We start from the raw sequence: 49,628 nt of genomic DNA, 5'->3' as shown, positions 1-49,628 counted from the left end.
GGCGACGTCGTCCTGGTCGTCGACTCCAACACCGCGAGCCTGCTGGACTACCACCGGCGCCCGCACCGCAAGGCCGGCAACGGCAAGCCGGGGCAGGGCGGTCACCGGACCGGCGGGGACGGCGCCGGGCGCCCCGGCGGCGGTGCCGGACGAGGAGCGGCGCTCCTTCACCCGCACGGGGTCGGCGACGTCGATGCCGAAGTCGAGCAGTTCGATCAGGCCGGTGCCGTGCCGGTGGAACGACTCGTACACCAGGTCGGAGGGCCGCCGGACGCCCTGGACGTCGCGCAGCGCGGTGACCATCACGTCGGCCAGCCTGGAGAAGTCCCCCTCGGTGACCGCAAGCATCCCGCCGGGCGTGCCGAACTCCGGCAGCTCCGTCCACCAGTTGCGCGGTGCGGGGTCGGCGGGCGGGCGCCAGCCCGCCTCGCTCATGACCTCCTCGTCGGCCAGCGTGAGCAGCAGCGGCCCTTCGAGGAAGTTGTTGCTGACGGCCTCGGCGTAGAGCCGGTCGGGTTCGCGCATCGCCTGGACGTAGTGGCGGCTCTCATCGCGCTCGCGCACGATGAGGATGGTGTCCCGTTCGAGCCCGGCCAGCTCACGTCCCAGCCGCCGGGCGAACTCGGACCACTCCAACAAGATCACTCCCTACGACCGGGGGCCGGTCCCCGTGCCCCCCGCGAGACCACGCCCGAGACCCGATGATTGTCGCCGGGGACGCCGCGCGCAAACCAGGAGTTCACTCGGGCGGAGGTTCGTGACGTAGGACACGCAGTGCTTCGCGGAGGCCCTCCGGATCGTCCCCGCGAAGGTCGAGGACGTCCATGAGCCGGTGCAGGATCTCATGCCGCTCGTAGCCGACGTCAAGGAGCGCCTGGGCGGTCTCCCACAGCTGGGGAGGCTCCCCGTTCCACAGTCGCTCTGTGAGGCGTTCGTGGGCCTCGATGTGCTCTTCGCCGGCGCCCGGATGCTCGAACTCCAGGATGACGCGGCGGTCGTCGGGGTCGGCCGGATCCAGGGTCGACAGGTCGATCACTCCGTGCCGCCCGGACCGCCGGTGGGTCCCCGACAGGAACGGCAGGGCGAACGCCCGCCGGGGCAGTGCCTCCAGGTCACCGTCGGGGAGCAGGCGGTCGACGAGGGCGCGGTCGAGGCCGAAGGCGGACGGGTCGCGGTAGGCCTCGGCGAACTTCGCGGTGGCGTCCCAGAGGGCGTCCAGCGTCGCCCTGATGCCCTCTTCGGGGAGCCCCGTGCGCTTGCCCGCCCACCGGATCCACGCGCCCAGGACGTGAGGGACCGCTTCCTGTTCCGCCGGGGACAGCAGAACCTTTCTCGGCAGCCAGTCGAGGAGGAACATCTCGCTCTTGACGGGACTGACGCGGAGCGGCCGTCCGAAGTCGTGGGCGCAGCCGTAGTCGATGATGAGGTCGGCGCACCGGCTGGCGGCCGAGCGGTCCGACAGTCCTTCTGCCTCGTCCGAGGCGAGGAACCGCGCGGCGATCGTCGCGCGCCTGTCCGGTCCGTACACCGGCGGCTGGGGGAGGCGCCCGCCGGGCGGCAGGATGTCCACCCGCGCCCGGACGAAGGCGTGATAGGTGCCGAAGTTCTCGTTCACCGGCGGATCATCGGTTCCGTCAGTGAGATCCAGGGCGCTCCACAGCAGCGCCTTGGTGTCGCGCGGGTCGAGCTGCTCGAACCTCATCAGCGGGTTGTCGCGCCCTTCGCGGCGGCAGTGGTCGAGGAGCTTGTCGACCCGGGACGAGACCCACGCGTCCCTGACCATCCCGCTCGCCGGCGGACGTCCGGTTCCGGCAGGGGCGAACGCGTCGCCCTTCGGCTGGACGGCACCCGCCTTGTTGCGATCGACCAGGACGACCAGGGCGTGCCTGTCGGTTCCGCCGTAGCTGTAGGTGCAGATGACGGAGTCCTGGTCGCCGAAGACGTCCCTGGACACGTAGCAGCCCTCCGGGGCGACCATCCCCACATGGTCGGCCCATCCCGGCCTGGCCACGCCGCGCTCCATCAGCTCCAGTGCCGCGCGCTCGGCCTTGGCCGCCTGCCTGGGGGTGCCCATGTAGGCCATGCCCGTGAGCAAAGCCAGCGCGGCCGGAGTCCCGGCCGCGCACGCGTAGTCGACGAGGGCCTCGCCGATGACCTCCTCGACGTCCCCGTCCGGTAAGCGATGCCCCCACCAGGAGCCGAGGATCTCGCTGACGATGAGCTCGGCGTCCAGGGGGCTGCGCACCGCCAGCAGCTCGCGGGCATGCCGCAGCATGCCGTCGAAAATCGTCGAGACCTCGTCCGGGGGCGTCGATCCGTCCCGGCCCGGGTCCCCGGAGGAGCGGTGGCGGCTGCGGGGACTCACCCTCCTAGCCTCTCAGATCCTGCGAGGCCGGTGGCCAGGACGCCGAAGTCCGGAACCTGTCAGCCGTCGCCTCCTTCCGCCGGGGCGCGCCCGGACGGCGGCTCCGACTTCAGGATTCCGGTGAGCTGCTCACGCGCCATCCGCTCGACTCTGGCGGGCGTGGCATCGAGCCCCAGGTGCGCCATGCACGCTTGGACGTCGGCCACGCACCGGTGTACCGCGTCCCGGGGGAAAGTCGTGAACTCGTCGCTGAGCCGCTGTGTGAGTGCGTCGCGGGTCTCGCGCCGGTGATCGGCCAGTGCAGGCATCTGCGCACACCTCCGCGCACGGGGTTCCGGCGGACGGGGACGCCGCCGGCCGAGACGGGAGCGTGTACGGGCCGACCCATCTCGTCCCGTCTCGATTCCCCATTCCAGCGCTTTTGCCGGGAGAGTCAAGACATACCGGGAGGTCGTTTGGCAAATTCTGGACCGCCCCCTGGAGAGGGCTCGTCCGAATCCCCGTCCACCCTTCCGACCTGCGAACTTGGCACATCGCCAGACGATTTGCGGACGGCCTCCGCCCAGTCCGCGTGGTGGCGGGCCGCCCAGTCGGGGTCAACGCGTCCGGTCAGCATCCCCTGCAACGCGCCCCGGTCCCGGAACGCCTGCCACAGGTGCCCCGCCGTCACCACGGCGATGGCGAGGAAGAGCCAGTCGTGGACGAACGTCGCGCCCGTCCGCCACCTGTCTCCCCAAGGGCCGGGGAAGGTCATGATCTCGCCCGTGCCGAGCATGACGAGGATCGCGCCCGCGGTGAACGCGGCGTTCAGCTTCTGGCCCGCGTTGAACTTGCCCACGGGAAAGATTCCACGCCCGTACCGCACGACCCTGCGGTCGCCGCTCCTCAGCCACTGCCAGTCGTGCGGCGTGAACCTGTTGAACCGCCGGAGGTCCGCCCTGAAGGCGCGCGACATCAGACCGAGCACGATCGGCGCGGGCAGCGAGAACCCGAACCACACGTGGAGGGTCTTGACCAGCTCCCGATGCCCCACCAGCGTCGACAGCGTCGGCAGGTACAACAACGCCGCGGTCACCAGGCAGACGAGCATCCACAGCGCGGTCACGTGGTGGATCAGGCGCTCGGCCCCGGTGAACCGCTCCAGCAGGACCCGACCGTCCGAAACGGCGCTGTGCCTACGCGGGTCAGGTGGGGGCAGGTCAGGTGGGGGCAGGTCAGGTGGGGACATCGTCACGCCCGTTCGACTTCCCGACCCACGCGTGCTGGTCGTATCCCAGGCCCTCCCAGTAGCCGGGGATGAGCTCCTCGGTCAGCTTGATGCCCTTGAGCCACTTCAGCGACTTGTAGCCGTACATGGGCGCCACGTAGAGCCGCGTGGGCCCACCGTGATCGTGCGTGACCGGCTTGCCTTCCATCTGCGTTGCGACAAGGACGTCCCGGCGGCGCGCCTGTTCCAGCGTCAGCGACTCGGTGTAGACGCCGTCGAAGGACGTGAACTGCACGGCACGGGCCTTCGGCGACACTCCGACCGCGTCGAGCAGATCGGCCAGCACGACCCCGACCCACTCCACGTCAGGAACGCGCCAGCCCGTCACGCACTGGAAGTCCCGCTCCAGCACCGTTTGCGGGAACCGTGCCAGGTCGGCCATGCCGAACGCCTGGGGCTTGTCGACGAGACCGCCGACGGTCACGCGGTGCGTGGCGGCGCTGCGCCGCTTCACCCTCCCGGTCACGGAGTAGTAGCGGAATCCGCCGGCGGCGGGCAGGACATCACCGATCGGCCCCACCGGCGCCAAGGCGCGACTCACGCCGTCCTGGACGGACGCTCCCACGGCGACCCCCGCCGCGCCGAGGCCGAGCATCCCGAGCACCACCCGCCGTCCGACGGGACTGCCTTCTGTTCGGTCCTCCTCGTTCACGCCTTTCATTCGAACACCGCGGCCTGCGCCTCGCCAGGTTTCCGTCATTCCCGTAAGACTTCGGACAGATCTGGGCCGGCCCTAAGCTGGGCGCATGGCCACGAAGGTTCAACTCGCCCAGCGTCCGGAAGCCGACGACCTGCTCGGACGCAGCCCGCTGGCCGTGCTGGTCGGCATGCTCCTGGACCAGCAGGTCCCCATGGAATGGGCGTTCTCCGGTCCGTACACCATCGCCCAGCGGCTCGGTTCCGACGACCTGGACGCGCACGAGATAGCCGCCCGCGATCCGGAACGGTTCGCGGCACTGCTGTCGGAGAAGCCCGCCGTCCACCGCTACCCGGGTTCGATGGCCAAGCGCATCCAGCAGCTGTGCCAGTTCCTAGTAGAGAACTACGACGGGAACGCAGAGAAGATCTGGCTGGACGCAGACAGCGGCAAGGATCTGTTCAAGCGCCTCCACGCCCTCCCCGGCTTCGGCAAGCAGAAGGCACAGATCTTCCTGGCCCTCCTGGGCAAGCAGTACGGAGTCCGTCCTGAGGGCTGGCGCGAGGCCGCCGGGGCGTACGGCGAAGAAGGCTCCCACCGCTCCGTGGCCGATATAACCGGCCCCGAGTCCCTGGCCAAGGTCCGGGCCTTTAAGGCAGAGCAAAAGGGAACCAAATCGTCCAAGTAGCCTCACCCCGGACCGAGACGGTGGCATAACGGCGGTTTCGGCACCGCTCCAGTGAGCCGGCGCCCGCCAACACTCCCGAACACCCTCGGGTTGACGCCCTGTCGTGTGCGGGAGCCGTAACATCTCCTACTCGCCGTCTCCGGCGGGCCGTCTTCGCGCCCTCCGGCACGGTGTCCGAAACCGACGCGTTCGTCTGGGACCGAAGGGAACGAGGATGTTCAGCAGGGGTTCCGTACTCGGCGAACCATCGGGATGATGAGTACCTGACTTCGACCGGTGTTGTGATGGAGGCGGGAGCGCTAGCCTGCTCCCATTCACTCATAGTGATGAAAACTTGCCGCGCGGTACGGGACCCTCTGGGGCGGAGGTGTTGTCCATGAGCACCGAGACGTCCGTTCCCCATCCTCGGGTCTCTGGGGTGGAGGGGCGGCCCATGGATGCGTCGGACGCCGCGCTGTACGCGACATTGCTGACGGAGGCCCCGGGCGGGCTCGCGTTCTTCGACCGTGAGCTGCGCTGCCGCCGCGCCAACGACGCACTGGCCGAGCTCCTGGGGGTTCCGGTGCGCGATCTGCAGGAGCGCAGGCCGTCCGAGGCGCTGCCCGGGGCGTTGGCGACGGCGTTCGAGACGGCCCTCCGCAAGGTGATCGCCGAGGACCGCTCGCTGAACGACTCCGATCTGGTCGTTCCGGCCGCCCAGGACGCGGCGCCCGAGGAGGCCACGGGCGTGGCCCCAGAGGGCGATGAGCGGATTCTGGCCTGCACGTGGCTGCCGGCCAAGGACGCCGACGGTGAGCCCGTCGGCGTCGTCCTGACCGCGCAGGACGTCACGGAGCGCCGCAGGGCCGAGGAGGTCATCCGCCGCAAGGAGCAGCGTTACCGCTCGCTCGTGGAGGCCAGCGCCCAGGTCGTGTGGGTCGCCGCCCCGGCGGGCGGCGTGATCGACGACGCGCCCGAATGGCGCGCGATCACCGGGCAGGCGCCGGACGACTACGCGGAGGGCGGCTGGCTGGCGGTGGTCCATCCCGAGGACCGGCCGCGGATCGAGGCCGCGTGGCGCGACTGCGTCCAGGAGAACCGGGTCTTCGAGACCAACTACCGGATCCGCACCAAGAGCGGAACCTTCCGGCACTTCGACGTGCGGGCCGTGCCCATCTGGCAGGGCGACGCGGTGATCGAATGGGTCGGCGCCAACACCGACGTCACCGGCCAGCGCGAGGCCGAGGAGATGCGCGGCCGGCTGACCGAGCAGCTGTCGGCGGCGGCGCTGCGCACGGCGCGCCTCCAGCAGGCCACCTCGATGCTGGCCGAGGCCCTGACCGTGTCCCAGGTCGTCCAGGTCATCACCGAGGTGGGGCGGTCGGCCATCGGCGCCGACTACTCCGCCGTGGCGCTGCTGGACGACGACAAGCTCCGCCTCAGCGTGGTGGCGCCGTCCCAGCAGGGCGCGGACGGCGAGACCGGTCCCGTCTCCCGGGACGAGATCAAGGTCAGTGACCAAACCGTGATGTCGGTCGCGGTGCGTGAGAGCCGGCCGTTCCTGGCCGAGCATCCCGACAGCCTGCGCCTGCAGCTCGGCCACGGCGAGAAGGACCTGTTCGCCCAGCACACCGAAGAGCGTGCCTGGGTTGGCCTGCCGCTACTGGCGGCCGGCGCTCCCATCGGCGCGCTCCGTTTCTCGTTCACCCGCCCTAGGGAGATCACCGAAGAGGAACGGGTCTTCCTGGAAGCGCTCGCCGGGCAGTGCGCCCTGGCGGTCGAACGGGCGCTGCTGCTCGAGCGCGAGCACCGGACCGCGGAGGAACTCCAGCGCAGCCTCCTGCCGAGCGACCTTCCGCAGCTGCCGGGCATGGTGCTGGCGGCCCGCTACAACCCGGCTACGCGGCACGTCCAGGTCGGCGGTGACTGGTACGACGTGTTCCGGCTGCCCGACGACAGGCTCGCCGTGGCCGCTGGGGACGTCATGGGCAAGGGCGTCCTCGCGGCGGCCGGAATGGGCCGCGTCCGCAACGCCCTGCGCGCCCTCGCGCTGAACGATCCGCGCCCCGCCGCGGTCCTGGCCGGCCTGGACCGGCTGTTCAGCGCCACCGAGGACGAGGAGCAGTTCACCACGGTCGCGTACGCGGTCATCGACCCGGAGACCGGGCAGGGGGCGTTCAGCAACGCAGGGCACCCGCCACCCCTCCTGATCTCGCCGGACACGCCCGCGCGCGTCAGCACGGTCGAGCCGGGGACGCCCCTCGGCTGGCCGAGCCAGCGACAGCAGACAAGTTTTTCCATCGAGACCGGCAACACTGTGGTGTTCTATTCCGATGGACTTGTGGAGAACCGTAGGCGTGGGGTGGACGCCGGGCTGGAGGAGCTCGTCGCCGTCGCGGCGGACGCCCCACCTGAAGTGGTAGGAGATCCCGAGAGACTCGTCGACTTCCTGGTCGATCGGATGCTTGCCGGCTACGAGCAGGTAGACGATGTGACCGTGCTTGCCCTGCACGTCCCGCCAGAACCCGTGTGAAGGCCGCCGGCCGCGTGAAGACGGCCCGGCACGTACGAAGGACCATCCCGCGCCCTCTAAGGTGGAGAGTTACGGGGTAGGACTTCACAGGCGGAATGCGCAGCAGTGCCAGAATGCTTGACCCAGCGAGAGCGGGTACGCTGCGGTCCCGCACCGGGAGGTCCGCTCTGTGTGTGGTCCCACCCAGTGTGAGGCCGGGCCCGTCAGGGCACTTGGGTCAACCAAGCCACACGTTCGTTCGAGAGGTATTTGTGTCGCCTGCTAGCTCGACCTCGAAAGCGTCAGATCTGCACGATCACGTCATCGCGCAACTGATCGAGCGTGGACGGTCCCAGGGTTACCTCGAAGCCGACGACGTACGCCGTACGTTCGAGGAGGCCGACATCCCCGTGTCGAAGGCCTCCAGCATTCTGCGGAGCCTCAGCAAGGAGGGTGTGACCGTCATGGTGAGCGCTGCCGACTCCGCGGCGCCCAAGCGTCCGCGCAAGCGCGGGACGCCGCCGGCGCGCAGGCCCAGGACCGCTGCGGCGGCCAAGGAGCAGCCCGACACGGTGACCGCCGTCGTCGGCGACGACGCGGCCCCTTCCGCGGCTCCCGAGGTCGTCCCGGAGGAGGCCGCCGCCGCGCCGCGCCCGGCCGCCAAGCCCGCCGCGCCGAAGAAGGCCGCGCCCGCCAAGAGCGCCAAGGCCAAGAAGGCCGCGCCCGCGAAGAAGGCCGCGGGCCCGGCGGCGCCGGTCAAGCCCGTCAAGTCCGTCAAGAAGGCGGCCGACGACCCCGAGGTCGAGGACGAGGTCGACGTCGAGCTCGACGAGGACCTGGCGGTCCTCGACGTCGAGCTCGAGGACGCCGCGGCCCCCGAGGTCGAGGAGGCGCCCGAGGCCGAGGAGGAGGCCCCGGCCGCGCCCGCGGCCAAGGCCGTCCCCGCCGGCAAGCAGGCCGCCGAGGGCACCCCGACCTCCGAGGAGGAGGGCTTCACCCTCGGCGACGACGACGAGGACGCGCCCGCGCAGCAGATCGCCGCGGCCGGCGCCACCGCCGACCCCGTCAAGGACTACCTCAAGCAGATCGGCAAGGTCCCGCTGCTGAACGCCGAGCAGGAGGTGGAGCTCGCCAAGCGCATCGAGGCGGGCCTCTTCGCCGAGGAGCGGCTCGCCGCCGACGGCCCCGCGATGTCCCCCGAGGACACCGAGGACTTCGAGTGGATCGCCGAGGACGGCCGCCGCGCCAAGAACCACCTGCTGGAGGCCAACCTCCGGCTGGTCGTCTCGCTGGCCAAGCGCTACACCGGGCGCGGGATGCTGTTCCTGGACCTGATCCAGGAGGGCAACCTGGGCCTGATCCGCGCGGTCGAGAAGTTCGACTACACCAAGGGCTACAAGTTCTCCACGTACGCCACCTGGTGGATCCGGCAGGCGATCACCCGCGCGATGGCAGACCAGGCCCGCACCATCCGCATCCCGGTGCACATGGTCGAGGTCATCAACAAGCTGGCGCGCGTGCAGCGGCAGATGCTCCAGGACCTGGGCCGCGAGCCCACCCCGGAGGAGCTGGCCAAGGAACTCGACATGACCCCGGAGAAGGTCGTCGAGGTCCAGAAGTACGGCCGCGAGCCGATCTCGCTGCACACCCCGCTGGGCGAGGACGGCGACAGCGAGTTCGGCGACCTCATCGAGGACTCCGAGGCCATCGTCCCGGCGGACGCGGTCAGCTTCACCCTCCTCCAGGAGCAGCTCCACTCCGTCCTGGACACGCTCAGCGAGCGTGAGGCGGGCGTGGTATCGATGCGGTTCGGTCTCACCGACGGCCAGCCGAAGACGCTGGACGAGATCGGCAAGGTCTACGGGGTGACGCGCGAGCGCATCCGCCAGATCGAGTCCAAGACCATGTCGAAGCTGCGTCACCCGTCCCGGTCCCAGGTGCTGCGCGACTACCTCGACTGACCGGAGTCTTAGCGGGGGGCCTCGTCCCGGACCGGGACGGGGCCCTTACCGTGTCCGCGGACACTCTCCTACCGGCGCGTCCCCCGTGCGCCGGTCGCCGCCGTGTAACGGCCTTTTAACATCGCGGTAGCGTGCGCCGTCTTGCGTCTTCCTATTGTCACGCCATGGGATTGACAGAGCTCGACCGGGCCCCTGGACGTTCGGTGGAGCAGAGCGGGGTGGGGGCCTCCTTGGTCCGTGCACGTCAGCTGCGGGTGCTGGGCGGCCACCCGTGGCGTGATCCTCATCTGGACTGGGCGGTCGACGCCGTCCGGGACCGCCGCCTGCGCGTCGGAGCGCACGCGCTCGCCGTGAGCCGCGTCGACCCGGAGGTGCGGTCGGTCCGTGTCGAGGCGTTGTCGAGGGCCGCGGTGGGCTTCAGCCGGGACGTCGAGGCGCTCGTCGCCGAGGATCCGACCAATCCCGACCTCTGGCTGTGGCTCGGCCGGACGAGGGTGGAGGAGGCGTGGCGGATCCGTCCGGAGGCGCGTGCGCGGGCCGTGCAGGCGAAGAGTTACACCACGTACACGAAGTCGATGCAGTCCGCTCGCGAACCGCTGATGCGGGCGGCGTCGTTGTGGCCGGACGACCCCGTCCCGTGGGAGGCGATGCTCTGGTACGCGCTGGGCCTCGGCCTCGACCGGGAGGAGAAGGACGCGCTGTGGCTGCAGGCGAGCGGGCGGTGCCCCACCCTTTACGGGGCGCATGTGGCGCGGGTGGTGAGCCTGTCCCCCCAGTGGGGAGGCATGACGGACGAGATGTTCGGCTTCGCCCGAACGGCCGCGGGCATGGCCCCCCGTGAGGACCCCAGGGCCGCGCTGATCCCGCTCGCCTACTTCGAGTACTTCGTGCAGGAGCGTTCGGGCGTGATCCGAGGCGCGTCCTCGTGGTTCTCCCCGGAGGAGCGCCGGGAGGTGGAGGCCGCCGCACGTGGCTGGTTCGAAGGGCACCGTCTCCATCCCCGGACGATCGAGGCGCACAACCTCTTCGGTGCCGCGTTCCATCTCGCCGACGCGCGGCGTCTGGCACGGCAGCATCTGCTCCGGACGTGGGGGCGGCCGAGCAGCCTTCCCTGGACGTACCTGGGAGGCGACGAGGTGAACCAGTTCGTCAAGGCATGCCGGCACCTGAACGTCGGCACGGCCTGAGTTCTGCGGGGCGGGGCTGGGAGCCCCCGTTCAGTCGTTCAGGATGACGTCGAGGTTCGTGCCGTCCAGTTCCGCGGTGTGCCCGAGGTCGGCGACGGCCTTCAGCAGCTCGTCGGGGGTGCGCGGTGCCGCGCCCGCCTTGAGCAGGTCGTGCGCGATCCGCCCGCGGGTCGCCTTCGCCATGTGGCTCACCACGGTCCGCTGCGTCTCGCCGCCGACGACCCGTTCCCGGAACACCCGCACGGCCACCGCCGGCCGGGGCGCCTTCCAGACGGACGCGTACGGCCCGGAGCGCATGTCGACGATCAGGCCGCCGTCGTCGAGCCGCAGCGCCTCCCGCATCGCCGGGCGCCACAGCGCGCCCAGGCGGCCCGCAGCGGGCAGGGACACCGCCATGGCCAGCCGGTATGCCGGGACGCGGTCGGTGAGCCTCAGCGCTCCCCACAGGCCCGAGAAGACGACGACCTGCTCGGCGGCGGACGCGGCATCGAGGTCGGAGAGGTCCAGGTTGTCGTAGAGGACGCCGGTGTACAGCCGCGCGACCGGCAGCGTTGCGGACTCGCGCAGCGCCCTGTTGCGGGCCAGCGCCTCCTCGGCCTGCCCCGCCGGCAGCTTGAGGATGCTCGGCGCGCCGGCGCGCCGGCTCACGTCGCTCAGCGCCCCCAGAAGGCGCTCACGCAGCGGGTTGAGGCCCGGGAAGCTCAGTGACGCCAGGTCCACGGGAGGGCCGTCCCCATCGGCGGCCTTCTTCTCCGACGGCGGCAGCAGGATGTGCACGATCCTCCCGAGGGCAGTGGTGTTCCAGGACGGTGGTACGGGCGCAGCCGAGGTGACCGGTACTTGCGCAGGTCAACGACCATCATCCCCGGGTGAAGAATGTCACTTCGGAGTGAGAGTCGCGTGGAATGCGTGATCCCCGTCACGGATTGTAAGCAGAGAGTGCCCACATCGTGACTCGCTGGAGTTATCCGGAATGGCGAACGGCGGCCACCGTCTCCGATGGCCGCCGTTCATGGCTCCTGCTATATGGGGATCTACCGCTCTTCGGCTGTAGCGGTGGCCGATGTTTCGGTCAGCCGGTCTGTCTCGTCCTGAATGTCGGCCCCGTTGGAACGGAGAGCCTCTGCGTACTTGCGACCGTGGTGGGCGCAGAACAGAAGGTCGCCGCCGCCTACAAGGACCGCACGGACGTAGGCCTGGGCGCCGCAGCGGTCGCATCGGTCGGCGACGGTCAGCGGCTTGGTTGGGGCAAGGGCTCCAGTCACGGCACCTTCCTCATGCTCGGGGTCGGTACTTAGGAGAACATCTAACCCGACGTGAACGTTCCCAACCTGCTTGTTCGTACGCCCACAGCAGAATGGGCCAATTAGTGATCGAGGTCACATCAATGCGCCTCCCATCTGAACAGGCGTACGGCGATCAGTGAACCGGCCACCGCGACGCCCAGCAGGATGCCGATCTGGGGGAGGACGGACCCCGGCCCGAGACCGCGGCTCATCACATTGAGCATCCCTTCGTTCAGGTAGCGCAGCGGGAAGATGTGGGACATCGTCTGCATCCAGCCCGGGGCCTGTTCCAAGGGGAAGAACGAACCGCCCAGGAACGCCATGGGCAAGACGATCAGCTGCGTCACCGCGTTGGCCGTCTCCTGGGTCTTCGCCCACGCCCCCACGAGCATGCCTATCGACAGGAAGGCGAGCACACCCGCGGTCAGCAGCGGTATGGCCATCCACCAGGCGCCCTCAAGCTGCAGCCCGAACATCGGGAGCCGCGCCACCAGCACGAACAGCGCGAACTGCACGAGGGCGATGGCGAGACTGACTGCGACGCGCGCGGCGAACACGGTGGGTATCGGGGCAGGGGAGAGCTGGAGGCGGCGCAGGAGTCCCTTGGTCCGCCATGTCACGAGCGTCTGGGACGCGCCGAAAACGGCCGCCGAGGCCAGGGCCCAGCCCAGCAGGCCGGGGGTGAAGAACTGGATGGCCTTGAGTGAGTCGTCCTCCACCTGCTGGGTGGCGAGCGTGTAGGCGGGCGGCTGACCGGTGGCGGCCTGGTTCGCCGCCTGGATGATCGAGTTCATCAGCCCGCGCACCGTCCCGGCCGTGACCTGTTCGGCCGCGGAGTAGTGCACAACGAGGCGGTTGCCGCGCTGCTCCACGGCGCCCGCCGCATCGCCCTTCTCCACCTGGCGGAGCGCGTCGGCGCGGTCGGACGCCGCAGTGACCGTGAGGACCTTGCCGAGCTCGTCGCCGCCCTGGGCGAGCGCCTGCTCCAGCACCGGCGCCTGGCCGATCTTCAGCACCTCCACCTTGGGCGTGGACTGGCCGCTGAAGATCCCGCCGAAGATGACCAGGAACATCAGAGGGAACAGGACGGTGAAGAACAGCGCGGACCTGTCCCGCCGGAAACCGAGGTACATCGCACGGGAAAGGCTCTTGAAGCTCTGGTACGCGCTCATGCCCTGTACTCCCGTCCGGTGACCTCTAGGAAGACGTCCTCAAGCGTGGCGCCGCGGATCTGGACCCCGTCGAGCGCGTCCTTGGCCGCCATGGCCGCGACCACCGCCGATGGGTCGCGGGTGGAGATGGTCAGCGAGACGCCGTCGTCGCTGGTCTCGTCCGCTCCAGGGAGGAGCCGCGCGTCCTCCGCCGTGAGGACGCCGCTGGCCACGCTGATCCTGGCCGGGGCGTCCAGGCCGCGGACCAGTACGGCCGGCGGGCCGAGCCGCAGGATCCGGCCGGCGTCCATGATGGCCACGCGGTCGCAGAGGATCTCCGCCTCGTCCATGTAGTGCGTGGTCAGGACGACCGTGCGGCCCCCCGTGTTGATCTCCCGCAGGACGTCCCAGAGGTTGCGGCGGGCCTGCGGGTCCAGGGCGGCGGTGGGCTCGTCCAGGAACACGATCTCCGGGTCGTGCACGAGCGCGCAGGCGATGGACAGGCGCTGCGCCTGCCCGCCCGAGAGCTTCTCGACCGGGACGTCTGCCTTCCCGTCCAGCCCGACCAGCTCCAGCATCGCGTCGCTCTTCCCGGCGGGGACGCCGTACAGCGAGCCGAACGTCCGGAGCTGCTCGCGCGTCGTCAGCCGCTCGAAGAACGACGACGACTGCAGCTGGACCCCGATCCGGGGCAGCAGCCCGGGGTTGCGCGGCCACGGCGACATGCCGAGCACCGACACCTGCCCCTCGTCTGCCTCCCGCAGGCCCTCGATGATCTCCAGTGCGGTCGTCTTCCCCGCGCCGTTCGGGCCGAGGATGCCGAAGAACTCGCCCTCCTCGACGGCGAACGTCACCCCGTCCACGGCCCGGACGTCCCCGTATCGCTTGCGTAGCCCTGTGACCTCGATCGTTTGCGCCATGCGGAGGACGATAGGTGCGCGCCGAGACGGAGCACACCCACCCAAAGGTGGACCTTCAGGTCTAGAAGTCGGAGCGCCGGGGCCCGCGCCGGGTAGCCTGGCCAGTCGACCGGGTCCGCCGTGCCGGCGTGCCACAGCGCCGGTGGCGGCGAGCCTCCAGGTGGATTGTCGGCGGCCGGGGGTAACCTTCTGCCGACCGTCCTACCCCCGAGGAGCACACGCACGTTGACCGCCGCGACCGCCGAAGCGACAACCGAAGACCCGCACGGCTACTCCGCCCGGCACCTGTCGGTGCTGGAGGGCCTGGAGGCCGTGCGCAAGCGACCCGGGATGTACGTCGGGTCGACCGACAGCCGGGGTCTCGCCCACTGCCTGTGGGAGATCGTCGACAACTGCGTCGACGAGGCCCTCGCCGGATACTGCACCCACATCAGCGTGACGATGCACGCCGACGGGTCCTTCGAGGTGGCCGACAACGGCCGCGGCATCCCGGTCGACCTGGAGCCCAAGACCGGGCTCGCCGGTGTCGAGCTGGTGATGACCCGGCTGCACGCGGGCGGCAAGTTCGGCGGGGTCTCCTACACGGCGTCCGGCGGCCTGCACGGTGTCGGCGCCTCCGTGGTCAACGCGCTGTCCGCCCGCCTGGACGTGGAGGTCGACCGCGACGGCCACACCCACGCGATCAGCTTCCGCCGCGGCCTGCCCGGCGAGTTCGCCGACGACGGCCGCCCGAACGCGCGGTTCAAGAAGAAGTCCGGCGTCCGGCAGATCCGCAAGGTCGCCAAGAAGGTCACCGGCACCCGGGTCCGCTTCTGGCCCGACCTCCAGATCTTCCTGAAGGAGGCCACGGTCGACCAGGGCCTCGTCCTGGACCGGATGCGCCAGACCGCGTTCCTCATCCCCGGCCTCACCATCGACGTCCGCGACGAGCGCGGCGAGGAGATCCTCGACGAGACGTTCCGGTTCGACGGCGGCATCGGGGAGTTCTGCACCTACCTCGCCAAGGACGCCCCCATCATCGACGTCCTGCGCCTCCAGGGCCGCGGGCACTTCACCGAGACCGTCCCCGTCCTGGACGACCAGGGCCACCTGACCCCCACCGACGTGGAACGCGACCTCGAGGTCGACATCGCGCTGCGCTGGGGCAGCGGCTACGACACCGTCACCAAGTCGTTCGTCAACGTGATCGCCACCCCCAAGGGCGGCACGCACGTGCGCGGCTTCGACCGCGCCGTGCTGAAGGTGCTCAACGAGCAGCTCCGCGCCACCAGGCTGCTGAAGAACGGCGACGAGGACGTCATCAAGGAGGACGTCCTGGAGGGCCTCACCGCCGTGGTGACGGTCCGGCTGCCCGAGCCTCAGTTCGAGGGCCAGACGAAGGAGGTCCTCGGCACCTCCGCGGCCACCCGCATCGTCTCCCAGGTCGTCACGCGCGAGCTGCGCCAGATCTTCGAGAACCCGCCGCGCGGCCAGAAGCAGCCGCTGCGGGCGGTGCTGGAGAAGGTCGTCGGCGCCGCGAAGACCCGGATCGCCGCCCGCACCCAGCGCGACAACCAGCGCCGCAAGAACGCGCTGGAGAACTCCGCGCTCCCGGCCAAGCTCGTCGACTGCCGCACCGCCGACGACCGCAGCGAGCTGTTCATCGTCGAGGGCGACTCGGCGCTCGGCACCGCCAAGCTGGCCCGCGACTCCGAGTTCCAGGCGCTGCTGCCGATCCGCGGCAAGATCCTCAACGTGCAGAAGGCGTCCGTCGCCGACATGCTCAAGAACGCCGAGTGCGCCGCGATCATCCAGGTCATCGGGGCCGGCTCGGGACGCACCTTCGACAGCACCGTGGCCCGCTACGGGCGGATCATCCTGATGGCGGACGCCGACGTCGACGGCTCCCACATCCGCTGCCTGCTGCTGACCCTGCTCTACCGCTACATGCGGCCCATGCTGGAGGAAGGGCGCGTGTACGCGGCCGTCCCGCCGCTGCACCGCATCGAGCTGACCAAGCCCAAGAAGGGCCAGGACAAGTACGTCTACTGCTACAGCGACGGCGAGCTCACCCGCAAGCTGGTCGAGTTCGAGCGCAAGGGCCAGCGCTGGAAGGAGCCCGTCCAGCGGTACAAGGGCCTCGGTGAGATGGACGCCGACCAGCTCGCCGAGACCACCATGGACCCGCGGCACCGCATCCTGCGCCGCATCCGCATCGAGGACGCCGAGGAAGCCGCCAAGATCTTCGACCTGCTGATGGGCAGCGACGTGGCACCGCGCCGCGCGTTCATCACCGCCGGCGCCTCCGAGCTCGACGCCGAACGCATCGACGTGTGACCCCGGCAGGGTGGACGGGCGTCCACCCTGCGGTGGAGAGCGGAAGTCCAGCCCGGCACCGATGTACCGGTGGCCGCCGCGGGCGTAGCTTCGGTGACCATGGACACGCCCGACAGCGCTCCGACCGCAGTCCCTGGGACCGGCGCCCGGCGGCGCGTCGTGATCTGCAAGGCGCGTCCCGTGGACGGGGTCATCCGCGCCGTCGTCGTGGGTCTCCTGGTGACGTGGGGCCTGGTGGTCTACGTCCGGGACATGGCGGACGCCGATCCGATGCAGGCGTTGCGCGGCCCCGGGCCGGCCCTCGTCCTGCTCAGCGCGGTCCTGTTCGGGACGCTGGGCAGCGGCCTGTGGGTCGGACGGCACCGCGGCTCCAGCCGGTGGCGGCTGGGGATCGTCCTGCTGCTGGTGTCGATGGCGGCGGCGGTGACGCTGTACGCGGCCACCCCGGCGGCGGACCGCGGCCTGCTCTTCTGCATGGCGGCCCTGTGGGCGCTGCTGATCCGGCTCCCGCTGCGCTGGGGCGTGGCGGTCAGCGCACTCACCATCGGGACGATCGGCGGGCTGGGCGAGGTCTTCCGCGACGGCGCCGACCTGGGGCTGCTGGCCGCCTTCGCCGGGATCACGGCGGGCGGCGTCGCCAGCCGGCAGAACGCGGTCGCGCAGGAGGCGACGCGCCGCGCGGAGGCCGCCAACGCCGTCCTCGCCGAGCGGTCGCACATCGCACGCGAGATCCACGACATCCTCGCCCATTCGCTGTCGGCGCAGATCGTCCATCTGGAGGGCGCCAGGCTGCTGCTCTCCCGGGACGGTGACCGCGTGCAGGCCCTGGACCGGGTGGAGCGCGCGCGGAACCTCGCCCGCTCGGGCCTGGAGGAGACGAGGCGGGCCCTGGCGACGCTGCGCGGCGAGATGCCGGAACCGCAGGAGGTCCTCGCCGAACTGGCCGAGGAGTTCTACCAGAGCACCGGCCGTCCCTGCGATGTGCGGGTGACGGGCGAGCCGCGCGAACTGCCGCCTCAGGCGGGCCTGACCGTCGTGCGCACCGCGCAGGAGGCGCTCACCAACGTCCGCAAACACGCGCCCGGCGCGCGCGCACACGTGACGCTGCGCTACCTCGGCGACAAGGTCGAGCTCGAGGTGACCGACAGCGGCGGCACGGAGCCCGTCGTTGCGGCGGACGGCGGGGGGTACGGCCTGGTGGGCATGCGCGAACGTGCCGAGCTGATCGATGGCACCCTGATGACCGGGCCGGACGGCAGGGGGTTCCGCGTGTCCCTCCGGGTGCCGGTGTGACGGGAGACGGGGCGCGGTGAGCGAGAAGACGAGAATCCTGGTCGTCGACGACCAGACCGTGGTGCGCGAGGGCCTGGTCCTGCTGCTCGAACTGCTGCCCGGCCTCGACGTGGCCGGGTCGTGCGGGGACGGCGAGCGGGCCGTGGCGATGGTCGCGGAACTCAACCCCGACGTCGTCCTGATGGACCTGCGGATGCCGCGCATGGACGGCGTGGAGGCGACACGCCGGATCAAGCGGGCCCACCCGGACGTCGAGGTCGTCGTCCTCACCACCTACGCCGACGACGAGTCGATCTTCGCCGCGCTGCGCGCCGGGGCCCGCGGCTACCTCACCAAGGACGCCGGCGCGGACGAGATCGCCCGCGCCGTCGACGCGGTCCGCGGGGGAGCGGCGCAGCTCGACCCGGCCGTGCAGCGCCGCCTGGTCGAGGCGGTCGCCACCGAGCCGCGTCCCGGCCGTCCCGCCGGGAGCGCCCTGCCCGACGGGCTCACCCGGCGCGAGGCCGAGGTGCTCACCCTGATCGCCCAGGGGCGCTCGAACGGCGAGATAGCCGGTGACCTGTTCATTTCCGAGGCGACGGTCAAGACGCACATCAACAACCTGTTCGCCAAGGCGAACCTCCGCGACCGGGCCCAAGCCGTCACCTACGCCTACAGGCACGGCCTCGCGGGGTGAACGACCGCGGCGTAACTCTGCCGGTGTTGTTCGGCCGGTGTTGTTCAAGCGGTGTGATTACCGCCGGCGTAATTACACCGGCTCGTTGCCGGGCTTCCATTTGATCCCGCAGCCGAGGCTGGGCGTGTGCGGCTCGGGGACGGCCTTGCCCGCGAGCACCAGGTCCAGGGCCGCCCGTAGCGAGGCGCCGTCGGACGGTACGTCGTTCCTGGGGCGAGCCCCGTCGAACTCGCCTCGGTAGGCGAGCTTGCGTTCCCGGTCGTACAGGAAGAAGTCCGGTGTGCAGGCGGCCTTGAACGCCTTCGCCGTTTCCTGGGATTCGTCCACCAGGTACGGGAAACGGAATCCGGCGCGCTTGGCCTGCTCACGCAGGTGGTCGGCGTCGTCGTCCGGATAGTTCGAGACGTCGTTGCTGCACACGGCGACGGTGGCGAGCCCCTTGGCCGCGTACTCCGCGGTGACGGCGCCGATCGCGTCCTCGATGCGCCGCACGTACGGGCAGTGGTTGGACAGGAAGACCACCAGCAGGGCGGACGCGTCCGCGAAGTCCGCCTCCGACACGGTGCCGCCCTCGACGGACGGGAGCCGGAACGCGGGGACCGCTGAACCGAGCGGGACCATGAACGATGCGATAGCCATGCGCCCATCATCCTGCACCGAGGACCAAGCGACCGCTTGCTAGGCTTCGCCCCATGCCGTCTCAGGAGCACATGAAGCAGGCCCTCCAGACCTACATCGACGCCTTCAACGCGGGTGACACGGCGGCCATTTCCGGCCTCTACGCCGACGACGCCGTCATCGAGGACCCGGTCGGCAACCCGCCGATCAGCGGCCGCGCCGGGATCGAGGAGTTCTACACCAACGCCATCGCCGGCGGAGCCAAGCTCACCCTCGACGCCCCGATCCGCGGCTCCCACGGCGACCGGGCGGCGATGGCCTTCACCGTCGACATCCCGGGCATGCGGATCCGCGCCATCGACGTCATGACCTTCAACGCCGACGGCAAGATCGTCCGCATGGACGCCCACTGGGGGCCGGACGACATCGAGACCTGAGGGCTTGTCGCCGCCGACCTCGGCGACGTAGGCGAGCGCGTGACCTGGCAGGTGCGGCGAGGCCGCCGGGCGGGAGCGGTGCGTCGGTCCGCGGCGAAGCACCCTCCCGCTCACCGGGACGTTCCGGTGCCCGCGTCGCGGGCGTCCGGCAGAGTCATGCTCGACCCAGCCCAGCGTGGAAGGGGCCGCGGCGTGGTCAACCGGAGTCATCGGTACGCGAAGATCAACGGTCTCGACGTCCACTACGTGGAGGCGGGGCAGGGACCGCTCGTCGTCCTCCTGCACGGCTTCCCGCACCTGTGGTTCAGCTGGCGCCACCAGATCGGCCCGATCGCCGAGGCGGGTTTCCGGGTCGTGGCGCCCGACATGCGGGGCATGGGCGACACGAGCGGCCCGGCAGAACCCCGGGAGTACGGCGTCGACCGGATCGTCGGAGACCTGGTCGGCCTCCTCGACCATCTCGGCGAGGAGAAGGCGGTCTTCAGCGGCCTCGATTTCGGGCTGTTCGCCGCCTATGACCTCGCCTACCACCATCCCGAGCGGATCGCCGCGATCATCGGGCTGGAGAACCCGTTCATCACGCCGAGCGAGGAACCCCCGCTGGCGCTGGCCGCCCGGCAGGCCGGTAGGCACTTCAACCACATCCACTACTTCATCGCCCCGGGCGTGGCCGACCGTGATCTCGACGCGGCGCCGGGCGAGTTCCTGCGCAAGCTGTTCTACGCGCTTTCCAGCGACTACCACTATCTCGACGTCTGGCGAAAGCCTCCGGGCACCTCCTATATCGACGCCCTGCCGGAGACGCCGCCCCTTCCGTGGCCGTGGCTGACCGAGGCGGAACTGGAGTTCTACGTGGCGGCCTACAGTCGCAGCGGCTTCACAGGCGCCTTGAACTGGTACCGGGCGATGGACCTCTCCTGGGAGTACCGCAAGTCGTACGCCGGAAGGAAGAACCCCGTGCCCTTCTATTTCATCGGGAGCGAGCAGGACGCCGACCTGGAAGGCTGGCACGGCCGCGATCCCCTCACCAAGTTGGCGCGGCACCACGAGGACGTTCGCGACGTACGGATGATAAAGAACGCCGGACACATGATGCAGATGGAGAAACCCGCCGAGACGACGGCGGCCATGCTGGAATTCCTGACCACCGGCAGGGAGTCGGGATGGGCCTGACCGAAGACCGCGTGGCGGTGGTCACCGGGGCCAGCCGAGGCGCCGGCAAGGGAATCGCGCTGGCACTGGGCGAGGCCGGGACGACCGTCTACGTGACGGGACGGACCGGGGCCGCAGGCGAGACGGAGCTGCCAGGCACGGTCTACGAAACGGCGGCGGAGATCGACCGGCGGGGCGGCACCGGAATTCCGGTGATCTGCGACCACTCCCAGGACGACCAGGTTGAGGCCCTGTTCGAGCAGGTTGAGCGGGAGCACGGCGGGCTGGACGTCCTCGTGAACAATGCGTTCGCCATTCACCCGGACCTTGCCCGCAAGGGCCCCTTCTGGGAGAAGTCGCTCGCACTCCAGGACATGTTCGACGTGGGAATGCGCTCCGCCTACGTCGCCAGCTACTACGCGGCACCCCTGCTCATCAAGAACGGCGCGGGCCTCATCGTCAACACCTCGTCATTCGGCGGCCGCTGCTACATGCACGGCCCCGCCTACGGCGCAGGCAAGGCCGCGGTCGACAAAATGGCCCATGACATGGCCGTGGACTTCCGGCCCTACAACGTCGCCGTCATTTCCCTCTGGATGGGGTTGCTGAAGACGGAGCGGACCAAGGCTCTCTTCGAGGGCGCTCCCGACCGCTACGCGTCCTTCGCCGCCGCCGCGGAGTCCCCGGAGTTCAGCGGCCGCCTGGTCGACGCCCTGGCCCGCGACCCGGACTTGATGAAACGCAGCGGCCAGGTTCTCATCGGCGCCGAACTGGGCGAAGAACTGAACGTCCGTGACACCGACGGCACCCGCCCCCACTCCCACCGCGAGACCCTGGGAGATCCGCCGACCTTCAACAAGGCCGTCGTCCAGTAACCAGCGCAGGACCGGGTGAACGAGGTTTATCGTCGCCCAACCGGTCATGCATGAGTCATGCATGGACATGGCCCACCCGTCCCGAGTCCCCCTCGCGGGGAGGATTCCGCGTGCGAGGGGGAGCGCCTTGGGTGAAGTTCTCGCGCTGCTCTCGGCCCTGTTATTCGGCACGACGCACTTCCTCAACGGGCTGGTCGCCCGCCGCGTCGACAGCGCCGCCGTGGCCCTCATCGGGCAGGTCGGCGGCACGGTCCTGGTACTCGTCGTCGCCCCGTTGTTCATCGCACCGCAGGTCAGCGGCGGCGCGCTCGCCTGGGGCGCCCTCTCCGGCATCGGGAGCGGGATCGGCGTGGGCTTTCTCTACCGCGGCATGACCAGGGGGCGCTTCAGCGTCGTCGTCCCGCTGAGCGACGTGGCCGCCGTCGCCTTACCGGTGCTGGTCGGAGTCGCGCTCCTGGGGGATCGTCCGGCCGTCCTCGCCTGGTGCGGGATCGCCGTCGCCCCACCGGCGCTGTGGTTCCTCTCCCGCTCTGGGCGCGACGAGAGGGGCGGCACAGTGTCCGGCGCTCGGGACGGTCTCGTCGCCGGCGTGGGGTTCGCCCTGCAGTTCATCGCGCTCGCCCAGGCCGACACGGACGCCGGATTGTGGCCGCTGGCGGCCAGCCGCATCGCGTCGGTGCTGACGCTCCTGCCGCTGATCGTCCGGCGTCCTGCACGTGTCCGGATGCCCGCCGGCTTCGTCTACGGCTGCCTCGGAGTGGGGGCCCTTGGGACGACCGCGATGGCGTTGTACGTCCTCGCCACGCGTGAACAGCTGATGTCCCTGGTGGTCGTGCTGACCGCGCTGTACCCGGCCATCCCCGTGCTCCTCGGCGTCACCGTCCTGCGCGAACGCCTGACCCGGGCCCAGGGATTCGGACTGGCATGTGCCGCCGCCGCCATCGGGCTCATCTCCCTGGCCTAGGGCCGGCGCACCTGCTCGGACGCGGTGGTCGGGTCCGTGCCTCACTCAGGACGGCGACCGGCCCTCGTCCGCGGAGGCGAGGTGCGCCCGTTCCGCGGCGCCGACCGGGCACGTGGCGTTCTCCGCCGTGCACGCGTTCCGGTCGCACAGCCGGCACAGGCGGTCGGCGTGGCCGGGTCCCTGGTAGAGGCCCTCCAGGAGCTTCTCCAGGAGGACGCCGAGGGTCTCGAGTTGAGCCTCGTCGAAGCCGTCCAGCACCCGCCGCAGACCAGCGCCTCGCGTGTCCAGCAGATGCTCGGCGCAGCGGCGTCCCTCCTCGGTGGGGTGTACGCCGATGAGGTTGCCGACGAGGCGCCGTCGTTCCACCAGCCCCGAACGCTCCAGTGAATCGACCATGCGCACAGCCGCCGACTGCGTGAGGCCGACGCGCCGCCCGAGCTCCGTCACGCTCACGCCCGGCGCCGTACGCAGGATGATCAAGGCGGCGGCGTTGCTGGTGTTGAGCCGGAACGCGGCCACCGAGCGATCGCGCAGATCGTCGGTGACCGCGGTCGCGGCCGCCCCGAGCAGGTTCGCGACTCTCTCCGTTGTGGCATGCATGACTCATGCATTCCCGTTCTGAGCGGTGCAATCACATCGCCGGAGCGACTTCGCGTGACGGCGTCAGCTCTCGCAGGCCACGCCGTCGCCGTCGCGGTCGAGGTCGTAGATGTCCGAGCCGATGATGCGGACGGGACCCCGCACGTACGCCGGGCCGTTGCCGCTGCCGCCCGCGCAGTCGACGTCGCTGGCGATGGGCACGCAGGCTCCGCTGTAGTTCGGGTCGCAGGACCGGGCCCGCTTGGTGCCGACCGCGATGATCCGGGTGAGGGGTTTCCTCGTTACCCTCTCGCCCACCACTTTCGTGTCCGTCTTGGTGCCGTCGGTGTAGGTCACCTTGTAGGTGACGGTCTTGACGCCCGCGACGCCGCGTTGCCTCACCCTGGTGGTGCCCTTGGCGAGGGTGGGGTCGTTGACCCTTCTCGTCCTGTACGGGATCTTGCGCGTCCTCGTGACGGTGCGTTGCTCGACGGACGGGCTGGGCGCGGGGGACGCGGTCGTTGTGGCGGGCTCGCTCGCCGGAGAGGTGGTCGCGCCCGCCGCGGCATTCGAACCCGTCGCAGGCTGCTCGGCCGGTTCGGTGCAGCCGCCGATTGCGAGTAATGCACTGATCGCCGCAATGACCGGAATGAAACGTCCCATGATTCCCCCTAAGTAGGGATAAATCATCTGGCTGTCATCCCGGATGGGTCAATCGTGGAAAATACGTGGCGGTGAGCCGGGTCAATCCAGCCCGCGGACCCTCTTGGCGAGTTCGCTGAGCTTGTCGAACCGTTCACCGGCCTTGCGCATGGTCGGGGCGCCGGCCGTCTCGCCGCTGTCCGCCGCGATCGGGCTCACCACGTTCTCGGCTCCCTGCACGAACATGCCTCCATCCAGGGAGACGACGCCATAGAACTTCTTTGACTCCTGGGGGATGGGCCGCGCGCCGGGTTTGGAGGTGGGGGGCGGTGCGCCCTGCCAGCGCAAGAACCACACCGCCTGGCCTTGGGGCAGCGAGGCGCGCAGCGCGGCGATCGATTCCGGGGAATCCACGGTCGCTTCACCGGTGAATTCCACGACCACGTCCTTGAGTTCTGGCCGGAGCTTCCCATGCAGGACTTCGACCGGCCGTAGCACGACACCCGTCATCGGCACCCTGGCCTCGGGCGGTCCGACGACGCGGGTCCGGCGCACATCGGCGACCTCCGCGACGATCACGGCGGTGGCCGCGTCCGCGCCGGCCGCCAGGCTCTCGGGCGGCTCGACCAGCAGAGCGTTCGGCATCCGGAACCGCTCGAAGAATGCGACGTTCTCGCGGCGATGGGTGTCGAGTGCCGCTGCGGCGCCAGGGCGCGCGGTCTCGCTCTGCGGTGCGGCGGCGACTTCACCGCCGCCGTCGCCGCAGGCAGCGGTTACGGACGTGACCGTGATCAGCATGGCCACGGCTCGGAGCGAACGCATCTGCTTCATGACCTCAGCCGTTCGGTAGTGGCCATTGCTGTGGCCTGGCCGTGGTCATCTAGCGTGGCCGCGGCACCATCCTGCGATTGTAGGAAAAGTGCCGGGGGAGAGTGGGAAGGTCCCGGTCGCGTGGGCGAGCCGGGACCTTTGGTCATTCTTCGGTCGTGTCTTCTTCCGGGGGTTCGCCGATGGGGCCGCTGATGGCGGCTATCGGCTTGTCGAGCTTCTCGCCGGAGCCGTCCCGGCGACCCATCGTCACGTTGAGCATGACCGGTTTGCCGTTGGCGGCCGTGGCGCGGAGCGGGGTCGGGGCCGCCCACGCCTGGAGGAGGACGTCCTCGCCCTTGAGGAAGCGGTGCGAGCGGACGCCGCCGGTCGCGCGGCCCTTGGCCGGGAAGTCGGCGAAGTCGGCCAGCTTGATCGCGCCGGTCTGGGTGCCGGGCAGGGCGGACGACGCACCGGAGATCGTGATGACGCGGGCCTCGCGGGCGGGGTCGAGGGCGCCGAACCACAGGACGCGGGCCCCCGCGCCCAGCTTGATCCCCGCCATGCCGCCGGCGGCGCGGCCCTGCGGGCGGACGAGCGAGGCGGCGAAGTGCAGGAGCTGCGCGTCGGTGCTGATGAAGACGAGGTGCTGGTCCTCGGAGAGGAGCTGCACCGCTCCCACGACGCGGTCGTCGTCCTTGAGGGTGATCACTTCGAACTCGTCGCGGTTGGCGGGGAAGTCGGGGACGACCCGTTTCACCACGCCATGGGCGGTGCCCAGTGCGAGGCCGCCGCCCACCTCGGAGACGGCGCCTATGCCGACGACCGTTTCGTCCGGTTCCAGGTCGACGTACTCGGCCACCGGCGCGCCGCCCGCGAGGGACGGCGGCGTAGCCGACGCCGGGAGGGTCGGGAGGTCGAGGACGTCGATGCGGATCATCCGGCCCAGGGACGTCACCGCGCCGACCTGGCCCCGGGCCGTGGCGGGGACGACGGAGACCAGGACGTCGTGGTTCGCGCGGGGGCCGCTGTCCGGCAGCGGGGACGCGTCGTGGGTGCGGGCCATGAGGCCGGTGGACGACAGCAGCACCGTGCAGGGGTCGTCCGCCACCTCCAGGGGGACGGCGTCCGCGGCGGTCTGGCCGGAGGATTCGAGCAGGATCGTGCGGCGCGGGGTGGAGAAATCCTTGGCGACCTCGCCGAGCTCCTTGGAGACGACGCCGCGGAGCTTCTTCTCCGATTCGAGGATCGCGGTCAGCCGGGCGATCTCCTTGGCGAGCTGCTCCTTCTCCTTCTCCAGCTCCAGGCGGTCGAAGCGGGTGAGGCGGCGCAGCGGCGTGTCCAGGATGTACTGCGCCTGGATCTCCGACAGCTCGAAGATCTGCATGAGGCGCTGCTTGGCCTGGGCGGAGTCGTCGCTCTGCCGGATGACCTGGATGACCTCGTCGATGTTGAGGAGGGCGACCAGCAGGCCGTCCACGAGGTGCAGGCGGTCCTCGCGCTTCTTGCGGCGGTGCATCGAGCGGCGGCGCACGACGTTGATGCGGTGGTCGACGTAGACCTGCAGCATCTCGCGGAGGCCGAGGGTGCGGGGCTGGCCGTCGACGAGGGCGACGTTGTTGATGCCGAACGTCTCCTCCATCGGGGTGAGCCGGTAGAGGTCGGCCAGGACGGCCTCGGGGTTGAAGCCGTTCTTGATCTCGATGACCAGGCGGAGGCCGACGTTGCGGTCGGTGAGGTCCTTCAGGTCGGAGATGCCCTGGATCTTCTTGGCGTTGACCAGTTCCTTGATCTTGGCTTTGACGCGCTCCGGCCCGACGGCGTAGGGCAGCTCGCTGACGACGATGCCCTTGCGGCGCGGCGTGACGTTCTCGATCGTCGTGGTGGCGCGGGTGCGGAACGTGCCCCGGCCGCGCTCGTAGGCGTCGCGGATGCCCTCCAGCCCGACGATCTTGCCGCCGGTGGGCAGGTCGGGGCCGGGGACGAAGCGCATCAGGTCGTCCAGCGTGGCGTCCGGGTGGTCGATCAGGTGCCGGGCCGCGGCGATGACCTCGCCGAGGTTGTGCGGCGCCATGTTCGTGGCCATCCCGACCGCGATGCCGGACGCCCCGTTGACCAGCAGGTTCGGGAACGCCGCCGGCAGCACCTCCGGCTCGGTCTCCTGGCCGTCGTAGTTGGGCCGGAAGTCGACCGTGTCCTCGTCGATGGAGGCGACCATGAGCATCGCCTCGCGGGACAGCCGGGCCTCGGTGTACCGCATGGCGGCGGGCAGGTCGTCGCCGCCGAGCGAGCCGAAGTTGCCGTGCCCGTCGACCAGCGGCATCCGCATCGCCCACGACTGCGCCATGCGGACCATCGCGTCGTAGATGGCGCTGTCGCCGTGCGGGTGCAGCTTGCCCATGACCTCGCCGACGACGCGGGCGCACTTGACGTGCCCGCGGTCGGGGCGGAGCCCCATCTCGTTCATCGAGTACAGGATCCGGCGCTGGACGGGCTTCAGGCCGTCCCGGGCGTCCGGAAGCGCCCGCTGGTAGATCACCGAGTAGGCGTACTCAAGGAAACTGCCGCGCATCTCCTCGGAGACATCGACGTCCACGATGTTCTCTTCGAAGTCCGGCGGGGGAGGGGATTGGGATCCGCGTCGTGCCATGCCCCACATTGTGGCCGGTCCCTGGGACAAGTTGTGCCCGTCCCACCCGGCGAGCCGCCCGGTACGGCCGATCGATGTCGTTCCGTCACCTCCGCGGACCTGGCAGATTGAGGACCGACGGTTTCGTTGCGAAAGGCGGAGGTTCCCGTGAGCTCGCTGGCCGACTTCCAGAACTCGATCTATCTGCAGGGCCTCGGCGACGTGCGCCCCGCGCTGCCGACCGACCTGACGAGGCTGGAGGGGCTCGCCGAGCGGTCGCTGTCGGTGCAGGCGTTCGGGTACGTCGCGGGCTCGGCGGGCACCGGCGCGACCGCGCGGGCCAACCGGGAGGCGTTCGACCGGTGGCGGATCGTGCCGCGGATGCTCAGGGACGTGGCCGAGCGCGACCTGTCGGTGGAGGTGCTCGGGACCGCGATGCCGTCCCCGGTCCTGCTCGCGCCCATCGGCGTCCAGTCGATCCTGCACCCGGACGGTGAGCTGGCCGTCGCGCGGGCGGCGGCGGCCGAGGGGGTGCCGATGGTGCTGAGCACGGCGTCCTCCTACTCCATCGAGGACGTCGCGGAGGCCAACGGCGAAGGGCCTCGCTGGTACCAGCTGTACTGGCCGAAGGACAGGGAGCTCGCCGTCAGTTTCCTGGAGCGGGCCAAGGCGGCGGGGTACACGGCCCTCGTCGTCACTCTGGACACGTTCACGCTGGCCTGGCGGCCGCGTGACCTGGACCAGGCGTACCTGCCGTTCCTGCGCGGCATCGGAGTCGCCAACTACTTCAGCGACCCCGTGTTCCAGAAGGCGATCGGCGGGCCCGTCACCGACGCCAACCGCGACATGGCGCTCCTGCACTGGGTGGCGAACTTCGGCAACCCCAGCCTCACCTGGGACGACCTCATCTTCCTGCGGGACCACTGGGACGGCCCGATCGCGCTCAAGGGCATCCAGCACCCCGATGACGCCCGCCAGGCCGTGGACGCCGGGATGGACGGCGTCATCGTCTCCAACCATGGCGGACGCCAGGTGGACGGTGCGGTCGCGTCCCTGGACGCGCTGGCCACCATCGTCGACGCCGTCCGCGACCAGGCGACCGTGCTCTTCGACAGCGGGATCCGCACGGGCGCGGACGTCGCCAAGGCGCTGGCACTCGGCGCCAAGGCCGTGATGGTCGCGCGTCCGTACGCGTATGGGCTGGCGCTGGGCGGTCAGGCGGGCGTCCAGCACGTTCTGCGCTGCCTCCAGGCCGAACTGGAACTGACCATGGTCCTCGCCGGAATCACCCGACCGAGTGAGTTGTCCCTGGAGACTCTCGTGCGCGCGTGACTGTAGCCGCCCGCTTTCGGGGTAGGGGAGTGCGCATGCGCTGGCCCGATCACGTCATCTGGTGGCATGCCTATCCCCTCGGCTTCGTCGGAGCCGTACCGGGCGAAGACGTACCGGACGAGGCCCAGCCGGAACCTCGGCTCGGGCGGCTGCACGGCTGGCTCGACCATCTGGTGGAGCTCGGCTGCAACGGGCTGGCGCTCGGGCCGGTGTTCGCGTCCGAGACCCATGGCTACGACACCGTCGACCACTACCGCGTCGATCCCCGGCTCGGCGGGGAGGACGACCTGCAACGTCTCATCGACGAGGCGTCGCAGAAGGGCGTTCGCGTCCTGCTCGACGGTGTCTTCAACCATGTCGGGCGGAGCTTCCCGCCCTTCGCCGACGTGGCCGCCAAGGGGGACGAGTCCCCACACCGGAACTGGTTCCACGCAGACCTCCGCACCTTTGAGGGGCACGACCGTCTTGTCACGCTGAACCACACCGAACCCGAGGTCGCGGCATATGTCACCGACGTCATGACCCACTGGCTGGAGCGCGGCATAGACGGCTGGCGCCTCGACGCGGCTTACGCCGTGCCGCCGGAGTTCTGGCGGACGGTCATCGACCGAGTCCGCGCGCGCTTCCCCGAGGCATGGTTCGTGGGCGAGGTCATCCACGGCGACTATGCGAGCCTGGTCGAACAGACCGGATTCGACTCCGTCACTCAGTACGAGCTTTGGAAGGCCATCTGGAGCTCACTGAACGACCGCAACTTCTTCGAACTGGCCCACGCGCTGGGCCGCCACGACGAAATGCTCGGCACGTTCGTCCCGCAGACGTTCCTCGGCAACCACGACGTGACCCGCATAGCCAGTCGCCTGGACGACGAACGCCAACTTGCACACGCGCTCGTCATTCTGCTGACGATCGGCGGCGTCCCGTCCATCTACGCCGGGGACGAGTTCGCATTCGAGGGCGTCAAGGAAGAGCGGGAGGGTGGGGACGACGCCATCCGCCCGACCTTCCCGGCACATCCCGACGAGACCCCTGGGTATGGGCAGACCCACCACAGCCTCCACCAAGAGCTGATCGGACTCAGGCGACGCCATCCGTGGCTCGTCCACGCCCGCACCACAGTGGACACCTTGACCAACACGGCGCTCTCCTACACGGTGGGGCACGGCGACCAGCGGCTCGCGGTCGTCCTGAACCTCGACGACGAGCCCGCCAAGGTGGATCTGCCGGACGCCGACTGGACGTGCGTGGCCGGCCGAGCCGACTTCTCCGAAGCGGGCGTCACCGTCCCTCCGGCCGGCTGGGCCGTCGCCGAACCGTGACATCCGTCATGGGCCGCCCCTGCGATCCTCACGGCCGAGTCCTGATGGCTGTGACTGCACGCCGGCGCCCCGCGCGGCCAGCATGGATGTCATGAAGGCACCCGTGATCGAGGTACGCGACCTGGACCTGAACGAGGCCGTCCGGAACGTCTCGTTCACCGTGGCCGAAGGGGAGGTCTACGCGCTGCTGGGCCGGTACGGCTCGGGCAAGACGACCCTGCTGGAGATCCTCGCCGGGCTCCGCCGCCCGACCGGCGGATCGGTCCGGCTGCGCGGCGCCGACCCCTACACCGACCGGGAGACCGCGCGCGCTGCGGCCGTCTGGCGCGACGGCGGCCTGTTCCCCGGCCTGACCGTCGCCGAGATCGTCGACGCGTGGCGGCGCTGGACGCTCGACCCCCTCACCCGCGACGAGGCGCTGCGGCTGGCCCGCCTCACCGACGTCGCCGGCACCCCGTTCGAGCGGCTCGGCGCGGGCCGGCGGCGCATGCTCGACCTGGCGCTGGCCCTCGTCGGCCGGTCCGACGTGCTGTTCCTCGACGAGCCCACCGCCGGGCTCGACGAGACGGCCGCCCGCGAGGTGTGGTCCGTCCTGCTCATGCTGGCCGCGCACGGGGTCAGCGTCGTGCTCACGACCCGCGACCCGCGGGAGGCGTGCAGGGCCGACCGGGTCGGCGTCCTGGACGAGGGACGCCTGGTCAGCGGCCGCGACGCCACCCGGCTCCGCGCCGCCTGACGGCCGCGAACCGTCCCTTGACAGCCGAATACGCTGGGCGCGTGCAGCCCAGCATCCCGCGCCCCACCGTCATCGCCGCGATCCTCGTGGGGATGACGGCGCTGACGCTGTCCGGGCTCCTGCTGCCCGCGCTCTGGTACGAGGTCTTCGACCGGCGGGACGCGGGGCACCTGCTCCTGGCGCTGACCGGCGTCGGCGCCGTGCTGGCCCTCTACGCGCGGCTCCTGTGGCTGAACCTGATGCGGCGGACCGCGCCGGGGCACCGGTTCGGGCTCGCCGCGATCGCGCTGATCTGCTGGGCGATGCCGCCGCTGCTCGGCACCGGCCAGGGCTGGGGCAACGCGCTGCTCGTCCCGGCCGGGCTGATCGCCGTCGTCCTGCCGGTGCGCGAGGCGATCGCGGCGACGGCCGCGGCCACGGCCCTGACCCCCGTCTACGCGGTGCTCCTCGGGCTGCCCCCGCTGACCGTCCTCTACGAGGTGACGGGCATCCCGCTGGCCGCCTTCTCCGGATACGTCACGGTGTGGCTGTTCCACGTCGTCCAGGAGCTCCGGGAGGCCCGCGCCGAGCTGGCCCGGTCGGCGGTGGGCGAGGAGCGGCTCCGGTTCGCCCGCGACCTGCACGACGTCCTCGGCCACAGCCTCCAGGCGGTCGCGCTGCGCGCCGAGGTCGCCGAGCGGTTCCTGGAACGCGACGACGGGCGCGTCCGCAAGGAGCTGACCGAGATCCAGGCGATGGCGCGGGACGCCGTCCGGGACGTGCGCGAGGTCGTCCGCGGCTACCGGGCCACGAACCTCGGCACCGAGCTGGACGGCATGTCGGCCGTGCTGCGCGCCGCCGGGATGCGCTGCGAGCGCCCCGCGGTGCCGCCGTCGCTGCCCGCCCACGTCCACGAGCCGCTCGGCCGGGTCGCCCGGGAGGCCGCCACGAACGTGCTGCGGCACTCCAGCGCCACCTGGTGCGAGATCACCGTCGCGGCGGACGCGGGCGGTGTCCGCGTGGAGATCGTCAACGACGGCGCCGCCCGCCGCATCTCCGGGGACGCGGGCAGCGGCATCGCCGGGCTCGCCGAGCGGATCACCGCCGCGGGCGGCGCGTTCAGCGCCGGCCCGGGAGGCGACGGGACGTTCCGGGTGACGGCCACCGTCCCGATGGTGCCCGTCCCGGCGGAGGGGGAGGCATGATCCGCGTGCTGCTGGCCGACGACCACCTGCTGATCAGGGAGGCGCTCGTCCTGCTGCTGGAGACCGAGGACGGCATCGAGGTCGTCGCCGACGTCGGCCGCGGCGACGAGGCCGTCGACCGGGCGCTCGCCCTCAAGCCGGACGTGGCCGTCCTCGACATCGACATGCCCGGCCTCGACGGCCTCGCCGCCGCCGAGCGCCTCTCCCGCGACCTGCCCGGCTGCCGCCTGGTGATCGTGACCGCGCACGGCCGCCCCGGCAACCTGCGCCGCGCGATGGCCGCCGGCGTCCGCGGCTTCCTCGGCAAGGACGCGCCCGGTGCGCGGCTCGCCGAGGTCATCCGGCAGGTCGCCGCGGGCACCCGGTACATCGACCCGCAGCTCGCCGCCGACGCCCTCGCCGCCGAGGAGTGCCCGCTCACCCCGCGCGAGCTCGACACGCTCCGCGCCGCCGCCGACGGCGCGCCGGTCTCCCGCATCGCCCGCGGCCTGGGCCTGTCCGAGGGGACCGTCCGCAACTACCTGTCCGCCGCCGTCACCAAACTGGGCGCCGACAACCGGCACGCCGCCGCCCGCACCGCCCGCGAACGCGGCTGGCTGTAGCGGCGCGGACGGCCGGTCTAGCGGCGGGCCAGGACGAGGCAGCCGCGCTTCGTCACGGGGAGGGGCGTGCGGAGGTGGCCCGCCGACTCGGCCGCCTCCACGCGGGACATGCGCCGGGCGACCAGGTAGTCGCGGATCGCGTCGCGGTCGGGGAGCGTCATCAGCGGCGCGTCCCAGCGCTCGACCTCCGCCTCCGCGAAGACCTCGCAGACGCGGTCGGGGGCGTCTTCGGCGTCGAACGGGGTGGGGTCCGGGCTCCACGCGGGCGCGAGTTCCGGGCTGTCGGCCCTGGAGATCGCCGAGGCGAGCAGGATGCCGCCCGGGGCCAGCACGCGGTGCGCCTCGCGAAGCGCGAGCGCGGGGTCGTCCAGGTGGTGGAACACGTTCACGGCGACGACCGCGTCGAACGCCCCGTCCCGGAACGGCAGGCGCCGCGCGTCGGCCTGCACGCACGGTCCGGGATGGGCGCGCAGGAGCACGGCGGACGCGTCCAGGCCCACCAGCGGGAACGGCGGCGCGCCGGAGAACGCGGCGCTGAGGGCGCCCTCGCCGCAGCCCACGTCCAGCACGCGGGACGCGCCCGCGTCCAGCAGCTTCGACGCGACGTGGTCGTGCAGGCTCCGCGCCCCGATCAGGTACTGGCGGGTGACCCTGCTGGCGAGGCGGAAGCGCTCCGGGTCGTCGTCGTAGTCGGGCGTTAGGGCCATGGACTGAGTCTGCCCCGCCGACCGTCCCGAAAAGCTCCGCCGTGCCCCGGGGCCGCCGGTGTCAGCTCTGGGTGCGCGCCGGTACGGCCGGGCGGTCGAGGTCCATGGCGTCGAGGACCGAACCGTCCGCGGCCAGGGCCTCGACGACCGGGCCCCTGCGGGCTCCCCACACGACGGAGACGTGCCCGTGCTCGGGGACGTCCAGCAGCCGCTTGCCGACCCGGATCCGGGTGACCTCCGCCGACGCCCGCAGCCGCGCCTCGTTGACCCACTTCGCGCCCCACGGCAGCAGCCGGTTGGAGTTGCGGACCGTCCGGCCCGACCCGTACTTCACCAGGTGGCGGCCCATCTCGCCGGACGAGCGGCGGGCGAGGGGCTCGTCGGGGGCGGAGCCGCCGGCGCCGCCCAGCTCCCGCCACTCGCCGTCGCGGCGGTGGAACGTCCAGCCCTCGATGAACGCGGGCGCCGAACCGCCCCACTGATGTAGGAACGTTACAACGGCGACGTCGCCGTCCATGTCGAGTCCCAGCGGAAGGAAGTCCCGTCCCTCGTCGAAGGCGGCGGGAGCGGGGACGGGCATGCCGTCCCGGAGGAGTCGCATGCACTCCTCGTGCACCTCGTGGTCGTTCATGCTCGGGACCTCTGGTCGTGCAGGCAGGGCAAGGGGCCCTCCGCGAAGAGGGCCCCACGTTCGATTCACTCTAGAGGTCCGGCTCGCCTGGTTTCACCCGTCGGCGATGATCGGGGTTCGCCCGAGTTCTGTCGTTCTTTCCTGATAGGACTCTGTCCCTACAGGCTCACGAAGGGAACCCATGGGCGTTTACCAGCACCTAGAGGAATACGCCGGACTGCCGGTGGCCAGGTTCAACGACGAGACGGCGGCGGACGACGAACTCCCGGCGTCCGCGGGCGAGGCCGCCTGGTACGTCGGGACGTCCTTCGACAGCGAGGCGTTCGGCGAGACCTTCGCGCGGTTCCGGCAGGTGGTCGACACGACCGAGATCACGGCGCTGATCATCGGCTACTTCGGCGCCTCCTACGACGAGGACGCCGCCGATCCGGCCGCGCTGCTGTCGGAGGCCGCCGCGTCCTTCCCGAAGCTGCGGTCCCTGTTCGTCGGCGACATCACCGGTGAGGAGTCGGAGATCTCCTGGATCGAGTACTCCGACATCTCGCCGCTGTTCACCGCGTTCCCCGACTTGGAGCGGTTCGAGATCCGCGGCGCCCAGGGACTTGTGCTCGAACCGGTCAAGAGCGACACGCTGAAGGTGCTGCGGTTCGAGTCGGGCGGGCTCCCGGCGACGGTGGTCCAGGCGGTGGCGGCCAGTGAGCTGCCGAACCTGGAGCACCTCGACCTGTGGCTCGGGGTGGAGGACTACGGCGGCGACGCGACGGCCGCCGACCTCGCGCCGATCCTGTCCGGGGACCGCCTGCCCGCGCTGCGCCACCTCGGCCTGGAGGACTCCGAAATCCAGGACGAGATCGCGGCGGCGGTCGCGGGCGCGCCGGTGGTGGCGCGGCTGGAGACGCTGAGCCTGGCGATGGGGACGCTCACCGACCGGGGCGCCGAGGCGCTGCTGTCCGGCCAGCCGCTCACCCACCTGCGCGCACTCGACCTGCACCACCATTTCCTGTCCGACGCGATGGTGGAGCGCGTCAAGGGGGCGCTCCCCGGGGTCGCGGTCGACCTGAGCGAGCAGGAGGAGCCGGACGGCGACTGGTTCTACGCCTCGGTGACCGAGTGACGTTCGCGGTGGTCGGCGTGCCGGGCGACCGGCGCGCCGGGCTCTTCGCGGCGGCGTGCCGGTCGGCCGGACTGGCCGGGCCGCGGCTCATCGGCTGGGCGGACGTGCTGCGCGGAGCCGGGATCGTCCTGCGGCCGGGGGAGCTGCTGCGGATCGACTCGCCGGGCGCCGACCCGGCGGCCGACGCGCTCCTGCGCGGCCCCGGGCACCCGGCCCGCGTGGGCGGCGGCGCCCGGTGGCACCGGGCGTTCACGGCGGCGCTGCGGCGGTTGGCGGAGGCCGCCTCCGCCTCCGGCGCACGTGTCGTGGGCGACGTCGAGGAGATCGCGGTCATGTTCGACAAGCGGCTCTCGCACGCGCGGTTGCGGGCGGCCGGCGTCCCCGTCCCGCCCGCGCTTCCGGAGGTGGACGGCTACGCCGCCCTGCGTGCGCGGATGGAGGAGGCGCGGGAACGGCGCGTGTTCGTCAAGCCGGCGCACGGCTCGTCCGCGTCGGGGGTCGTCGCGCTGCAGACCGCGCCGGGCCGGGTGCGGGCCGCCACGTCGGCGGCCTGGACGCCGGACGGCCTGCGCAACTCGCTGCGCGTCCGCACGTACACGACGGAGGAGGAGGTCGCCGCCCTCATCGACGCGCTCGCGCCGGACGGCCTGCACGTGGAGCGGTGGCTGCCCAAGGCCGTGATCGGCGGCCGGGCGTTCGACCTGCGCGTCGTCGTCATCGGCGGCGAACCCACGCACGCCGTCGTCCGGACGAGCCGCCATCCCATGACGAACCTGCATCTGGGCGGCGCCAGGGGAGACCTGGGGGCGGTGCAGCGCGCCCTCGGGGGCGACGGCTGGGAACGGGCCCTGGACGTGTGCGCGCGGGCCGCCGCCTGCTTTCCGGGGAGCGCGATGATCGGCGTCGACCTGCTCGTCGGCACCGGCCTGCGGCGGTTCGAGGTCGGCGAGGTGAACGCGTTCGGTGACCTGCTGCCCGGCGCCACCGGCCTGCCCGGCGGCTCCGCCGAAGGCGTCGACACCTACACTGCCCAGGTCAGGGCGGTCCTCGCCGGGAGCGGCGCGTGCACGACATGAACGAGGTCATCGGCAGCCATGACCTGCTGCTGGTGACGCTCGACACCCTCCGTTACGACGTGGCCGCCGAACTGGCCGAGGCCGGTGAGACGCCCACCCTCACCGGGCTCCTGCCAGGAGGCCAGTGGGAGCGCCGCCACACGCCGGGGAGCTTCACTTACGCCGCGCACACCGCGATGCTGGCCGGGTTCATGCCGACGCCCGCGTCTCCTGGGCCGCACCCACGGCTCTTCGCGGGGGCGTTCCCCGGCAGCGAGACGACCGCTCCCGGCACCTGGACGTTCGACGCCGCCGACCTGCCCTCCGGGCTCGCCGCCACCGGCTACCACACGGTCTGCGTGGGCGGCGTCGGGTTCTTCAACAAGCTGACGCCGCTCGGATCGGCGCTTCCGTCGCTGTTCGCCGAAAGCCACTGGGAACGAGAGTTCGGCGTGACCGATCCGGAGGCGCTGCCCAACCAGATCGACCGCGTCACCGAGATCATGGACCGGCAGCCCAGCGGCCGGCGCCTGTTCCTGCTGCTGAACGTCGCGTCCCTGCACCAGCCCAACTGGTTCTACCTGGAGGGCGCCACGTCCTCGGCGGGGGACACACGCGCCAGCCATGCCGCCGCGCTGCGCCATGTCGACGCCCACATGGGCCGGTTGTTCGCGCTGATGCGCCGCCCCTGCTTCGTCATCGTGTGCTCCGACCATGGCACGGCGTACGGAGAGGACGGCCACACCGGGCACCGCATCGGCCACGAGGTCGTCTGGACCGTTCCGTACGGGGAGTTCATTCTGTCGTGACGCCTTACCAGGGTTACGTGTACGCCTATCCGCACAAGACCGCCTACCGGCCGCTGAGCCCGCAACCCCTGCTGCGGGACGTGTGGGCGGGCGAGCCGCTCGACACGCTCTTCCTCTACCTCCATGTCCCGTTCTGCGAGATGCGGTGCGGCTTCTGCAACCTCTTCACTCGCACCGGCGCCCCCGAAGAGTTGACCGGCGCGTACCTGGAGGCGCTCGATCGGCAGGCCACGGCCGTACTGGACGCGCTGGGCGACGACGCCTCGTTCGCCACTTCGGCGTTCGGCGGCGGCACCCCGACCTACTTCACCGCGTCCGAGCTGGAGCGGCTCTGCGACGTGGCGGGACGGTTCCCGGGCTTCGGTTCGATCCCCCTGGGCGTGGAGACATCACCGGCGACGGCCACCACCGACCGGCTGACGGTCCTCGCCGAACGCGGGACGACGCGGATCTCGATCGGCGTGCAGAGCTTCCTGGACGAGGAGGCACGCGCGGCCGTCCGCCCGCAGAAACGCGCCGAGGTGGAGGCCGCGCTGGACCGAATCCGTGCGGTGGGCTTCCCGACTCTCAACATCGACCTCATCTACGGCATCGACGGCCAGACCCCCGCGACGTGGATGCACTCCCTGAACGCCGCCCTCACGTGGCAACCAGAGGAGATCTACCTCTATCCCCTCTACGTCCGTCCGCTCACCGGGCTGGGGCGCCGAGCCCAAGACTGGGACGACCAGCGCCTCACTCTCTACCGGATCGGCCGTGACCATCTCCTGGCCGAGGGCTACGAGCAGGTGTCGATGCGCATGTTCCGCCTGCCCGGTGACAAGGCCAACGGCACCGAGTACTGCTGCCAGACCGACGGCATGGTCGGCCTGGGGTGCGGGGCCCGTTCTTACACGTCCGCCCTGCACTATTCCTTCGAGTACGCGGTCGGTGCAGGGCAGGTGCGCTCCATCATCGACGACTATGTGCGTGAGGATGACTTCACCACCGCCAGAGTGGGCCTCGAACTGGACGATGACGAACGGCGTCGACGACACCTGGTCCAATCCCTGCTGCAGGCAGCCGGCCTTGACCGGAGCGCCTACCGCGCGCGCTTCGGCACCGATCCATTGGACGACTTCCCCGCCGACCTCAAGTCCTTCGACGACCATGGCTGGCTGGAGACGACCGAGAACGCTCTCCGGTTGACTCCGGAGGGGCTCGCCCACTCCGACGTCGTCGGCCCCGCGCTGTTCTCGTCTCGCGTCCAGGAACTGATGGCCGCCTACGAGGCGCGCTGATGGACCACCAAGCGAAGGACCACCTGACGATCCTCTACCGGGGGCCGCTCGCCAGCTGCGACTACGCCTGCCCCTACTGCCCGTTCGCGAAGCGCCGCGACACACCAGACCAGCTGCGCGCGGACCGGGCGGCCTTGGAACGCTTCACGGAATGGGTCTCCTGCCAAGACCACCCCATCTCCGTCCTGTTCACACCGTGGGGCGAGGGGCTCGTCCGCTCCTGGTACAGGCGCGCCCTCACCGAACTCAGCCACGTCCCCCACGTCGAACGGGTGGCGATCCAGACCAACCTGAGTCACCGCGTGTCATGGACGTCCGACGCCGACCTCAACCGACTGGCCCTGTGGGCGACCTACCACCCCGGTGAGGTGCCCTACGAACGGTTCCTGGGCAAGTGCCGTGAGCTGGCAGAGCGCGGAGTGCGGTACAGCGTCGGGATCGTCGGCGAACCCGACCACCTCGACGCGGCCCGGCGCCTACGCGACGACCTCCCCACCGGGACGTACCTGTGGGTCAACGCCGCCGAAGGACACGTCTACGACGATGCGGAAGCCGCCTCCTGGACGGAGATCGACCCGCTGTTCCCGGTGAGCCGCAACCCGCACCCCAGCCGCGGCCTCGCCTGCCGCACCGGCGAGACCGTCCTGTCCGTGGACGGTGCCGGCACGGTGCGCCGCTGCCATTTCGTCCCGGCCGTCCTGGGCAACCTCTACGACGGCTCGTTCAGGGACGCGCTCATGCCCCGCCCGTGCCCCCTCGGCAAGTGCGATTGCCACATCGGCTATGTCCATCTTGTGCCACTCGGCCTCTACGACACGTTCGCGGGCGGCGTCCTCGAACGCATCCCCGCGCTGCTCGGCCGTCCGTGACGGAGCAGGTCCCCGCGGGCGGCCCGCGATATTCGGCGGGTGCCCGCGGCGGGACCGGAAACGGCGGTGAGTCCAGATCTCCTGCGCGACCGTCTCAAAGGGCGCATGCTTGCATCTAGCCGGTGAACTTAGGCGGTTTCGTGGACCATCGACAGCGCCCCCACTTCGTGCTCGCGCTCGAGCCGGTCGAAGCGGCCGTCCGCGCTGCCCGCGACACCGTGCGCGCTGCCCTGGAGGGCTGGGACCGCCAGGACGTCCACGGAGACCTGGAGCTCATCACCAGCGAACTCGTGACCAACGCGATCCGCCACGCGAACACGGTCACGCTCGTCCTCTACCTGCCGGACGACAAGACCGCCATGGTCGAGGTATGGGACGACAACCCGTACGGCCCGGCCGTGCCCGCCCCCGACCTCCAGGCCGAAGGGGGCCGCGGCCTGATGCTCGTCGGCGCCCTGGCGCGTGCCTGGGGCTGGCGGGCCACGGCCGAAGGGAAGGTCACCTGGGCCCAGACCGTAACCCCCTGAACGGCCGTCCACGCCACGGAAACGACACCGTGCGGCGGCGGTCATGGACGCGGGGGAGCGAGGCGGGCGCCCCTTGACTAGGGAAGTGCGGTCAAGGGGCGCCCGCCCGGCCGTCCGCCGCTGCGGTCAGGTCTGTTTCTCGGGGTGGTAGTCGGCCTCGTCTATACCGAACGTCCAGGCGACGCCCGCGCGCGCTGTGCGGGTGGTCGGCGGGACGCGCAGGTAGTAGGTGCGGTACGTGCCGTCCGGCTCGGGTGTCGAGTTGACCACCTCCACCATGACGACGGGCTCGTCGCCGGGCAGGTCGATCGACCAGAGGACGCCGGTCTCGTCCCGGTGCAGGGGACGCGCACCGGTATCCGCCAGGTAGCGGTCGTAGCCGAAGATCTCCAGCATCACCCGGCGCAGCTCGGCGTTCTCCTCCGCCAGGATGCGGTCGGCCGTCAGCCCGGTCAGCGTGTCCACGAAATCGGGGGGGATCGGCATGCCGCGCCAGGCGTGCAGCGCGAACCCGTCGGGGTAGGCGAGGGCGGGGCCGTCGCCGCGGTGCAGCCGGCCGGGCTCGTCCCGGTACAGCTCACTGGGCCGCTCGGAGAGGATCACGAGCCGCTCGTACGGCCACCACCAGCCGGCGGAACGCGCCACCTCCGCGAGACCCGCGAGCGGGCCGCCGTCCAGCCGCCCGAGCGCCTCGAAGAACGCCAGCCACGGCGCGTCGTGCTGGCCCAGGACCGCGTCGAGCGTCGCGCCCCGCAGCACCGACGTGGCCGCCTGCGCCCGCGCGGAGGGCTCGGCCCGCCCGGCCTCGTCCACCGCGAGGTCGCCGATGGCGCCGCGCACCCGCGTGACGAGCGACTGCACCTGGTCCCACAGGAGACCGCCCGTCTCGGCCCACACCCGCGACCACTGCTCCGGCCCCTGTTCGGAGCAGGCCGCGGTGCGCTCGGCCTCCCACGGGCGCGTCCGCACCTCGTTCCGGACGCAGGCCCCGGCGTCCCCGCGCCGCGCCAGGAGCGCCGCCGCGACGGCGCCGCGCGCTGGAGAGGGCATCCACACGTAACGCTCGGGGGGTTGCAGGCCGGCGGCCGTGTAGGCGGCGGCGACACCGGCCTCGGCCCGGCCGCGGTCGGCGGGGCCGGTGCCGAACGCCGCCGACTGCCAGTCGGCGACCACGAAATGGGATTCCCGCGCTGCCGCGGTGCGCATCCGGACCCTCCTCAGTCGGCCACGACGCGGACCGCGCCGGGGATGTACTCGCGCTGGCGAACCACCCGGTACCAGCCCTTGGGCAGCGAGATCGCCGCGTGCTCCTCGTGGACCAGCCTCCCGCCGGACGGCAGGTGCAGGTGGTCCGGCGCGAGCGGATCGGGGGAGCGCAGCAGCGAGCCGGGCGCGGCCAGCGCGTGCGCGTGGCCCGTCGCCTCGCCGAGCGCGAGGACCATGCGGCCCCGGCCGTCCCGCGGGGCCGGCGGCAGACCGCGCACGGCGTGCGGGACCGCGTCCTCCGGCACGGGCTGAATCAGGATGTCTCCCTGTCGGTACATGCGGCGAACGTAACGTCCGCCACCGACAGAACCGGCGACGGAACCGGGCCGCTAGAAGCCGCGGGTGCGGCGGGCCGCGGGCCGCGCCCAGCGCCCGGACGCGCTCAGCCCGACGTGCTGGAAGGCCCGGACGAGTTCGCCGCCGAGGTTGACGCCGGCGCCCAGCGCGAGGGCCACCGACACCGCGCCGATGAGGCTGAGCACGCCCGTGTCCGGCGAGCCGGTGTTGAGCTCGACCATGCCCCGGTACAGCGACGTCCCGGGGAGGAGGGGGCCGATGGCCGGCACGACGAGCGGCATCACCGGCTGCCCCTGCCTGCGGGCGAGCCAGTTGGCGAGCACCCCGACGATGGTGGCGGCCAGGGCCGCGGCCAGGACGGGGGGAAGGTGCCATCCGCGTGCCAGGACGTACACCACCCAGATCAGGGCGCCGCCCAGGGCCGCGGCGACCAGCACCGCGCGCGGCGCGGCGAGGGAGACCGCGAACGTCAGCGAGATCGAGGCGGCCGCGATGACCGCGACCGGCCGCAGCTGCGCGTGCGCGGTCGGCAGATGGCTGACGTCGATCGGCGCACCGAGGCTCACCGCCAGGTACACGACCGCGCCTAGCCCCGCGACGAGGGCCGCGATGATGAAGAAGACCTCCAGCACCCGTGCCCCGGCGCTGACCAGGTCGCCCGTGATGCCGTCCTGGATGCTGGCGACCAGGGGCCGCCCAGGCAGCAGCGCGAGGATCGCGCCGGTGACGATCGCGGCGGCCTGGCCCGGGTTGCCCACGCTCACCACCAGCGCCGCGGCTCCCGCGCCGATCGCGGCGGCGACCGCCAGCTGGAAGAACTCCGCGATGCCGCGCCGCGCCAGGATGGCGCCGGTGCGCTCGCCCACCAGCGTGGCGCCGAACGCGGTGGTCGCCACGAGCAGCCCGCCGCCGGCCAGCACACTGCCCGACGCGCTGACGAGACCCAGCGACACGACCAGCAGCCAGGCCGGGTACGGAGCCCGGCCCCGTTTGATCTCAGCGAGCCTCCGGTGCGCGTCGTCCAGCTCCAGCATGCCGATGGACGCGTCCTGGACGAGCTTGTGCAGCGCGGTGAGCCGCCAGTAGGCGGGGGTCCGGCGCCGGATGGCCCGCGTCCCGGTCATCGGCGGCGCGCCCTGCCCGGGGTGGGCCGACACCAGGATGCTGGTCAGTGTGACCTGGACCTCGCAGCGGGGCAGTTCGTAGGCGACCGCCAGGCTGAGCATGGCCTCGTTCACACGCTCGGTGGTCTCGCCGCTGGCCAGGAGGAGTTCGCCCACGCGCAGCACGAGGTCGATCGCCCGCGGGTCGACGACCTCGCCGGGCTCCTCCTCGGGCGGCTCCGGCGGGCTCGTGTCCATGAGGACCTGCCATGTCCGCCGCAGCCGCTGCGCCGCGGGCGACCCCCGCAGGCGCTCCGCAGCGTACGGCCCCAGCACGCGATCCGCCGCGCCCATTCCCCCGAGACGTCCTTCCGCAGTGCGAACCGATCTTGGTTGGCAGGCTACCCCCGGCCCGGGGCCCGGACGCCCGGGCACCCCGCCCACGTTTTCCACAGAACGTGATTCTGGTGCGACCTCTTCCGGGCCGCTGGTACCAAGGACGCATGAGCACTCCAGACGGACTCCGGGACGAGGCCGAACGCTGCCTGCGCGCCCTCGCGGGCGAGCACGCGCGGCTTCGCGACGACCAGTGGACGGCGATCAGCGCCCTCGTCGTCGAGCGGCGCCGGGCCCTGGTCGTCCAGCGCACGGGCTGGGGCAAGTCCGCCGTGTACTTCGTGGCCACCCGGCTGCTCCGCGAGCGCGGCGCGGGCCCCACCGTGATCGTCTCGCCGCTGCTGGCGCTGATGCGCAACCAGATCGAGGCCGCGGTCCGCGCCGGGATCAACGCCCGCACGATCAACTCGTCCAACACGGGCGACTGGGAGCAGGTCTTCGCCGAGGTCGAGGCCGGCGAGGTCGACGTCCTGCTCGTCAGCCCCGAGCGGCTCAACAACCCCGACTTCCGCGACCTCGTCCTGCCGAAGCTCGCCGCCGGTGCCGGGCTGGTCGTCGTCGACGAGGCGCACTGCATCTCCGACTGGGGGCACGACTTCCGGCCCGACTACCGCCGGCTGCGCACCCTGCTGGCCGAGCTGCCGCCCGGCATCCCGGTGCTCGCCACCACCGCGACCGCCAACGCCCGCGTCACCCAGGACGTCGCCGAGCAGCTCGCCGGCGACGACGCCCTCGTCCTGCGCGGAGCGCTCGAACGCGACTCGCTCCACCTCGCCGTCGTCAGCCTGCCCACCGCGGAGCAGCGCATCGCCTGGCTCGGCGAGCACCTCGCCGACCTCCCGGGCTCGGGGATCATCTACACGCTCACCGTCGCCGCCGCCCACGAGATCACCGGCTACCTGCGCGACCGCGGCTACGAGGTGGCCGCCTACTCCGGCCAGACCGAGCAGGCGGAGCGGCTCCAGGCCGAGCAGGACCTGCAGGAGAACAAGCTCAAGGCCCTCGTCGCCACCAGCGCCCTCGGCATGGGCTACGACAAGCCCGACCTCGGGTTCATCGTGCACGTGGGCGCCCCGCAGTCCCCGGTCGCCTACTACCAGCAGATCGGGCGCGCCGGCCGCGGCGTCGACCGCGCCGAGGTCATCCTCCTCCCCGGCCGGGAGGACCGCGACATCTGGGCCTACTTCGCCAGCCTCGCGTTCCCGCCCGAACCCGTCGTCCGCGACACCCTCAACGTCCTGGAGGCGGCCGGGCGCCCGCTGTCCACCGGCGCCCTCGAACCGCAGGTCGACCTCAACCGGGCGCGCCTCGAGATGATGCTCAAGGTCCTCGACGTGGACGGCGCGGTCCGCCGCGTGAAGGGCGGCTGGACGTCCACGGGCGAGCCCTGGGCCTACGACCGCGAACGCTACGAGCGGGTCACCGCCGCGCGCCGCCGCGAGCAGCAGGCCATGCTCGACTACATCTCGACCCCAACCTGCCGGGAGGAGTACCTTCGCCGCCAGCTGGACGACCCCGCCGCCGCCCCCTGCGGCCGCTGCGACAACTGCACGGGCCGCCACTGGCCGGCCGACGTCACCCCCGAAGGCGCCACCCAGGCCCGCGACCGCCTCCACCGCCCCGGCGTGGACGTGCCGCCCCGCCGCATGTGGCCAACCGGCGTCAAGGACGACCTGGGCGTCTCCGGCCGCATCAAACTCCAGGCCGAGACGGGCCGCGCCCTGGGCCGCCTCACCGACATCGGCTGGGGCAACCGCCTCCGCGACCTGTTCGCCGGCGGCGACACCGACGTCCCCGACGACCTGGTGAACGCGGTCGTCAAGGTGCTCGCCGCCTGGGACTGGCCGGCCCGCCCGACCGGTGTCGTCACCATCGGTTCCCGCTCCCGCCCGCGCCTGGTCGGCACGTTCGGCCACCGGATCGCCGAGATCGGCCGCCTGCCCTACCTGGGCGGCCTGACCCCGCTCGGCGACCCGATCCCGCGCCGCCACAACAGCGCCCAGCGCCTCCGCTCCGTCTGGCACTCCCTGGCCGTCCCCACCGACCTGTCCGAGGCCCTGGCGGCCACACCGGGCCCCATCCTCCTGGTGGACGACCGCATAGAAACCGGCTGGACGATGACCGTGGCCACCCACCTACTGAAGGAATCCGGCGCCGCCCAGATCCTCCCCCTCACCCTCGCCACCCCAAACTGACCCAAGCCGACGCCAGAGCCGGGCTCGGGTGGTCATCGCCGCCCGCGCGCCCCCGTGGGCGCGGGCGGGACGATCGGGCCGGTCCGTGCGCGCGGCCCCGCGCACGGACCGGCGTCCGGCCCCGGCGCCGCGGCGGAGAAGGGCCGCGGCGAACGGGAGTCGTGGGCGCCGGGGCGGCGGCCCCGGCGGCCGGCACCGCCGGGGCGCGCCCGGGAGCGCCGCCGTCCTGGATGGGACGGATGACGGCGGCGGGGAGTGGCATGCCCAGGGAAAGTGTTCTAGAGGTTAGAAAACCCTGTCCAGTTGATTGCAAGAACATCTTGAGATAAGTTCAGCGGGAAATGTCATCATTTCCCGCCCAGCTGGCCAATCGGCCATTTCGGCGGGGTCAACGGAACAGGTAGTAATGTCGCTGCCCGTGTCACCGACCTACGACGTGCTCCTCGAATGCCCGTCCGGGCTGCTGGACATGACGTTCGACCAGCTGCGGACGCTCCTGGTCGTGCACGAGACGGGGTCCGCGCTGCGGGCCGCCCGCGTCCTCGGCCGCGAGCAGTCCAGCGTCCAGAAGCAGCTGGACACGCTCAACCGCAACAGCCAGACGCTCTGCGGCGAGGTCCTGACCGTCAGGCAGGGCCGCGGCAAGGATTTCCTGTTCACCCCGACCGGCGAGACCACCGTCGAACTGGCGCGGACGACGTTCGGGAAATGGCTGGAGTCCATTCACTGGAGCCGGCGCCGCCTCGGCAGGATGCTCACCGTCGGCACGACCGAGTTCACGCTCCCGATCGTCTCCCGGGCCTGGAACCGCGTGTCGGAGGAGTTCCGGCAGCGCGAGGTCGAGTTCAAGGTCGCCCACGTCCGCACGAAGGACCTCTGGTCGCGGCTGGAGACCCGCCAGGTCGACCTCATCTGCGGCAGCATCGTCAGCACGCCGGAGGGGGATCAGCGCTTCCGGGAGTACGAGGTCGTCGAGTACGCCCGGGGGCAGGCGCTGCTGCTCACCAACCTGCCGGTGTCCGAGCTGCCGGACGCGCCGGTCGAGACGAGCCGGCTCCCCGGCGTCCCGCTCGTGGTGCCGCCCGCGGGCCTCGTCGCCGACCTGCTCGCCACCTGGTACGGGCAGAACTTCCGCGAGCGCCTCACCGTCGTCGCCGACATCGACGACGTGCACTACGGCCTGTCCCTGCTGCGCTCCGGCTTCGTCCGCGGCTGCATGATCGTCACCGGCTCGATCGGCCGCGGCATGGCCGCCCAGGACGACCCGGACACCGTCCCGCTCCGCGCCATCAGGCTGCGCGACGACCTGGAGCCGAAGGCCGAGCTCATGACCGGCGCCTTCGTCCGCCGCGCCGACCTCGAACGCTACGACGCGGGCCACCCGCTGAACCGCCTCTGGGCGGCCGTGAAGGAGGACGTCCGCACCTACACTCCCGTCGCCTGACCGCGACCAGGTCGACCAGGTCGATGAGGCCGGCGACGGAGTCGACGCCGTGACTGCCGCCGTGCGGGCGGAGACGCGAACCATGCCGGGGGGTGAGCCCGCGGTCCGCCGCGGCGATCCCCGTTGAGGCAGGAAGTCGCGGATGCGGCGTTCCGGACGGGGCGCCATCGGCCGGATCCCCAGCCCGCGCGTCGGGCTGGGGAGCGCGTCAGTTGATCTGGTTGTCGACCACGTCGAGGGTCGGGCGGGCGCCCAGGTGCTTCATGGCCTGGGCGCTGAGCCGGCAGCCGGCGGTCAGCGCGTCGGCGGGCTGCTTGCCGTCCAGCCACGGCGGGAGGAAGCCCGCGACGAAGGCGTCACCGGCGCCGGTGCCGTCGACGATCTTGTCGATGGGCTCGGCGCCGACGGTGACGGGCTCGGGGCGGCCGTTGGTGTACCAGAGCGCGCCGTCCTCGCCGGTCTTGATGACGACCTGCGGGTACCAGGCGGTCAGCACCTTGGCGGCTTGCTCGGGGTTGTCGCGGCCGGTGAGGATCTCGGCCTCCTTGGCGTTGACGACCAGGAGGCGGGCGCCCTGCGTCCACTCCAGGAAGGGCTCGGCGCCCATCCGCTTGAGCGGGGAGGAGGAGCCGCCGTCCACCGAGACCGACATCTGCGCTTTGCGAGCCAGGTCCAGGGTGTGGATGGCGGCCTTCCGGGAGCCCTCGTTGATCAGGGAGTAGCCGGAGAGGTGCAGGTGGGTGCCCTGCGTGAAGAGGTCCTTGCAGCGCTCGATGTCCTCGGGGAGGAGCGCGCCGTTGGCGCCGGGGTCGGAGAGCATCGTCCGGTCGCCTTTGTGGGTGACCATCACCACACAGGTCCCGGTGGGGCGCTCCCCGTCCATGACGAGGCGGGCGTCGACGCCGTACCCCATCAGTTCCATGTCCCGGTTACGTCCGGCGATATCCGATCCGCGGCGGCCGACGAAGGCGACGTCGATCCCCTCCACGGCGAGCCATGCCGCCACGTTGGCGCCCGAGCCGCCCCCGTGGGTCGTCACGGCGGCGGGCGTGTCGCTCCCCTTTGCCAAGGGGAACGCGGCACGCGCCACGGTGTCTGTCATCAGATCGCCGACCACGACCACGCGCGTCATGGAGTCATCACCTCGATCAACACGGCCCGCGCGAGCGGCAATTCAGGGCGTGTGGACGACCGTAACAGCTTCGGGGCCCCGATTAGGTCTCGAACGCGCAGCGAAAGCCAGGAAGGACGGGATTTTCGTGGCGCGGGCATCCGGGCGCCCGTGCCTTACCCTCGGGTACGTGACCGAGGGCTATCCGGATCATTGGGAGGCCGACGTCGTCCTGAGCGACGGCGGGACGGCTCATCTGCGTCCCATCCGGCCCGGCGACGGCGAGATCCTGCGCGAGTTCCACGGGCGGCTGTCCCCGGAGTCGATCTACTACCGGTTCTTCTCGCCGCGGCCCCACCTGTCGGACCGCGACGTCGAGCACTTCACGACCGTCGACCACGACCTGCGGGCCGCGCTGATCGCCACGATCGGCGAGGAGATGGTGGCGGTCGTCCGCTACGACCGGCTCGCCGACCGGCCGGAGACGGCCGAGGTCGCGTTCCTCGTGGAGGACGCGCACCAGGGCCGCGGGCTCGGGCCGGTGCTGCTGGAGCACATCGCGGCGGCGGCGCGGGAACGGGGCCTGCGCCGGTTCGTGGCGAGCGTCCTGCCCGAGAACCGGCGGATGACGCGGGTGTTCCGGGAGGCCGGGTACCGGGCGGAGCAGCGGTTCGAGGAGGGCGTGATCGAGCTCGTCCTCGACCTGGAGCCGACCGAGACGTCGCTGGAGGTCATGACGGCCCGCGAGCACCGGGCCGAGTCGCGGTCGATCCAGCGGCTGCTGTTCCCGCGGTCGGTGGCGGTGATCGGCGCGAGCCGGGCCGAGCACAGCGTCGGCCAGACAGTGCTGCGCAACCTGCTGGCCGGCGACTTCACCGGGCCCGTGTACCCCGTGCACCCGACGGCGGTGGCCGTGGCGGGGGTGCGGGCCTACGCGTCCGTCCTGGAGATCCCGGACGACGTGGACCTCGCGGTCGTCGCCGTTCGGGCCGACGCCGTCCACGAGGTCGTGCAGCAGTGCGCGAGCAAGGGCGTGCGGGGCCTGATCGTCGTGTCGTCCGGTTTCGGGGAGATCGGCGAGGAGGGACGCGCCAGGCAGGAGGAGCTGGTCCGGCTGGCGAGGGCCTACGGCATGCGCGTCGTCGGGCCTAACTGCCTGGGCATCGCCAACACCGACTCAGAGGTGCGGCTCAACGCGACCCTGGCGCCGACTATGCCGGGACGGGGGCCGGTCGGCTTCTTCTCCCAGTCCGGTGCGCTCGGCATCGCCATCCTGCAGCGGACGGCGGAGCGCGGCCTCGGCCTGTCCACGTTCGTCTCCGCCGGGAACCGGGGGGACGTCTCGGGCAACGACCTCCTGCAGTACTGGGAGGAGGACCCGGCGACCAAGGCCGTCCTGCTGTACCTGGAGTCGCTGGGCAACCCGCGCAAGTTCGCGCGGCTGGCGCGCAGGCTCGGCCGCCGCAAGCCGATCGTGGCCGTCAAGAGCGGCCGCAGCACGCAGGGCGTCCCGATCGGGCACGCGGCGCGCGCGCTGACCCTGCCCGACCACGCGGTCAGCGCGCTGTTCGAGCAGGCGGGCGTGATCCGCGTGGAGGACCTCTCGGAGCTGTTCGACGTGGCGCAGCTGCTCGCCTACCAGCCGCTCCCGGCCGGCGACCGCGTCGCGATCATCGACAACTCGAACTCGCTGGGGCTGCTGGCGCAGGACGAGGCGGTCGCGCTCGGCCTGGACGTCCGCCCCCGCATCGACCTCGGCCCGCGGGCGGACGCCGACGACTACGAGGCGGCCCTCGCCGCGGCGCTGGCCGACGACACCGTCGACGCGGTGGTGGCGCTGTTCACGCCCCCGACGATCGGCGGGTTCGACATCCGCGTCCCCGAGAAGATCCTCCGGCTCGCCGCGGAGGCGGAGAAGCCGATCGCGGCGACGTACCTGGGCACCGAGGGAATGCCCGCCGACCTGCGCGTGGTCGGCCCGGACGGGATGGCCGCCGAGGGCTCGGTGCCGTCCTATCCCTCGCCGGAGGACGCCGTCCGGGCGATGGCGTACGTGATCCGCTACGCGCAGTGGCGCAAGCGCCCCGCGGGCACCACGCCGAACTTCGAGGACGTCGACCGCGACCGGGCGCGGACGCTGGTCGCCGACCGGCTCGCCGCCGGGGGCGGCGGCCCGGTGGAGCTCGCGCCGAAGGAGGCGGCGGAGCTGCTGTCCTGCTACGGCATCGAGCTCGGCGACGAGTCGCCGCCAGGGGACGCGCACGCGGTGCCGACCCGCATCGTGATCAGGGAGGACCCCTCGTTCGGCGCGCTGGTCTCCTTCGGCATCGCAGACGAGACCGCCGCCCTGCTGGACGACCGCGCCTACCGGCTGTCACCGCTCGCGGACGTGGACGCGGCGGAGATGATTCGCGCCATCCGGACGGCGCCGCTCCTGCTCGGCCACCGCGGCGCGAAGCGGGTGAACCTGAAGGCCCTGGAGGAGCTGCTGCTGCGCGCGTCCCGCCTCGGCTACGACCTGCCCGAGGTGGCGAGGCTGGAGCTCAACCCGGTGATGGCGGACGCGTCCGGCGTCACCGTGCGCGAGGTCGCGCTGACCCTGGACCGGCCGCTCGGGCCGCGTCCGGAACTGCAGCCGCGCCGCCTGACCTGATCGCTGTCACCCGTCACCCGTCACCCGTCACGTGTCACCCGGCGCCCGGGGGCGTCG

44 protein-coding genes and 1 pseudogene are annotated in these 49,628 nt (G+C 71.4%); 25 read left to right on the top strand and 20 right to left on the bottom strand.

Features of this window, described 5'->3' with window-relative positions; all coding sequences use genetic code 11:
- The 5 genes and pseudogenes from E1266_RS09170 to E1266_RS09150 all read right to left on the bottom strand — a co-directional run.
- A pseudogene (locus E1266_RS09170) lies at nt 1–639 on the bottom strand (SseB family protein); the annotation flags it as partial.
- 100 nt (nt 640–739) lie between these two features.
- Nucleotides 740–2,275 carry a hypothetical protein gene (locus E1266_RS09165; RefSeq protein ID WP_165965996.1) on the bottom strand — a complete coding sequence of 512 codons (1,536 nt, stop codon included), beginning with the start codon at nt 2,273–2,275 and terminating at the stop codon, nt 740–742.
- A gap of 149 nt (nt 2,276–2,424) precedes the next feature.
- Complete coding sequence (locus tag E1266_RS09160) at nt 2,425–2,673, bottom strand: hypothetical protein (RefSeq protein ID WP_132045765.1); 249 nt, start codon at nt 2,671–2,673, stop codon at nt 2,425–2,427.
- Nucleotides 2,674–2,798: 125 nt separating this feature from the next.
- Nucleotides 2,799–3,593, bottom strand: coding sequence for a cytochrome b/b6 domain-containing protein (locus tag E1266_RS09155; RefSeq protein WP_132045763.1), 795 nt, complete (start codon nt 3,591–3,593; stop codon nt 2,799–2,801).
- Nucleotides 3,580–4,284: a molybdopterin-dependent oxidoreductase gene (locus E1266_RS09150; RefSeq protein ID WP_207945511.1), complete on the bottom strand. Its 705-nt coding sequence runs from the start codon at nt 4,282–4,284 to the stop codon at nt 3,580–3,582. Before E1266_RS09150 ends, E1266_RS09155 begins: the two co-directional genes overlap by 14 nt.
- A gap of 94 nt (nt 4,285–4,378) precedes the next feature.
- Between E1266_RS09150 and E1266_RS09145 the strand changes: the two genes are divergently transcribed.
- From E1266_RS09145 to E1266_RS09130, 4 genes are all read left to right on the top strand, one after another.
- Nucleotides 4,379–4,957, top strand: coding sequence for an HhH-GPD-type base excision DNA repair protein (locus tag E1266_RS09145; RefSeq protein WP_132045760.1), 579 nt, complete (start codon nt 4,379–4,381; stop codon nt 4,955–4,957).
- A 376-nt stretch (nt 4,958–5,333) separates the two neighbouring features.
- Nucleotides 5,334–7,469 (top strand): SpoIIE family protein phosphatase, encoded by a 2,136-nt coding sequence (locus tag E1266_RS09140; RefSeq protein WP_132045758.1) that lies wholly within the window; start codon nt 5,334–5,336, stop codon nt 7,467–7,469.
- Nucleotides 7,470–7,720: 251 nt separating this feature from the next.
- Entirely contained in the window at nt 7,721–9,409 is a 1,689-nt protein-coding gene (locus E1266_RS09135) for an RNA polymerase sigma factor (protein ID WP_132045757.1), read from the top strand.
- A gap of 164 nt (nt 9,410–9,573) precedes the next feature.
- On the top strand, nt 9,574–10,596 hold the full coding sequence (locus tag E1266_RS09130; protein WP_132045755.1) for a hypothetical protein: 1,023 nt from the start codon (nt 9,574–9,576) through the stop codon (nt 10,594–10,596).
- A gap of 30 nt (nt 10,597–10,626) precedes the next feature.
- On the opposite strand, the gene E1266_RS09125 is transcribed toward E1266_RS09130, so the two are convergent.
- The 4 genes from E1266_RS09125 to E1266_RS09110 all read right to left on the bottom strand — a co-directional run bounded on the left by E1266_RS09125 (nt 10,627) and on the right by E1266_RS09110 (nt 13,953).
- Nucleotides 10,627–11,373, bottom strand: coding sequence for a peroxide stress protein YaaA (locus tag E1266_RS09125; protein WP_132045753.1), 747 nt, complete (start codon nt 11,371–11,373; stop codon nt 10,627–10,629).
- Between the two features lie 257 nt (nt 11,374–11,630).
- Entirely contained in the window at nt 11,631–11,861 is a 231-nt protein-coding gene (locus E1266_RS39340; protein ID WP_132045751.1) for a hypothetical protein, read from the bottom strand.
- Nucleotides 11,862–11,980: 119 nt separating this feature from the next.
- Nucleotides 11,981–13,054, bottom strand: coding sequence for an ABC transporter permease (locus E1266_RS09115; RefSeq protein ID WP_132045749.1), 1,074 nt, complete (start codon nt 13,052–13,054; stop codon nt 11,981–11,983).
- Nucleotides 13,051–13,953, bottom strand: coding sequence for an ABC transporter ATP-binding protein (locus E1266_RS09110; protein WP_132045747.1), 903 nt, complete (start codon nt 13,951–13,953; stop codon nt 13,051–13,053). Before E1266_RS09110 ends, E1266_RS09115 begins: the two co-directional genes overlap by 4 nt.
- 225 nt (nt 13,954–14,178) lie before the next feature.
- On the opposite strand from E1266_RS09110, the gene E1266_RS09105 reads away from it, so the two are divergent.
- The 3 genes from E1266_RS09105 to E1266_RS09095 all read left to right on the top strand — a co-directional run bounded on the left by E1266_RS09105 (nt 14,179) and on the right by E1266_RS09095 (nt 18,238).
- The gene (locus E1266_RS09105; RefSeq protein ID WP_132045745.1) at nt 14,179–16,269 is read left to right on the top strand and encodes a DNA topoisomerase IV subunit B; all 2,091 of its coding nucleotides are present in this window, start codon (nt 14,179–14,181) and stop codon (nt 16,267–16,269) included.
- A 99-nt stretch (nt 16,270–16,368) separates the two neighbouring features.
- Nucleotides 16,369–17,562 carry a sensor histidine kinase gene (locus E1266_RS09100; protein ID WP_132045743.1) on the top strand — a complete coding sequence of 398 codons (1,194 nt, stop codon included), beginning with the start codon at nt 16,369–16,371 and terminating at the stop codon, nt 17,560–17,562.
- 16 nt (nt 17,563–17,578) lie between these two features.
- Complete coding sequence (locus E1266_RS09095) at nt 17,579–18,238, top strand: response regulator transcription factor (RefSeq protein WP_132045741.1); 660 nt, start codon at nt 17,579–17,581, stop codon at nt 18,236–18,238.
- Between the two features lie 72 nt (nt 18,239–18,310).
- Here E1266_RS09095 and E1266_RS09090 read toward each other — a convergent pair whose 3' ends face one another.
- Nucleotides 18,311–18,877 carry a thioredoxin family protein gene (locus E1266_RS09090; RefSeq protein WP_132045739.1) on the bottom strand — a complete coding sequence of 189 codons (567 nt, stop codon included), beginning with the start codon at nt 18,875–18,877 and terminating at the stop codon, nt 18,311–18,313.
- 53 nt (nt 18,878–18,930) lie between these two features.
- On the opposite strand from E1266_RS09090, the gene E1266_RS09085 reads away from it, so the two are divergent.
- The 4 genes from E1266_RS09085 (at nt 18,931) to E1266_RS09070 (ending at nt 22,284) form a co-directional block, all read left to right on the top strand.
- Complete coding sequence (locus tag E1266_RS09085) at nt 18,931–19,293, top strand: nuclear transport factor 2 family protein (RefSeq protein WP_132045737.1); 363 nt, start codon at nt 18,931–18,933, stop codon at nt 19,291–19,293.
- Between the two features lie 192 nt (nt 19,294–19,485).
- Nucleotides 19,486–20,466, top strand: a complete 981-nt coding sequence (locus E1266_RS09080; protein ID WP_132045735.1) for an alpha/beta hydrolase — start codon at nt 19,486–19,488, stop codon at nt 20,464–20,466.
- Nucleotides 20,457–21,320: an SDR family NAD(P)-dependent oxidoreductase gene (locus tag E1266_RS09075; protein WP_132045733.1), complete on the top strand. Its 864-nt coding sequence runs from the start codon at nt 20,457–20,459 to the stop codon at nt 21,318–21,320. Before E1266_RS09080 ends, E1266_RS09075 begins: the two co-directional genes overlap by 10 nt.
- Before the next feature lie 127 nt (nt 21,321–21,447).
- Complete coding sequence (locus tag E1266_RS09070) at nt 21,448–22,284, top strand: DMT family transporter (RefSeq protein WP_132045731.1); 837 nt, start codon at nt 21,448–21,450, stop codon at nt 22,282–22,284.
- Nucleotides 22,285–22,329: 45 nt separating this feature from the next.
- Here E1266_RS09070 and E1266_RS09065 read toward each other — a convergent pair whose 3' ends face one another.
- The 4 genes from E1266_RS09065 to E1266_RS09050 form a co-directional block, all read right to left on the bottom strand.
- Nucleotides 22,330–22,884, bottom strand: coding sequence for a MarR family transcriptional regulator (locus E1266_RS09065; RefSeq protein WP_132045729.1), 555 nt, complete (start codon nt 22,882–22,884; stop codon nt 22,330–22,332).
- A 63-nt stretch (nt 22,885–22,947) separates the two neighbouring features.
- Nucleotides 22,948–23,526, bottom strand: a complete 579-nt coding sequence (locus E1266_RS09060) for a G5 domain-containing protein (protein ID WP_132045727.1) — start codon at nt 23,524–23,526, stop codon at nt 22,948–22,950.
- Nucleotides 23,527–23,607: 81 nt separating this feature from the next.
- Nucleotides 23,608–24,309: a hypothetical protein gene (locus E1266_RS09055; RefSeq protein ID WP_132045725.1), complete on the bottom strand. Its 702-nt coding sequence runs from the start codon at nt 24,307–24,309 to the stop codon at nt 23,608–23,610.
- 169 nt (nt 24,310–24,478) lie between these two features.
- Entirely contained in the window at nt 24,479–26,962 is a 2,484-nt protein-coding gene (locus E1266_RS09050; RefSeq protein ID WP_132045723.1) for a DNA topoisomerase IV subunit A, read from the bottom strand.
- Between the two features lie 147 nt (nt 26,963–27,109).
- On the opposite strand from E1266_RS09050, the gene E1266_RS09045 reads away from it, so the two are divergent.
- The 5 genes from E1266_RS09045 (at nt 27,110) to E1266_RS09025 (ending at nt 32,114) form a co-directional block, all read left to right on the top strand.
- Nucleotides 27,110–28,273: a lactate 2-monooxygenase gene (locus E1266_RS09045; RefSeq protein ID WP_132045721.1), complete on the top strand. Its 1,164-nt coding sequence runs from the start codon at nt 27,110–27,112 to the stop codon at nt 28,271–28,273.
- Nucleotides 28,274–28,308: 35 nt separating this feature from the next.
- Nucleotides 28,309–29,592: an alpha-amylase family glycosyl hydrolase gene (locus E1266_RS09040; protein WP_132045719.1), complete on the top strand. Its 1,284-nt coding sequence runs from the start codon at nt 28,309–28,311 to the stop codon at nt 29,590–29,592.
- A gap of 91 nt (nt 29,593–29,683) precedes the next feature.
- Nucleotides 29,684–30,328 carry an ABC transporter ATP-binding protein gene (locus E1266_RS09035; RefSeq protein ID WP_132045717.1) on the top strand — a complete coding sequence of 215 codons (645 nt, stop codon included), beginning with the start codon at nt 29,684–29,686 and terminating at the stop codon, nt 30,326–30,328.
- A gap of 41 nt (nt 30,329–30,369) precedes the next feature.
- A complete protein-coding gene (locus E1266_RS09030; RefSeq protein WP_132045715.1) occupies nt 30,370–31,512 on the top strand; it encodes a histidine kinase in 1,143 nt (380 codons plus the stop codon).
- Nucleotides 31,509–32,114 (top strand): response regulator transcription factor, encoded by a 606-nt coding sequence (locus tag E1266_RS09025; RefSeq protein WP_132045714.1) that lies wholly within the window; start codon nt 31,509–31,511, stop codon nt 32,112–32,114. Before E1266_RS09030 ends, E1266_RS09025 begins: the two co-directional genes overlap by 4 nt.
- A gap of 17 nt (nt 32,115–32,131) precedes the next feature.
- Here E1266_RS09025 and E1266_RS09020 read toward each other — a convergent pair whose 3' ends face one another.
- Nucleotides 32,132–32,821, bottom strand: a complete 690-nt coding sequence (locus tag E1266_RS09020; protein ID WP_132045712.1) for a class I SAM-dependent methyltransferase — start codon at nt 32,819–32,821, stop codon at nt 32,132–32,134.
- Nucleotides 32,822–32,882: 61 nt separating this feature from the next.
- Nucleotides 32,883–33,452, bottom strand: coding sequence for a hypothetical protein (locus E1266_RS09015; protein WP_132045710.1), 570 nt, complete (start codon nt 33,450–33,452; stop codon nt 32,883–32,885).
- Nucleotides 33,453–33,633: 181 nt separating this feature from the next.
- Between E1266_RS09015 and E1266_RS09010 the strand changes: the two genes are divergently transcribed.
- The 6 genes from E1266_RS09010 to E1266_RS08985 all read left to right on the top strand — a co-directional run bounded on the left by E1266_RS09010 (nt 33,634) and on the right by E1266_RS08985 (nt 39,106).
- The gene (locus E1266_RS09010; RefSeq protein ID WP_132045708.1) at nt 33,634–34,566 is read left to right on the top strand and encodes an STM4015 family protein; all 933 of its coding nucleotides are present in this window, start codon (nt 33,634–33,636) and stop codon (nt 34,564–34,566) included.
- Nucleotides 34,563–35,642 (top strand): STM4014 family protein, encoded by a 1,080-nt coding sequence (locus E1266_RS09005; RefSeq protein WP_132045706.1) that lies wholly within the window; start codon nt 34,563–34,565, stop codon nt 35,640–35,642. Before E1266_RS09010 ends, E1266_RS09005 begins: the two co-directional genes overlap by 4 nt.
- Nucleotides 35,639–36,430 carry an STM4013/SEN3800 family hydrolase gene (locus E1266_RS09000; protein ID WP_132045774.1) on the top strand — a complete coding sequence of 264 codons (792 nt, stop codon included), beginning with the start codon at nt 35,639–35,641 and terminating at the stop codon, nt 36,428–36,430. The genes E1266_RS09005 and E1266_RS09000 overlap by 4 nt, the downstream gene beginning before the upstream one ends.
- Nucleotides 36,427–37,710, top strand: a complete 1,284-nt coding sequence (locus E1266_RS08995; RefSeq protein WP_243718315.1) for an STM4012 family radical SAM protein — start codon at nt 36,427–36,429, stop codon at nt 37,708–37,710. Before E1266_RS09000 ends, E1266_RS08995 begins: the two co-directional genes overlap by 4 nt.
- Entirely contained in the window at nt 37,710–38,579 is an 870-nt protein-coding gene (locus E1266_RS08990; protein ID WP_132045704.1) for an STM4011 family radical SAM protein, read from the top strand. The genes E1266_RS08995 and E1266_RS08990 overlap by 1 nt, the downstream gene beginning before the upstream one ends.
- A gap of 140 nt (nt 38,580–38,719) precedes the next feature.
- Nucleotides 38,720–39,106: an ATP-binding protein gene (locus E1266_RS08985; RefSeq protein ID WP_165965994.1), complete on the top strand. Its 387-nt coding sequence runs from the start codon at nt 38,720–38,722 to the stop codon at nt 39,104–39,106.
- Nucleotides 39,107–39,232: 126 nt separating this feature from the next.
- On the opposite strand, the gene E1266_RS08980 is transcribed toward E1266_RS08985, so the two are convergent.
- The 3 genes from E1266_RS08980 to E1266_RS08970 are packed head-to-tail and all read right to left on the bottom strand — an operon-like array spanning nt 39,233 to nt 42,126.
- Nucleotides 39,233–40,312 carry a DUF6745 domain-containing protein gene (locus tag E1266_RS08980; RefSeq protein ID WP_132045700.1) on the bottom strand — a complete coding sequence of 360 codons (1,080 nt, stop codon included), beginning with the start codon at nt 40,310–40,312 and terminating at the stop codon, nt 39,233–39,235.
- Between the two features lie 11 nt (nt 40,313–40,323).
- Nucleotides 40,324–40,650 (bottom strand): hypothetical protein, encoded by a 327-nt coding sequence (locus E1266_RS08975; protein WP_132045698.1) that lies wholly within the window; start codon nt 40,648–40,650, stop codon nt 40,324–40,326.
- Between the two features lie 51 nt (nt 40,651–40,701).
- Nucleotides 40,702–42,126, bottom strand: coding sequence for a threonine/serine exporter family protein (locus E1266_RS08970; protein ID WP_243718314.1), 1,425 nt, complete (start codon nt 42,124–42,126; stop codon nt 40,702–40,704).
- Nucleotides 42,127–42,275: 149 nt separating this feature from the next.
- Here E1266_RS08970 and E1266_RS08965 point away from each other — a divergent pair, with 149 nt between their 5' ends.
- On the top strand, nt 42,276–44,363 hold the full coding sequence (locus E1266_RS08965) for a RecQ family ATP-dependent DNA helicase (protein ID WP_132045696.1): 2,088 nt from the start codon (nt 42,276–42,278) through the stop codon (nt 44,361–44,363).
- Between the two features lie 418 nt (nt 44,364–44,781).
- Nucleotides 44,782–45,807, top strand: coding sequence for a LysR family transcriptional regulator (locus E1266_RS08960; protein ID WP_243718313.1), 1,026 nt, complete (start codon nt 44,782–44,784; stop codon nt 45,805–45,807).
- A 208-nt stretch (nt 45,808–46,015) separates the two neighbouring features.
- Here E1266_RS08960 and E1266_RS08955 read toward each other — a convergent pair whose 3' ends face one another.
- Nucleotides 46,016–46,939 carry a sugar kinase gene (locus E1266_RS08955; protein ID WP_132045694.1) on the bottom strand — a complete coding sequence of 308 codons (924 nt, stop codon included), beginning with the start codon at nt 46,937–46,939 and terminating at the stop codon, nt 46,016–46,018.
- Nucleotides 46,940–47,108: 169 nt separating this feature from the next.
- Here E1266_RS08955 and E1266_RS08950 point away from each other — a divergent pair, with 169 nt between their 5' ends.
- The gene (locus E1266_RS08950; protein WP_132045692.1) at nt 47,109–49,571 is read left to right on the top strand and encodes a GNAT family N-acetyltransferase; all 2,463 of its coding nucleotides are present in this window, start codon (nt 47,109–47,111) and stop codon (nt 49,569–49,571) included.
- Nucleotides 49,572–49,628: the final 57 nt, after the last annotated feature.

Source organism: Actinomadura sp. 7K534 (assembly GCF_004348575.1).
Classification (GTDB): domain Bacteria; phylum Actinomycetota; class Actinomycetes; order Streptosporangiales; family Streptosporangiaceae; genus Spirillospora; species Spirillospora livida.
This window is presented reverse-complemented; position numbering and strand designations above follow the sequence as displayed.

Excerpts from the sequence above, each read along its gene's own strand:
- E1266_RS09050 (WP_132045723.1), bottom strand. The coding sequence starts at position 26,962 with ATGGCACGACGCGGATCCCAATCCCCTCCCCCGCCGGACTTCGAAGAG.
- E1266_RS08975 (WP_132045698.1), bottom strand. The coding sequence starts at position 40,650 with ATGTACCGACAGGGAGACATCCTGATTCAGCCCGTGCCGGAGGACGCG.
- E1266_RS09065 (WP_132045729.1), bottom strand. The coding sequence starts at position 22,884 with ATGCATGCCACAACGGAGAGAGTCGCGAACCTGCTCGGGGCGGCCGCG.
- E1266_RS09025 (WP_132045714.1), top strand. The coding sequence starts at position 31,509 with ATGATCCGCGTGCTGCTGGCCGACGACCACCTGCTGATCAGGGAGGCG.
- E1266_RS09160 (WP_132045765.1), bottom strand. The coding sequence starts at position 2,673 with ATGCCTGCACTGGCCGATCACCGGCGCGAGACCCGCGACGCACTCACA.
- E1266_RS09010 (WP_132045708.1), top strand. The coding sequence starts at position 33,634 with ATGGGCGTTTACCAGCACCTAGAGGAATACGCCGGACTGCCGGTGGCC.
- E1266_RS09020 (WP_132045712.1), bottom strand. The coding sequence starts at position 32,821 with ATGGCCCTAACGCCCGACTACGACGACGACCCGGAGCGCTTCCGCCTC.
- E1266_RS09110 (WP_132045747.1), bottom strand. The coding sequence starts at position 13,953 with ATGGCGCAAACGATCGAGGTCACAGGGCTACGCAAGCGATACGGGGAC.
- E1266_RS08980 (WP_132045700.1), bottom strand. The coding sequence starts at position 40,312 with ATGCGCACCGCGGCAGCGCGGGAATCCCATTTCGTGGTCGCCGACTGG.
- E1266_RS09085 (WP_132045737.1), top strand. The coding sequence starts at position 18,931 with ATGCCGTCTCAGGAGCACATGAAGCAGGCCCTCCAGACCTACATCGAC.
- E1266_RS09000 (WP_132045774.1), top strand. The coding sequence starts at position 35,639 with ATGAACGAGGTCATCGGCAGCCATGACCTGCTGCTGGTGACGCTCGAC.
- E1266_RS09100 (WP_132045743.1), top strand. The coding sequence starts at position 16,369 with ATGGACACGCCCGACAGCGCTCCGACCGCAGTCCCTGGGACCGGCGCC.
- E1266_RS09155 (WP_132045763.1), bottom strand. The coding sequence starts at position 3,593 with ATGTCCCCACCTGACCTGCCCCCACCTGACCTGCCCCCACCTGACCCG.
- E1266_RS08990 (WP_132045704.1), top strand. The coding sequence starts at position 37,710 with ATGGACCACCAAGCGAAGGACCACCTGACGATCCTCTACCGGGGGCCG.
- E1266_RS09060 (WP_132045727.1), bottom strand. The coding sequence starts at position 23,526 with ATGGGACGTTTCATTCCGGTCATTGCGGCGATCAGTGCATTACTCGCA.
- E1266_RS09075 (WP_132045733.1), top strand. The coding sequence starts at position 20,457 with ATGGGCCTGACCGAAGACCGCGTGGCGGTGGTCACCGGGGCCAGCCGA.
- E1266_RS08965 (WP_132045696.1), top strand. The coding sequence starts at position 42,276 with ATGAGCACTCCAGACGGACTCCGGGACGAGGCCGAACGCTGCCTGCGC.
- E1266_RS09140 (WP_132045758.1), top strand. The coding sequence starts at position 5,334 with ATGAGCACCGAGACGTCCGTTCCCCATCCTCGGGTCTCTGGGGTGGAG.
- E1266_RS09115 (WP_132045749.1), bottom strand. The coding sequence starts at position 13,054 with ATGAGCGCGTACCAGAGCTTCAAGAGCCTTTCCCGTGCGATGTACCTC.
- E1266_RS08970 (WP_243718314.1), bottom strand. The coding sequence starts at position 42,126 with ATGGGCGCGGCGGATCGCGTGCTGGGGCCGTACGCTGCGGAGCGCCTG.
- E1266_RS09130 (WP_132045755.1), top strand. The coding sequence starts at position 9,574 with ATGGGATTGACAGAGCTCGACCGGGCCCCTGGACGTTCGGTGGAGCAG.
- E1266_RS09035 (WP_132045717.1), top strand. The coding sequence starts at position 29,684 with ATGAAGGCACCCGTGATCGAGGTACGCGACCTGGACCTGAACGAGGCC.
- E1266_RS09145 (WP_132045760.1), top strand. The coding sequence starts at position 4,379 with ATGGCCACGAAGGTTCAACTCGCCCAGCGTCCGGAAGCCGACGACCTG.
- E1266_RS09040 (WP_132045719.1), top strand. The coding sequence starts at position 28,309 with ATGCGCTGGCCCGATCACGTCATCTGGTGGCATGCCTATCCCCTCGGC.
- E1266_RS09165 (WP_165965996.1), bottom strand. The coding sequence starts at position 2,275 with ATGCTGCGGCATGCCCGCGAGCTGCTGGCGGTGCGCAGCCCCCTGGAC.
- E1266_RS09090 (WP_132045739.1), bottom strand. The coding sequence starts at position 18,877 with ATGGCTATCGCATCGTTCATGGTCCCGCTCGGTTCAGCGGTCCCCGCG.
- E1266_RS08955 (WP_132045694.1), bottom strand. The coding sequence starts at position 46,939 with ATGACGCGCGTGGTCGTGGTCGGCGATCTGATGACAGACACCGTGGCG.
- E1266_RS09015 (WP_132045710.1), bottom strand. The coding sequence starts at position 33,452 with ATGAACGACCACGAGGTGCACGAGGAGTGCATGCGACTCCTCCGGGAC.